This window comes from Kluyvera genomosp. 3, from assembly GCF_011765685.1.
In the GTDB taxonomy this organism is placed as follows: domain Bacteria; phylum Pseudomonadota; class Gammaproteobacteria; order Enterobacterales; family Enterobacteriaceae; genus Kluyvera; species Kluyvera georgiana_A.
Window position 1 is genome coordinate 57,672 of record NZ_CP050321.1, and the last position, 57,671, is coordinate 115,342.

The window sequence follows — 57,671 nt, forward strand, 5'->3', positions numbered from 1 at the left end:
ATGCGGCGTCTCAGAGTGCTGCTTACGTTGTTATGCCAATGAGACTGTAATGTCGCTCACCCGTCTGTTGATCCGCGATTTTCGCAATATTGAAAACGCGGATCTTGCTTTATCCCCCGGCTTTAACTTCCTGGTTGGCGCCAACGGCAGCGGCAAAACCAGCGTGCTGGAAGCCATCTATACGCTCGGCCATGGCCGGGCGTTTCGCAGTTTGCAGATTGGCCGCGTGATTCGCCACGAGCAGGAATCTTTCGTGCTGCATGGCCGTTTACAGGGCGCAGAGCGCGAAACGTCAATCGGCCTGACCAAAGACAAACTGGGTGACAGCAAAGTGCGCATCGACGGCACCGACGGCCACAAGGTTGCCGAGCTGGCGCTGTTGATGCCAATGCAGCTGATTACGCCCGAGGGGTTTACTTTACTCAACGGCGGCCCCAAATACAGAAGAGCGTTCCTCGATTGGGGATGCTTCCACAACGAAGCCGGATTCTTCAACGCCTGGAGCAACCTGAAGCGGTTGCTCAAGCAGCGCAATGCCGCGCTGCGCCAGGTGAGCCGCTACGCGCAGCTGCGTCCATGGGATCTCGAACTTATCCCGCTGGCCGAGCAAATCAGCCGCTGGCGGGCGGAATACAGCGCCGGTATCGCCGAAGATATGGCCGATACCTGCCAACAATTTCTTCCGGAGTTCTCTTTAACTTTCTCCTTCCAGCGCGGCTGGGAGAAAGAAACCGATTATGCCGAAGTGCTGGAGAGAAACTTCGAACGCGACCGTATGCTGACCTACACGGCACACGGCCCGCACAAGGCGGACTTCCGCATTCGCGCCGACGGCGCGCCGGTGGAAGACACCTTATCGCGCGGGCAGCTTAAGCTGCTGATGTGCGCGCTACGCCTGGCGCAGGGCGAGTTTCTGACCCGCGAGAGCGGCAGACGCTGCCTGTACCTGATAGATGATTTTGCCTCGGAACTTGACGACGCGCGGCGTGGCCTGCTGGCCAGCCGTTTAAAAGCCACGCAGTCTCAGGTTTTCGTCAGCGCCATTAGCGCTGAACACGTTCTGGACATGTCGGATGAAAATTCGAAGATGTTTACCGTGGAAAAGGGTAAAATAACGGATTAACCCAAGATTAAATGAGCGAGAAACGTTGATGTCGAATTCTTATGACTCCTCCAGTATCAAAGTCCTGAAAGGGCTGGATGCGGTGCGTAAGCGCCCGGGTATGTATATCGGCGACACGGATGACGGCACCGGTCTGCACCACATGGTATTCGAGGTTGTGGATAACGCTATCGACGAAGCGCTCGCTGGTTACTGCAAAGATATCATCGTCACCATCCACAGCGACAACTCCGTCTCCGTACAGGATGATGGCCGCGGCATCCCAACCGGTATTCACCCGGAAGAGGGCGTCTCCGCGGCGGAAGTCATCATGACCGTGCTGCATGCCGGCGGTAAATTCGATGATAACTCCTATAAAGTGTCCGGCGGTCTGCACGGCGTGGGCGTCTCGGTTGTTAACGCCCTGTCCCAGAAGCTGGAGCTGGTTATTCAGCGTGATAACAAAATTCACCGTCAGATCTATGAGCACGGCGTGCCGCAGGCACCGCTGGCGGTTACGGGTGATACCGAAAAAACCGGTACCATGGTGCGTTTCTGGCCGAGCTATGAAACCTTCACCAACGTCACCGAATTCGAATATGACATTCTGGCGAAACGTCTGCGCGAGCTGTCGTTCCTGAACTCCGGCGTGTCCATCCGTCTGCGCGACAAGCGTGACGGCAAAGAAGACCATTTCCACTACGAAGGCGGCATCAAGGCGTTCGTTGAGTACCTCAACAAGAACAAAACGCCGATCCACCCGAATATCTTCTATTTCTCTACCGAAAAAGACGGTATCGGCGTTGAAGTGGCGCTGCAGTGGAACGATGGTTTCCAGGAAAACATCTACTGCTTCACCAACAACATTCCGCAGCGTGATGGCGGTACTCACCTTGCAGGCTTCCGTGCGGCGATGACCCGTACGCTGAACGCCTACATGGACAAAGAAGGCTACAGCAAAAAAGCCAAAGTCAGCGCCACCGGTGATGATGCCCGTGAAGGCCTGATTGCGGTGGTTTCCGTGAAGGTGCCGGATCCGAAATTCTCCTCCCAGACCAAAGACAAGCTGGTCTCCTCTGAGGTGAAATCGGCGGTTGAACAGCAGATGAACGAACTGCTGGCTGAATACCTGCTGGAAAACCCGTCCGACGCGAAAATCGTGGTCGGCAAGATTATAGATGCGGCGCGTGCCCGTGAAGCGGCACGTAAAGCCCGTGAAATGACCCGTCGTAAAGGCGCGCTGGACCTCGCTGGCCTGCCGGGCAAACTGGCCGACTGCCAGGAACGCGACCCGGCGCTGTCTGAACTGTACCTCGTGGAAGGGGACTCCGCGGGCGGCTCTGCGAAGCAGGGGCGTAACCGTAAGAACCAGGCGATTCTGCCGCTGAAGGGTAAAATCCTCAACGTTGAGAAAGCGCGCTTCGACAAGATGCTCTCTTCTCAGGAAGTGGCGACGCTGATTACCGCGCTGGGCTGCGGCATCGGTCGCGACGAGTACAACCCGGACAAACTGCGTTACCACAGCATCATCATCATGACCGATGCGGACGTCGACGGCTCGCACATTCGTACGCTGCTGTTGACCTTCTTCTACCGTCAGATGCCGGAAATCGTTGAACGCGGCCATGTCTACATTGCGCAGCCACCGCTGTACAAAGTGAAGAAAGGCAAGCAGGAACAGTACATCAAAGACGACGAAGCGATGGATCAGTACCAGATTTCCATTGCGCTTGATGGCGCAACCCTGCACACCAACGCCAGCGCGCCAGCGTTAGCGGGCGAGCCGCTGGAAAAACTGGTTGCCGAATTCAACGCCACCCAGAAAATGATCAACCGTATGGAACGTCGCTTCCCGAAAGCGCTGCTGAAAGAGCTTATCTATCAGCCAACGCTGGTGGAGGCCGATCTCTCCGACGAACAGAAAGTCACCCGTTGGGTGAACGCGCTGGTGACCGAGCTGAACGAAAAAGAGCAGCACGGCAGCCTGTGGAAGTTTGATATTCAGCACAATGCTGAACAGCAGCAGTTCGAGCCGATTATCCGCGTGCGTACCCACGGTGTGGATACCGACTATGTGCTGGATAGCGAATTCGTTAACGGTGCTGAATACCGTCGTATCTTCACGCTGGGCGAGAAGCTGCGTGGTCTGGTGGAAGAAGATGCGTTCATTGAACGTGGCGAACGCCGCCAGCCGGTTGCTAGCTTCGAGCAGGCGCTGGACTGGCTGGTGAAAGAGTCCCGCCGTGGTCTTGCGATTCAGCGTTATAAAGGTCTGGGCGAGATGAACCCGGAACAGCTGTGGGAAACCACCATGGATCCGGACAGCCGCCGCATGCTGCGCGTTACCGTGAAAGACGCGATTGCCGCTGACCAGCTGTTCACCACCCTGATGGGTGATGCCGTTGAGCCGCGTCGTGCGTTTATCGAAGAGAACGCCCTGAAGGCGGCGAACATCGATATCTAATCCGTATCGTAGCCTCGACGTCGGGGAATTAACGCGAAAAACGCCTGAATTTTTTCAGGCGTTTTTTTATGCCTTGCGTACGCGAACTATACTTCACTACGTCTTCTCTTTAGCGTAATTCGAGGTGGAAAATGGGGCTTTTCGATGATGTGGTCGGTTCGCTGCTCAGCGGCGATGCGGGTAAATATCAGGCTATCCTGAGCTGGGTCAACGAGCAGGGGGGAATACAGGCGCTTCTGGAGAAACTGCAAAGCGGCGGGCTGGGTGACATTGTCTCATCCTGGATAAGTAATCAGCAAAATAATCAATCCATTAGCAGCGATCAGGTGGTTTCGGCGCTTGGTACGCCTGCCGTTGCTGATCTCGGTGAAAAGCTCGGTACCGATGCCAGCTCCGCCTCGACGATGCTGGCGGAATACCTGCCGAAAATCGTCGACGCGCTGTCGCCGAAGGGTGAGGTCGATCCGCAGGCGCACAACGACCTGTTATCCGCCGGAATGGACCTGCTCAAGGGCGGTAAGTTATTTGGCTAAGGCCATGCAAAAGGGGAGAACGCGCAACGCGTTGTATCCCCGTTTAAAGCCGCCTTTGCTGCTGTTTTTTGCGCTAAATCGAGTTAGCATGAGGGCAGGCTCATTTAACCTGGGGATCTCATGGCTATTAAACTGATCGCAATCGACATGGACGGAACATTGCTGTTGCCGGACCACACTATCTCTCCTGCAGTGAAAAACGCTCTCGCGGCGGCACGCGCAAAAGGGGTTAACGTGGTTCTGACCACCGGGCGTCCCTACGCTGGCGTGCACAGCTACCTGAAAGAGCTGGGCATGAACGAGCCGGGAGATTACTGCATCACCTACAACGGCGCGCTGGTACAGAAAGCCGGCGATGGCAGCACCGTGGCGCAGACCGCGCTCAAGTACGATGACTACCGCTTCCTGGAAGAGCTGTCCCGCAAGGTGGGTTCCCACTTCCACGCGCTGGATCGCAACACGCTGTACACCGCCAACCGCGATATCAGCTACTACACGGTGCATGAATCCTTTGTTGCCACTATCCCGCTGGTGTTCTGCGAAGCCGAGAAAATGGATCCGTCTATCGAGTTCCTGAAGGTGATGATGATCGACGAGCCGGCCATTCTCGACAAAGCCATTGCCCGTATTCCGCCGGAAGTGAAAGAAAAATACACCGTGCTGAAGAGCTCGCCGTACTTCCTCGAAATTCTTGATAAGCGCGTCAATAAGGGTACCGGCGTGAAGTCGCTGGCCGAGGTGCTGGGTATCAAGCAGGAAGAGATCATGGCCATTGGCGACCAGGAAAACGACATTGCGATGATCGAGTACGCTGGCGTTGGCGTGGCGATGGATAACGCGATTCCGGCAGTCAAAGAAGCGGCGAACTTTGTGACCAAATCGAACCTGGAAGACGGTGTAGCCTGGGCGATTGAGAAGTACGTTCTTTCCTGATAACCGGATGCCCGGCGGCGGCCGGGCAAAACCTTAAGATTGTTTTAAAACGCGTATTTGTATTATCAGGTGTGAAATCGCACATAAATCCCCCCAATTAATACCTAAATTCTATACTCTCGCTCCCTCTTTTATCCCCTGGCACATTCTGCCTGCAATTACGCTTTTTCTATGAATAACAAATGCATCTGCCTGGTGCTGATGATGCCATTCTTTATGGTATTTCATACCTGGGCCGCAACGGACCCATCCTCAGCCTTAACGCCGCTTTATGGGTATCAGGATGATAACCAGGGCACGACAACGTTGGATAACGCCGCGGTAGAACAACCGGAAAGTCCATCGGTTTTACCTTTTTTAGGCGATGAGGCCCGCAAACGCGGTTACGATCTGCCGGAGCCTTTCGGTATTAATATTAACTATATGAATATTCGTCAGAATATTAATGTAGATAGTATTAACTTCAATGGTCTGTATTTAGGTAAGAGTTCTATTCCTTTAGACAATGCTTTTAAGATTAACGTTGGCAATACGCGTGAAAGAAGCAAAACTGAAACCCTGAAACTGGATGCTTGGCTGCTGCCGTTTATGAATGTGTATGGCCTGATTGGTTATACCGATGGACATTCTGTTTCACAGATTGGCGTAGGTTTGAGTGGTCCTAAGGGGAACGTGGTCCCCATGAAAAAAATGCAGAACCTGGATTTCCAACTCGACTTCAAAGGCACCACTTACGGCATTGGTACCACAATGGTCGGCGGCGTCGGTAACTGGTTTACGGCTTTTGATGCTAACTACACCCAGACGCAGTTCGATATTCTGGATGGCAGTATCGACGCCTTTACGATCTCCCCGCGTGTAGGCTATCGCTTCACCACGCCAGGTATGGATACGCTGCATTTGCCGTCCGGCAAACTGAATCTGTGGGTGGGAAGTATGTACCAGGATGTCCAGCAGGAATTTAAGGGAAGTCTTGATGACCTCTCCATGCCCTCTGAGCGTTTGCAACGAATGGTAGACTGGGCGAACCAACAACACAAAGGCCGCTTCGACGTCAAACAGCACCTGCAATCCCCTTGGAACATGCTGGTGGGCGCACAGTACGAAGTGACGCGCAACTTTAACGTCACCACCGAGATTGGCTTCGCGGAACGTAACAGCTTCTTTATCGCCGGAGAGTATCGCTTTTGATCCGCGTCGGCTTCCTCTTTTGCCTCTGCTTGTTTGCCTCCCTGACGCAGGCCGCGCTGCCAAGCCGCAGCGAGGTTGACGGCTGGCTGCAAAAGCTAGGAGCCAGCGATAACTTCGATGCCAGCAAAGGTATCGACTGGGGGGTCATGCCGGGGCCGTTCTACACCCCTGAATTGGGGCTGGGGATTGGCACCGCGGTCGTCGGCATGTATCGCCCTGACCCCAACGACACGGTCAGCCAGAACTCAACGTTAACGCTCAGCGGCTATTTTAGCTCAACCGGCGCATTTGGTCTGACGATGCAAAATTATGCCTTTTTCGCCGACGATCGCTGGCGTTTCTTTCTTGATGGCGCGTTGACGGATACCCCCACTTACTACTGGGGGCAGGGGTTTACCGCGGGCGATAACGACAGTCAGAAAGAACAGTACACCGCGCAGATTCTGGATTTACGTCCCACACTATACCGCCGGCTGGCGCCGAACGTTTACCTTGGCGTCGGTTGGTCGCTGAATGCCCAGCATGCAGCCCAGATGGACGATAGCGATCCGCCGAAAATAGAGCACACGGCGCAGGGAGCATCGGTGCTGAGTTCCGGCGGCAGTATCGAATTGAGCTGGGATGACCGGGATTTTGTCCCCAACCCGCGTCAGGGGCAGTATGCCGATGTGCGCTATACCCGCTTCACGCCTGACACCGGCAGTGATACCCGCTTTGATGAATATCAGCTGCACTACAGCCGCTACCACTCGCTGGACGATAAAAACGTGCTGGCGTGGGAGATGGATGGCGCGTTTACCCAGGGCGACGTGCCGTGGAGTATGATGCCGCTGCTTGGCAGCAACCAGCGAATGCGCGGTTATTACGAGGGGCGCTATCGGGACAAAAATGCGGTCAGCGGCCAACTGGAATATCGGCGCAAGCTTGACTGGCGGCACGGCGTTGTTGGCTGGCTTGGCGCGGGCACTATGGGGCCGTCGTTTCACGCGCTGGATAACGGACGCTGGCTACCCTCGGCGGGCGTCGGCTATCGATTTGAATTCAAACCGCGGGTTAACGTACGGCTTGATTACGGCATCGGCAAAGGCAGCAGCGGGTTCTATTTTCAGGTTGGAGAGGCATTTTGAAGGCGTTTATTCACATCTTTTTGCTTCTGGCGCTGTGCGTCGTCTCACGCAGCTATGCGATGCTGCCGGTACCGCTCGATTTAACGACGCAGGCGACCACGCGGGCCACTCGAGCGTGGCCCGCGATACCACCGCAGCCGTTACCGAAAGGGCTTCGCCCTTGCTGCGCCTTTGGCTATAACCTGCATGCCGCGCTGTGGGGGATATCGGTACCCCTATATCAGTTGGATAACGTGGTAGAGGCGGAGCGTCTTGGGCAGCATCAGTACAATGATAATATGCTGGCAGGATTGGAAAATCTCACCGGTTTAAGTCGCGAGAACAACGGTATCCTTTACACGACCCGCGGGGGCTTTATCGATACCGCGCACGTGCGCGATACGGCGGATATGACGGTGTATCTCTTCAGCCAGCTGCTGCCGAAACTGGGCCAGCCATTTACCCTTGATTTAGATAGCGAACTGGCCCAACGTCGGGTGGTTTTTAATGCTTTCACTCCGCCGTCAGATCCTGCTGAACGCTATACGTTAGCGGCCTGGCTGGCGGCGCATCTGGCGTTTCAGGTGGCGGAGTGGCACGAAATTGCCCAATGGTACGGGTTTGAGTCCGTTCCAGGATTTTCCGAGGGGGTTTCCGCTTTTTCGCCGGAAGATCTCTACTCTAACCTGCTGGGCGCGCGCCTGGCGGTCTCTCTGATCCTGGGCGGGCAGACCGTCTCTCAGGATGTTTATAATGTGGCAATGAGCCAGGCGTTGAACCAGGCGCTGAAGCAGTTTGGCGCGCAGCCTCCGGAAAGCACCCGCTTTCATTTTGATATGCTCGACGGCCATTGGTGGAACAGCCAGAAGCGGGTGCCAGAGAAGTATCTGGTGCTAAAGCGCAATTACCAGATGGGTGATAATCGACTGCCAACGCCGGTACCCGGTGAACGGGTGACGCCGCAGCGCTTGATGCTGCCGCATCGCTGGCAGGGATTGGCGCTCAACGCGCTGGGCGAACTGCAGCTCTGGCCGACAACCGATATGGCCCGCTTGCCGCCGCCTGAACGTTATTACACCCAGGCGGATTTTCCGGCGCTGGCGGCCAGCGCGCAGCAGGCGGATAGCCGACAGCGCCGCTAAATATTATGGAATAACCCGTTCGCGTGGTAAAACCACGAGGTATCTTTCGAACGGGACTCCGCCATGAAACAAATCACCTTTGCGCCGCGCAATCATCAGCTTACCAATACCCGCACCTGGACGCCGGACAGCCAGTGGCTGGTCTACGATGTTCGCCCGTCCGGAGCCTCATTTACCGGCGAAACGATCGAGCGCGTGAACGTCAACAGCGGTGACGTAGAGGTGATTTATCGCGCCCGTGAAGGCGCGCATGTTGGCGTGGTGACGGTGCACCCCAGCGCCGAGCAGTACGTCTTTATTCATGGCCCGGAGAACCCGGACGCCGACTGGCAGTATGATTTCCACCACCGTCGCGGCGTAGCCACGGCGCAGGGTGAAACTCGCAATCTCGATGCGATGGATATTACCGCACCCTACACGCCCGGCGCGCTGCGCGGCGGTAGCCACGTTCACGTCTACAGCCCCTGTGGGCAGTTTGTCAGCTTCACCTACAACGATCACGTGATGCACGAATACGACCCGGCGCAGGACCTGCGTAATGTCGGCGTCGCCGTACCTTATGGCCCGGTTGCGCCCCGTGGGCAGCATCCGCGGGAATACGGCGGTAGCCACTGGTGCGTGCTGGTCAGTCGGACGACCGCCAAACCGCAGCCCGGCAGCGATGATATCAACCGCGCCTATGAAGAGGGGTGGGTCGGCTCGCAGTCGCTGGCGTTCATTGGCGATACTGTTTCGCTTGCCGGAGAGAAAGTGCCGGAGCTGTTCATCGTTGAGTTGCCGTCTGACGAGCAGGGCTGGAAACAGGCGGGCGATGCGCCGCTGCAGGGGACCAACACCACGCTTCCTGCGCCGCCCGCGGGCGTTCGCCAGCGACGGCTAACCTTCACGCATCAGCGTGCTTTTCCCGGGCTGGTAAACGTTCCGCGCCACTGGGTGCGCAGCCATCCGCAGGGCACGCAGATTGCCTTCTTAATGCGTGATGACAGCGGTGTCGTGCAGTTGTGGTTAATCTCGCCAGACGGTGGCGAACCGCGCCAGCTGACGCACAATACTTCCGACATTCAGTCGGCGTTTAACTGGCATCCCTCCGGAAACGGACTGGGCATGGTGCTGGAAGGGCGTATTGCCTGGTGCGATGCGAAAAGCGGTGAAATCACCTTTTTAACTGACCACCACGCCAATCCACCATCGGCGGATGCGGTGGTGTTCTCGCCCGACGGACGATCGATTGCCTGGATGGAAGAAACCGCTGGCTTTCGCCAGCTGTGGGTAACCGGAACCGGCTACTGAGTTACTGTGCGGGCATCGAGGCCGGCGGGATCACCGAATTGGTGGCCAGCGTCTCCTGCTCGCTCTTTTCGACCCGCGAACGGACCGAACTGTCCTTACGGAAGAAGTCCCACGGCAACAGCACGGTATCCATCACTGCCGTAAACGGCATATCAAGGGCGACCAGTGATTTGGTGGCCCAGCCGTTATCACTGTCGCTCAGCATTTCCGCGCTGGCGCGCGTGCCGGGATAAGTGCCTTCTTTGCCGCCGGTATGCGACATGACGCTGGAACATCCTCCTGACAGGAAGATTCCCCCTACCAACGCCGTTTTAATCAGCAGATTTTTCATCATGAGCTCTTCGTTGTTATGAGCATAAAAAAGCTCCTCCATCGGGTTATAGCCACCCGTTGCCAAAATAGAAAGCCCAAGCTTACCGCTCTGTGGCGGCTGTCGCAATTTGGCCTTTCGTGCTCTCACCCAGTGTAAGCCTTCTCCGGGAAAGTGCAAAAAAAGTCAGACACTGGGGCTTGAAAAAGGTTCTTTCCCCCTCATTTTATAGGTGTAGCCGGGAAGAACACGCCTGCGGGGTGTTCGGGCTTCACGACCTGTCCACGATGGAAGGTCCACTATTTCTCGCTGATTTTCAGGAGCTATTTGATTATGCGTAACTTCGACTTATCCCCGTTATACCGTTCTGCCATCGGTTTTGATCGCCTGTTCAACCTGTTAGAAAACAATCAAACGCAAAGCAACGGCGGTTACCCTCCGTACAACGTTGAACTGGTAGACGAAAATCACTATCGCATCGCGATTGCCGTGGCCGGTTTTGCCGAAAGCGAGCTGGAAATTACCGCCCAGGACAACATGCTGGTGGTGAAAGGCGCGCATGCCGCAGAACAAAAAGAACGGACTTATCTCTATCAAGGTATTGCCGAGCGCAACTTTGAACGCAAATTCCAGTTAGCGGAAAACATCCACGTACGTGGCGCTAACCTGGTGAACGGCCTGCTGTATATCGAACTGGAACGCGTGATTCCGGAAGCGAACAAACCGCGCCGTATCGAAATTAACTAATTCTTGCGGGCCGCCCGCGCGGCCCTGTGCATCAACTGGCTTGCCGATAGGGAGCCGGAAGGTATTTACTCGCTTCTTAGAAGGAGAAACACAATGCGTAACTACGATTTATCCCCTCTGCTGCGTCAATGGATCGGTTTCGACAAACTGGCGAATGCGCTGCAAAGCAGCAGCGAAGGTCAGAGCTTCCCGCCGTACAACATCGAAAAAAGCGACGATAACCACTACCGCATTACGCTGGCGTTAGCGGGATTCCGTCAGGAAGATCTGGACGTACAGCTGGAAGGTACTCGCCTGACCGTTAAGGGCACGCCGCAGCCACAGGAAAAAGAGACCAAATGGCTGCACCAGGGGCTGGTGATGCAAGCCTTTAGCCTGAGCTTTACCCTTGCGGAAAATATGGAAGTTTCCGGCGCCACCTTTACTAACGGCTTGTTGCATATCGATTTAACCCGCAACGAGCCGGAAGCTATCGCTCCGCAGCGCATCGCCATTAGCGAGCGTCCGGCGCTGAATAGCTAACGCTAATTGCCCAATTAGCCCCGAGAAATCGGGGCTTTTTTTTGCGCGTGACACCACATTTATTCCCCTTGCTGCAACGGGTGTTTCAGATTAAAAAATGATCACTCAGGTGGGTATATTAAAACAAGGGACATGTTATGAATGAGCAACAGCCGTTTGAAGTGATTAAAAACACCGATCGGGAAGGGAGAGAGTTTTGGTCTGCTCGAGATTTAGGACCATTACTTGATTATAAAGAATGGCGTAACTTTCATAAAGTTATCTCAAAAGCCGTGGTCGCATGTGAGGCAAGTGGTCAGCATGCGTCTGACCATTTTGTTGAATCCAACAAAATGGTCGAATTGGGATCGGGTGCGAACCGAAATCTTGAAGACATCAGGCTATCTCGCTACGCCTGTTACCTGGTGGTACAAAATGGCGATCCGTCCAAACCGGTTATTGCTGCCGGGCAAACCTACTTCGCTTTGCAAACCCGACGTCAGGAGCTTCAGGACGACAATGCCTTTAAGTCTCTACGGGAAGATGAGAAGCGCCTTTTTCTGCGCAATGAGCTTAAAGAACACAATAAACACCTGGTGGAAACGGCCCAGCAGGCAGGGGTTGAAACCGCGCTTGATTTCGCAATCTTCCAGAACCATGGCTACAAAGGTCTTTATGGTGGTCTTGACCAGAAAGCCATTCACGAGCGTAAAGGTTTGAAGAAAAGCCAGAAAATCCTCGACCATATGGGTTCAACTGAGTTAGCCGCCAATCTATTTCGCGCAACTCAAACCGAAGAAAAGCTCCGTCGCGATGAAGTGGATAGCAAGCAAATCGCCAATCAAACGCACTACGAAGTGGGTCAGAAAGTGCGTCAGACTATTCAGGATCTCGGTGGCACCATGCCTGAATCACTTCCGTCCCCCGAGAAAAGTATCCAGCAATTACAAATCGCTGCTAAGGGAAAAGCGGTGCCCAAATAGCGAGCCCCATTTGGCTGAGTAATGTGCGCCGCACTACATACAACCCCCCACAACTCAGACATAATCCATAGTGTTATTAATGTTATTCACAGGGAACATACTATGAGTGATATAGCATTGACGGTCAGCGTACTGGCTCTGGTGGCGGTGGTCGGACTGTGGATTGGTAATATCAAAATTCGCGGCATTGGTTTTGGTATTGGTGGCGTGCTGTTTGGTGGGATTATCGTCGGCCACTTTGTTGATCAGGCGGGGATTACCTTGAGCAGCCCGATGCTGCATTTCATTCAGGAATTCGGCCTGATTCTGTTCGTTTACACCATCGGTATTCAGGTTGGGCCTGGTTTTTTTGCCTCGCTGCGCGTCTCCGGCCTGCGGCTGAATCTCTTCGCTATTCTGATTGTCATCCTCGGTGGTCTGGTCACCACGGTGCTGCATAAAATCTTCGCTATTCCGCTTCCCGTGGTGCTGGGCATTTTCTCCGGCGCGGTCACCAACACCCCCGCGTTAGGGGCCGGGCAGCAAATACTGCGCGATCTCGGCGAGCCGTTCAGCGTGGTCGATCAAATGGGGATGAGCTATGCCATGGCCTACCCGTTTGGTATCTGCGGCATTTTGCTGACCATGTGGCTGGTGCGCCTGTTCTTTCGTATTAACGTAGAAAAAGAGGCTCAACAGTTTGACGAACAGGCCGGTTCCGGCCATTCGCACCTCAAAACCATCAATATTCGCGTCGAAAATACGAACCTGAATCGCATGGCGATTCAGGATATCCCGGTCATCAACAGCGATAACATCATCTGTTCGCGACTGAAACGGGGTGAAACGCTGATGGTGCCGTCGCCGACGACGCTGATTGAAACCGGAGACCTGCTGCACCTGGTGGGGGAAGCGGCGGATCTGCATAACGCACAGCTGGTGATCGGTAAAGAGGTGGAGACCTCGCTGTCGACGCGTGGGACCGACCTGAAAGTGGAAAGGGTCGTTGTGACCAACGAGAAGGTTTTAGGTAAGAAAATCCGCGATCTGCACTATAAACAGCGCTATGACGTAGTCATCTCGCGCCTGAATCGTGCGGGGGTGGAGCTGGTTGCCAGCAGCAATGCCAGCCTGCAGTTTGGCGATATCCTCAATCTGGTTGGCCGCCCTGCGGCGATCGATGCCGTCGCGTCAGAGCTGGGTAACGCGCAGCAGAAATTGCAGCAGGTGCAGATGCTGCCGGTGTTTATCGGTATCGGACTCGGCGTACTGCTTGGCTCCGTGCCGCTGTTTATTCCCGGTTTCCCGGTGGCATTGAAGTTGGGGCTCGCGGGCGGGCCGCTGATTATGGCGCTGATCCTCGGTCGTATCGGCAGCATCGGCAAGCTCTACTGGTTTATGCCGCCGAGCGCTAACCTGGCGTTGCGCGAACTGGGGATTGTGCTGTTCCTCTCGGTGGTGGGGCTGAAGTCCGGCGGCGATTTTGTTGCTACGCTGATTCACGGCGAAGGGCTAAGCTGGATTGGCTACGGGATTTTTATCACCGGTATCCCGCTGCTGACGGTTGGCATTCTGGCGCGAATTTTCGCCAAAATGAACTACCTGACCCTGTGCGGCATGCTGGCTGGTTCCATGACCGACCCTCCGGCGCTGGCCTTTGCCAACAACCTGCACGCGACTAGCGGCGCGGCCGCGCTCTCCTATGCCACGGTGTATCCGCTGGTGATGTTCCTGCGCATTATCACGCCCCAGCTGCTGGCGGTATTGTTCTGGGGGATGGGTTAACGGCCTGCACGCGACGTAGGTGGTAATCCACCTGATATTCACTGGCGTTGCGGAACATAACGGAATAGTTAAGAAACTCGCCGCTGTCGCTGTAGGAAAGGGAGGTGATACGCAGCAGCGGCGTCTGTTCCGGGACATTCAGGCACTGTGCCAGCTGTTTATCGGCCAGTACGGGCGCCAGACTCTCATAGTTGCCGCTGATGGTGAGCCCGCAATCTTTCTCAATGTAATCAAACTTAGAGCCCTCCAGATGCACCAGTGACAGGTTACGGAACAGCTTCACCGGCATATAGCTGTCCTCCAGCATCAGCGGTTTACCATCCACGTAGCGCACCCGGCGCGAGAAATAGATCCGTTCGTTAATCTGAATTCTTAGCTGGCTGGCAATCGCTGGCGGTGCGGGCATCATCTCAAAAATCAAAACCTTGCTGGCCACCTCTTTCCCTTGTTGGCGCAGTATCTCCGCCAGGCCGGTGAGATTAGTCGTTTCATGGTGAATATCTTTATGCGCCACATAGGTTCCACTGCCGTGCCGTCTGACAACCAGTCCCCACTCAATGAGCAAGTCGATGGCTTTTCGAATGGTCATCCGCGCGACGCCGAACTCTTCCGCCAGCTTTTTCTCACCCGGCAACGGGCTACCAATATTGAAATCTGATGAGTTAAGCCGTAAACGCAATCTGTCGGCAATGGATTTATAGATCACAACCAGACCTCTTATCGTCTCTGGAACGAAATTAATGAACCACTGTTTCTTATTTAAAACTAATTCATTACAGATAATTAGGCTGCTACAGCCTAAAAATCAAAAATAGCGCGACTGAAGATGTCTATTAATTATCAAAAAAGTAGACAACATTGCTCCAATTAAAACCATGAAAGCGATCACGAATCACAACCCGGCTGAATGTTGTCCGCAGGGCGAATTCTTATTCTCGTAGCAGGCCGAAGATGAACATAACAAGGCCACTTACCCTACGAGTTGTTAAATGAGGATTGCTCAATGCTCAGTCAAATACAACGCTTTGGCGGCGCCATGTTTACCCCGGTATTGCTGTTTCCTTTTGCCGGGATTGTGGTGGGTATCGCCATCATGTTACGCAACCCGATGTTTGTCGGTGAAGCGCTTACTGCTCCTGATAATTTATTTGCTCAAATTGTTCATATTATTGAAGAAGGTGGCTGGACGGTCTTTCGTAATATGCCCCTGATTTTTGCCGTCGGCCTGCCCATTGGCCTGGCAAAACAAGCGCAAGGTCGAGCTTGCCTGGCGGTGCTGGTGAGTTTTCTGACGTGGAACTACTTTATTAACGCCATGGGAATGACCTGGGGCCACTTCTTCGGCGTCGATTTCTCCCTTGATCCGACAGCGGGCAGCGGCCTGACCATGATTGCCGGCATCAAAACGCTCGATACCAGCATTATCGGCGCGATCGTGATTTCCGGTATCGTCACCGCGCTCCATAACCGCTATTTCGACAAACCTCTCCCGGTGTTTCTCGGCATCTTCCAGGGCTCGTCATTTGTGGTGATCGTCGCTTTCCTGGTGATGATTCCCTGCGCCTGGCTGACGTTGCTCGGCTGGCCAAAAGTTCAGATGGGGATTGAGTCGCTACAAGCCTTCTTGCGTAGCGCGGGCGCGCTGGGCGTTTGGGTGTACACCTTCCTTGAACGCATTCTTATCCCAACCGGGCTTCATCACTTTGTCTATGGGCCATTCATTTTTGGGCCCGCCGTTGTTGAAGGCGGAATTCAGGTCTACTGGGCGGAGCATCTGCAGGCCTTCAGCCAAAGCACCGAACCGCTGAAAGCGCTGTTCCCTGAAGGTGGATTCGCGCTGCACGGTAACTCCAAAGTGTTTGGTTCCGTGGGGATTGCGCTGGCCATGTATTTCACAACCGCGCCTGAAAACCGGATGAAAGTGGCGGGTCTGCTGATCCCGGCAACGCTGACGGCGGTACTGGTGGGCATCACTGAACCGCTGGAATTTACGTTCCTGTTTATCTCTCCTCTGCTGTTTGCCATTCACGCCGTTCTGGCCGCGACGATGGCGACGGTGATGTACATGTGCGGCGTGGTGGGGAATATGGGCGGCGGTCTGCTGGACCAATTCCTGCCGCAGAACTGGATCCCGATGTTCCATAACCATGCCTCGATGATGTTTATCCAGATAGGCATTGGGCTCTGCTTCACTGCGCTCTACTTCCTGGTCTTCCGGACGCTCATCCTGCGTTTCAACCTCAAAACACCGGGCCGCGAAGACAGCGAAATTAAGCTCTACAGCAAAGCCGACTATCAGGCCGCACGCGGTAAAACCAGCGCCACCTCTGACGTTAAGTTGGGCCAGGCCGCCGGTTTCCTGCAGGCACTGGGCGGCGCAGCCAATATCGAAAGCATCAACAACTGTGCAACCCGACTGCGTATTGGGCTGAAGGACATGGCGAAAACGCAAACGGATGACGTCTTTAAAGCGCTGGGGGCACACGGTGTTGTGCGTCACGGCAACGCGATTCAGGTCATTGTTGGCCTGCACGTTCCCCAGGTGCGCGATCAGCTTGAAATGTTAATGAAAGCATCTTCTCCGACCGAACAATCCACTCTGACAGAGGCAGTATCATGAAAAAATTCTCAGTTGTTATCGCAGGCGGCGGCAGCACATTTACACCCGGTATCGTCCTGATGTTGCTGGCGAATCAGGATCGTTTTCCACTCCGCTCAGTGAAGTTTTATGACAACGACAGCGCTCGCCAGGAAGTGATCGCTGAGGCGTGCAAAATTGTTCTCAAGGAACAGGCGCCGGATATCGAATTCAGCTACACCACAGACCCGGAAACGGCTTTTACCGATGTCGATTTTGTGATGGCGCATATCCGCGTGGGTAAATACCCAATGCGTGAAAAAGACGAAAAAATTCCGCTGCGCCACGGCGTGCTGGGCCAGGAAACCTGCGGTCCGGGCGGGATTGCCTACGGCATGCGTTCCATCGGCGGCGTGCTGGAGCTGGTGGATTATATGGAAAAATACTCGCCGAACGCCTGGATGCTGAACTACTCCAACCCGGCGGCGATTGTGGCGGAAGCGACGAACCGTCTGCGCCCGAACGCTAAAATCCTCAATATCTGCGATATGCCTATCGGTATTGAAGGACGAATGGCACAGATTGTCGGCCTTCAGGATCGTAAACAGATGCGCGTTCGCTACTATGGTCTGAATCACTTTGGCTGGTGGACATCGATTGAGGATTTAGAAGGCAATGATTTGATGCCTAAATTACGCGAACATGTCGCTAAATACGGCTATGTTCCACCATCAAACGATCCACATACCGAAGCCAGCTGGAACGATACCTTTGCGAAGGCAAAAGATGTACAGGCGCTGGATCCGGACACCATGCCGAACACCTACCTGAAATACTATCTGTTCCCGGACTATGTGGTGGCGCACTCCAACCCGGAACGTACCCGCGCGAATGAAGTGATGGATCACCGCGAGAAAAACGTGTTCAGCGCCTGCCGGGCGATTATCGACGCCGGCAACGCCTCCGCGGGCGATTTAGAGATTGACGAACATGCTTCTTACATCGTTGATCTGGCCACGGCCATCGCCTTCAACACCCAGGAGCGGATGCTGCTGATTGTCCCTAACAACGGTGCGATTCATAACTTTGACGCCGATGCGATGGTGGAAATCCCCTGTCTGGTGGGCCACAACGGTCCGGAACCGCTGACGGTGGGCGATATTCCGCACTTCCAGAAAGGGATGATGAGCCAGCAGGTGATGGTGGAAAAACTGGTGGTGGATGCCTGGGAGCAGCGCTCATACCAGAAGTTGTGGCAGGCGATAACGCTGTCGAAAACCGTGCCGAGCGCCTCGGTGGCGAAGGCAATTCTGGATGATTTAATTGAGGCCAACAAAGACTATTGGCCAGAGTTGCGCTAATCAGGCGAGCCCGCAGTTTTTGGCTGCGGGCTGTCGATTTTCCGTATCGTCGAAGGCGCGTAACCAAACTTATGCTTAAACGCCTTGCTAAAATGAAATGAGTCAAAAAAGTTCAGCATTCCCGCGACCTTACCCACCGTATTCCCTTCTTGCTTAAGCAGTGACAGCGCCAGTTCAAGCTGCGCATCCAGATAATATTCCTTCGGCGTTTTGCCGGTATAGCGCACAAACAGACGGCGTAGCCAGGGTTCACTGCACTGCATCACGTTAGCCATATCGGCGACGCTCCAGCGCTTCTGTGGATTAGCATGCAGCAGGGCGATCAGCTTTTCCAGCTTGAGAAGTTGGCGGTCTTTCTTGCCATTTTCGGCAATGAGGCAAATCCATTGATAAATAATTTTGGTGAGGTAGGCGACGGCCAGATTGTTTTTTAATGGGTCGGGGCTGGTAATCAAAGTGGCAACTTCATTCATTTCTTTATTATAAACATCACCGTTATAAATTATTCCTGGTTGTAATATTGGAATGGGCATCAGAGTGGTAGGAATAAATTCCATCCAGTATTGTTCCCAGATAAGTCCGACGCAATGATAGGATTTTATCTCAATAGGTCTCAGAAAAATAATACAGTTTCCATTTAAAGTAATTTCTGTATCGTTTCTCAGATAAATCTTACCGCAGCCCTGTAAGGTATAGATAGCAACCCAGGAGTTGGCAATCAGCGGTTTTTTCTTATCCCGTGGCCAGCTCACACGGTAGCTTTCATCAGCCAACGTATGCCATAGCGAGAGCAGGGAAATTCCGCTTGAGATCACATTTTCATCCAGAACTAACGGAATATTATACGTAGTTTCGTTTTTTACATGCGAATTAAGTATTTTTCCATTCATTTTATTTTCTCTTCGGCGAATGATGCTCTCAACCTGAAATGATAAATCTAGCAAAATTTTTATTGCTCAGGGATACATTGCTTTGTGTTTTATGATTTTCATCGCCTTAACCCGAAAACGCGCTATTCCTCTGACCTTGTTAGCGCCGGGATATAATCAAAAGGGCTGCAAGATGAATACGATACAAATAGTGAGTTTTATTGGATTTACCCTGCTGGTGGCGGTAATTACCTGGTGGAAAGTCCACAAAGTTGATACGGGATCGCAGCAGGGGTATTTTCTGGCTGGGCGCTCGCTTAAAGCGCCGGTTATCGCTGCATCGCTGATGCTGACTAACCTCTCCACCGAGCAGCTGGTTGGCCTGACCGGCCAGGCCTACAAGAGTGGAATGTCGGTAATGGGCTGGGAAGTGACCTCCGCCGTCACACTGATTTTTCTGGCGCTGATTTTCCTGCCGCGCTATTTACAGCGCGGCATTGCGACGATCCCCGATTTCCTGGAAGAACGCTACGACAAGACGACCCGTATCATCATCGATTTCTGTTTCCTGATTGCCACCGGAATCTGCTTTTTGCCGATCATCCTTTACTCCGGCGCACTGGCATTTGGAAGAATGTTCCACGTGACTGAAACATTTGGGATTTCAGAGGGTATAGCCATTTGGGCAATGGTGATTGTGCTGGGGATTTGCGGCATTCTGTACGCGGTGGTTGGCGGGATGCGCGCTATCGCGGTGGCCGATGTGATTAACGGTATTGGCCTGGTGATTGGCGGTCTGATGGTGCCTTATTTTGGCCTGCTTGCCATGGGGCACGGGAGCTTTGCGCAGGGCATTGCGCGACTCACCAGCGACCATAGTCATATGCTTAACTCAGTGGGCACCAACGCCGACCCGCTCCCCATCGGTGCTGCCTTCACCGGGCTAATCCTGGTAAATACCTTCTACTGGTGTACTAACCAGGGCATCGTTCAGCGGACGCTGGCCTCAAAAAGCCTCGCGGAAGGGCAAAAAGGCGCGCTGTTGACGGCGGTATTAAAAATGCTCGATCCGTTGATTCTGGTGCTGCCCGGCGTTATCGCTTTCCATCTTTTTCAGGATTTACCAAAGGCTGACATGGCCTACCCCGCGCTGGTTAATAAGGTGATGCCGCTACCGCTGATCGGCTTCTTTAGCGCGGTGCTATTCGGCGCGATTATCAGCGCATTTTGCGGCTTCCTTAACAGCGCCTCGACGCTCTTCAGCATGGGCATCTATCGTCGGGTCATCAACGAACAGGCTTCCCCCGAAAGTCTGGTGAAGGTTGGCCGCCGTTTTGGCCTTATTGTGGCGGTGATCTCAATGCTGGTCGCGCCGTGGATAGCCAACGCGCCGCAGGGGCTGTACAGCTGGATGAAGCAGCTGAACGGCATTTACAACGTGCCGCTGGTGACCATCATCATCATGGGCTTTTTCTTCCCGCGCATTCCGGCGATTGCCGCCAAAGTGGCAATGGGCCTGGGCATCGTCAGCTACATCACCATTAACTATCTGGTGCACTTCAATTTTCATTTCCTCTACGTGCTTGCATGCACCTTCTGCATCAACGTAGTGGTGATGCTGATTATCGGCGCCATCTGGCCGCGGGCAACACCGTTTAAGTTCCAGGACGCGTTCGCCGTCGACATGACGCCCTATAAACACGTGAAGATTGCCTCCATTGGTATTCTTTTCGCGATGATCGGTGTCTACGCCGGGCTGGCGACGTTTGGCGGCTATAGCTCTCGTTGGCTGGCGATCATCAGCTATGGGATCGCCGCCGCTGTTGTGCTGTACCTGATTTATTGCCACCGACGGGAGCGTCTTTCCCTCCCGGTGTTTTGTTCTGCCGACGTTAAGGAAAAACCATGAGCCGTCCCAATTTCCTGTTCATTATGACCGATACACAGGCCACCAATATGGTGGGCTGCTATAGCGGCAAGCCATTGAATACCAATAATATTGATGCGCTGGCTGCGGAAGGTATTCGCTTTAATTCCGCATATACCTGTAGCCCTGTGTGCACACCCGCCCGAGCAGGGCTGTTTACTGGCATTTACGCCAATCAGTCCGGGCCGTGGACTAATAACGTCGCGCCAGGAAAAAATATCTCCACCATGGGCCGCTATTTTAAGGACGCAGGCTACCGCACCTGCTATATCGGCAAATGGCATCTGGATGGTCATGACTATTTTGGCACCGGCGAATGTCCACCGGAGTGGGATGCGGACTACTGGTACGACGGCGCGAATTACCTCAGCGAGCTTAGCAAAGAACAGATTGGCCTGTGGCGTAATGGCTTGAATAGCGTGGAGGACTTACAGCAGCACGGTATTGATGAAACCTTCACCTGGGCGCATCGTATCAGCGAGCGCGCGGTGGATTATCTTGCGAAAGCCCCGCAATGTGATGAACCGTTTCTGATGGTCATCTCGTACGATGAGCCGCATCACCCGTTTACCTGCCCGGTAGAGTACCTGCAAAAGTATCAGAATTTTTACTACGATCTGGGTGACAAAGCGCAAGATAATTTAGCGGACAAGCCGCAGCACCACCGCCTGTGGGCGGAGGCCATGCCGTCACCGGTTGGGCAAGATGGCCTCTACCATCATCCGATGTATTTCGCCTGCAACGACTTTGTTGACGATCAGATTGGTCGGGTAATCAATGCGCTGACGCCCGAGCAGCGGGACAACACTTGGGTTATCTACACCTCCGATCATGGCGAGATGATGGGCGCACATAGGCTGATCAGCAAAGGCGCTGCGATGTACGACGACATCACACGAATTCCACTGATTATGCGTTCGCCCCACGGAGAGCGTGCGCAGGTGGATGCACCGGTTAGCCACATTGACCTACTACCGACGATGATGGCGCTGGCGGGTATTGAAAAACCGGAGATCTTGCCCGGCGATAATGTGCTGGATGCCGTACTCGATCGCGGGGTGATGGTTGAATTTAACCGCTATGAGATTGAGCATGACAGCTTTGGCGGCTTCATCCCGGTGCGCTGTTGGGTAACGGACCACTACAAGCTAGTGCTCAACTTGTTTACCAGCGACGAGCTCTACGACCGGCACACTGATCCGCATGAGATGCATAACCTGATTAATGACCCGCAGCATGCGCAGGTACGCGATGTTTTGCACGATGCCCTGCTGGACTATATGGATAAAATTCGCGATCCGTTCCGAACCTACCAGTGGAGCCTGCGACCCTGGCGAGCGAATGCGCAGCCGCGGTGGATGGGCGCGTTTCGTCCGCGCCCGAAAGATGGTTATTCGCCGGTGGTACGCGATTACGATACCGGCTTGCCAACACAGGGAGTGAAGGTGGAGGAGAAAAAGCAGAAATTTTGATTATGGCTGTATTATCAGCATATTGATGACAAACTCAGCGGCATAGTAGCACCAATTGCGTTAAGGTTATGCCGCTGACTATTGCGATCACAAGGAACCGTCATGAAAATTTCCCGCCTCGGAGAAGCGCCCGACTACCGCTTCTCGCTGGCTAACGAACGCACCTTTCTTGCCTGGATCCGCACCTCGCTGGGTTTTCTCGCCGCGGGCGTCGGGCTTGACCAGTTGGCGCCAGACTTCGCCACTCCAGCCATTCGTGAGGCGCTGGCCCTGATGCTGTGCCTGTTTGCCGGCGGCCTGGCTATCTATGGTTATTTACGCTGGCTGCGCAATGAAAAGGCGATGCGCCTGAAGGAAGATTTGCCCTATACCCGCAGTTTGCTGGTGATCAGCATGATGCTGGTCTTTGTGGCGGCGGTCGTCATGCTGCTGGTGTTGTATGCCGGATAGCCGTAAAGCCCGTCGTCAGGCGGATCCGGGGCTACAGCCCGAACGCACCTCGCTGGCCTGGTTTCGCACGCTGTTGGGCTATGGCGCGCTGATGGCGCTGGCCCTGAAGCACAATTGGCATCAGGCCGGTATGCTGTTCTGGATTTCAATCGTCGTGCTGGCGATCGTCGCGCTTATCCTCTGGCAGTACACCCGTAACCGCAACATCATGGATGTCACACAGAACGATTTTGCGCAGCCGCGGGTGGTGCGTGACAAATTTTTGATCTCCCTCGCGGTGTTATCACTCGCAATATTGTTTGCTGTTACTCATATTCGCCAACTTATTATTTTTATCAGGGATTTTACATGACAGGATGTCAGGTAATGGCCAAACCGGCCAGCTCTCGCTGTAACCTCAACTGCCGCTACTGCTTCTACATTGAAAAACCGCAACAACCGATGATGGATGACGCCACGCTGGAGCGTTTTATCAGCCAGCACATCGCGGCGCAGCCGGGGCCGGAGGTGATCTTTGCCTGGCAGGGCGGGGAGCCCACGCTGTGCGGGCTGGCATTTTTCCAGCGCGCGCTGGCGCTACAAAAGCAATATGCCAACGGTAAGCAGATCCACAATGCGTTCCAGACCAACGGCCTGCTGCTCAACGATGCATGGTGTCGTTTTTTTAGTGAAAACGGTTGGCTGGTTGGGATTTCGCTGGACGGTCCCGCCGATCTCCACGACGCCTTCCGCGTCAACCGCAGCGGTAAGCCCTCCCATCACAAAGTGGTGAAAGCCATTGATATGCTAGTGCAATATCGCGTTGAGTTTAACCTGCTGGTGGTAGTTAACAGCCTCAATAGCCAGCAACCACAGCGCCTGTACCGCTATCTGCGCGAGCTCGGCACGCCGTTCGTACAATTTATTCCGCTGGTGGAGTGCGATGAGTCCGGCAAACTCACTGCGGAATCGGTTAGCGCGGAGGAATGGGGCGTCTTTCTGACCGGTGTATTCGATCTCTGGGTACGTGAAGATATTGGTCGAGTGTATATCCAGTTGTTTGATTCGACGCTCGGCGTGTGGAGCGGTTATCCATCGCAAATGTGCGCGTTCAGCGAAACCTGCGGTCACGCTTTTGCGCTGGAGGCTAACGGCGATCTCTACCAGTGCGATCACTACGTTTCCCCCGAATACCTTCTGGGCAATATTCACCAGCAGACGCTACAAACTCTGAACGCCAGGCCGGAAGTAGACGACTTTGGCCAGCAAAAGCAGCGTGGATTAACGGCGTCGTGCCGCCAGTGTTCAGTGCTGCGTTTTTGCCAGGGCGACTGCCCCAAACATCGTATATCTGACGGCAAAAGCGCGCTTTGCGCGGGCTATCGTCATTTCTTCACCCATAGCGCGCCGCATATGAAGGCCATGCGCGACTTGCTTAAACAGCGCCGCTCGCCGATGGAATTAATGGTGATGTTAAATCAGAGCCGATAAGCTTTCTCTGTTTGCCAACTGCCGTTGCCGGGTGGCAAACAGGTCAAGGTACCTTTTGGTCATTCTGGTATCACTATCACTCTGAGTGAAAACCCACCAGGAGTGTCTATGTCGCTTGTGCTACCCCGTGATACCCATTTTCGCCATCCGCAGGAGAGCGTGGTCTTTCATTTCTGGCATCCGGAGAAAAGCATCAGCCACGAGCATAGCCATGAATACTGCGAACTGTTTCTGGTGGGGAGCGGTAGCGGAATTCACGTCATCAATGAAAAACCCTACCTCCTGAGCAGCGGCACGCTGTGTTACCTGAATCGTCAGGACTATCACCTGTTCGAAGAGATGAAGGATTTGCAGCAGGTCAACCTGCTTTATCTGGGGCGCGACAGCTTCAACTTTATCAAGCATATCGATTATCTGTTGCCGCAGGAGGGGGAAAGCAACGTCTGGCAACTGGACATCGGCATTATGCAGCGCGTATTTGACCGTCTGGCCAGCCATAAGGCAGAGGAGTTTAGCGACCCAATACTGGCTGAAAGCCACAAGGAGATGATTTTTCTCGAAGTGCTGCACACGCTAAACCTCTGGCGCTACAAAACGCAGGAGTTTCATTCCAGCGCAGACCGCATCAGCCAGGTGTTGATTCACCTGAACGGTCAATGGCAGCAACCGCTCGATCTGGACGCGTTGTGCCAGACGTTCAGTCTCTCCAGGCGCACCTTACAGCGCGGTTTTAGCGACTACACCGGTGTTTCACCACAGCAGTATCTCGCCCGCCTGCGGCTGCTGCAATCACGCTATCAGCTGCGTTTTACCAGTGACTCGGTGAACGAGATTGCCTCGCGTTGTGGATTTGGCGACGTGAGCTACTTTTCTCGTGCCTTTCGTCGTCAGTTTGGTGTTTCGCCGAATCAATGCCGCTAGCTGACCAGAGTGGGAGGTAACGCATAAAAACGAATAAAAATAACACGGCAGAAAATAAAAGTAACATTCCTATCTTGCTGTTTATGAGCAGTAAATTATCTTTTCTCTCATTTCAAACAACAAAAGTACCAGCGATATAAATCGGTTTTGTGCCTCCCTTCACTTGCCGCCTCATGGCCGACTACGCAGAATATATTTGGCCGCATTTTTGCGGAATACCACGCATATAACGCCAGGAGAAAATGATGAAAAAGATCTTTTTATGCTGCGCTGCGGGCATGTCGACCAGTATGTTAGTAGAAAGAATGAAACAATCTGCCGCCAGTCGCGATATTGATGTGGACATTACCGCCGTCCCGGTTTCTGAATTCGATCAAATTATTGAGGATGCCGACGTTATTTTGTTAGGCCCGCAGGTGAAATTCCAGCTTCAGCGTTTATCTGCCGTCGCTGAGCCGCAAGGGGTACCGGTGGCTGCCATTGATATGATGCAATATGGCTCGATGCAGGGCGATAAAGTTCTGGATCATGCGCTGTCTTTATTAGCCAAAGCACAATAAGGACCGCGACTATGGAATATCGTTTTCCTGATAATTTCTGGTGGGGGACGGCGACCAGCGCGACCCAGTCTGAAGGCCGTATTTCCGGCGACGGCAAAGGCGATAATATCTGGGATTATGCTTCGCACCACTTTAACGAGCGTTTTTTTCAGGGCGTCACGACGGATGATACCTCGACGTTTTATCAGCATTATCGGGAAGACATTCAACGTGCCAAAGACATTGGCCTGAACTCATTTCGCACCTCTATTTCCTGGTCACGTCTGATTCCCGATGGCGACGGCGAGGTGAATCAGCAGGCGGTCGCGTTTTATAACGCGGTGATTGATGAATTACATGCGCAAGGCATTGAGCCTTTTATTAATCTCTATCACTTCGATATGCCAATGGCGCTGCAGGAAAAGGGCGGTTTTGAAAATCGTGAAGTAATTGATGCCTTTGCCCGTTATGCGCGTATTTGCTATCAACTCTTCGGCGATCGCGTGCGTTATTGGTTTACCTTCAATGAACCGTTAATTCCGGCGGAAGCCGGGTATTTACACCCTCGCCATTATCCTTATGTCACGGATTTCCGCCGCGCGGCTCAGGTGCTGCACCACATTGTACTGGCGCACTGCAAAGCGGTGGCGGCGTGGCGCGAGCTGGGCCTGGCCGGGCAGATTGGCATTATTATGGACGTTATCCCGGTCTACCCGCGCAGCGACTCACCGGAAGATTTGCAGGCCGCAGCGATGGCCGACCTCTTTTATACCCGCAGCATCAACGAGCCTGTTTTACTGGGGCGCTATCCGGAAGAGCTGGTGTCTATTTTGCGCGAACATGACCAACTGCCGGAATATTTAGCGGAAGATTGCGCATTGATTGCCAACACGCGTATCGATCTGCTGGGCATCAATTACTACCGTCCCCGCCGTGTAAAAGCACGTGAAACGCCGCTGGCAGAACCACACGGTTTTGTTCCGGAACGTTTCTTCGAAGAATACATTATGCCGGGACGCAGGATGAATACCTCGCGCGGTATTGAGATTTACCCTGCGGCGCTTTATGACATCGCCATGGTGGTGAAAGAACGCTATGGCAATTTACCGTGGTTCGTCTCTGAAAATGGCATTGGTATTCAGGACGAAGAGCAATTTATGGTGAACGGGCAGGTACAGGACGATTACCGAATTGCATTCCTGAAAGAACATCTGGGATATCTCCATCAGGCGATGGCCGACGGCAGCAACTGCCTGGGTTACCACATGTGGACGTTTATTGACTGCTGGTCGTGGCAGAACGCCTATAAAAATCGCTATGGATTCTACCGTCTTGATTTAGCGACCCAGCAGCGGTCGCTCAAAAAATCCGGGCAGTGGTTCGCCACGGTGATTGCCAATAACGGTTTCCAGGAGGAATAACATGTCTTTCTTTGAACGGCTGGCTGAAAAAATGTTGCCGGTAGCCAATGCGATTGGCAACCAGCGCCACATGCAGGCGATTCGAAACGGCTTAATCTCTATTTTACCGCTGACGATTGTCGGGTCATTTTTCGTTATTCTGCTCAATATTCCGATTAAAGGATACATGGATTTTATTGCGCCATGGCGCGATATTCTCGACGTCCCTTTCCGCTTTACCGTCGGCCTGATGTCGTTGTACGCCGCGTTTACCATCGGTTCGTTTTTGGGGAAAAGCTATAAACTCAACGACGTGACCAGCGGACTGTTGGCGATGCTCGCTACGCTGCTGATGATTGTGCCGGTGAATATTAAAGAGGGCGTCACCGTAGCCGGTGAGGCGATATCCGGGCGCTATATTCCCGTGGCCTCGCTCAGCTCACAGGGGCTATTTGGGGCGATCATTTCCTCACTGATTGCCATTGAAATCTATCGCTTTATTAAAGTCCGTAATATTGAAATTAAGATGCCGGCAGGCGTGCCGCCGGTGGTGGCCAGCTCCTTCTCGGCGCTGTTTCCGACGCTGGCGGTGGTGCTGATTTTCTGGGTGCCGCGACACTTCCTGAATATCGATATTAACGCCATCATCAGCTACATCATCATGCCGCTGAAGGGCTTTATGACCGGTACTAACCTGTTCGGCGGTATCGTCACACAGTTCTTTATCGACCTGTTCTGGGTGTTTGGTATTCACGGCCATGCGGTGATGGGGCCGCTGATTCGCCCACTGTGGGACCAGGCGATCGTGCAGAATATGGAGCTGTTCCAGGCTGGGACCAGCGCTTACGACTTGCCGAATATCTTCACCGAGCAGTTCTTCCAGTGGTATGCGCAGATGGGCGGTACCGGCTCCACGCTGGCGCTGGTGGTATTGTTTATTCGCTCGAAAGTTATCTATCTGAAATCACTTGGAAAACTGTCATTCATTCCCGGCCTGTTCAACATCAATGAGCCGATGATTTTTGGCGCGCCGATCGTCATGAACCCGATTCTGGCTGTGCCGTTTATTCTGGCGCCGATGGTCAACACGGTGGTGGTATATCTCTTCACCATCAGCGGGCTGATTCCACGTATGATGGTCAAGCCGCCGTTTACCATTCCGGCCCCGCTGGGGGCGCTGATCACCACCAACTGGAACCTGATTGCCTGCGGGTTGGTGTTTATCTGTTTCTTTATTTCGCTGGCGATCTACTACCCGTTCTTCAAGGTGTATGAGAAGAAAATGCTGGAAACGCAGCAGGCTCAGCAGGAAGAAGAAGAGAAGGCGAAGCAGCTGGCCAACGCCTGATGCGAAAGAATACGCGCCAGCCACTGTCCCGGCTGGCGCGCTTTTTTAGAGCTGCACTTCTATCACTTCTAATTGCGTGGATCCGGTTTTCGCCTCGTGCGGCACGTCGCGGAAAATAGGCAGTGCTTCCCAGCGCAACCAATAGCGGTTTTGTGGGCTGTAATCGCTGTTCTGCGCGGCCACCAGTTGCACTTCCGCCTGTGGTGCAACGTTCTGCCGGGGTTGCCATTGTTCGGCTGGTAGCGGCGGTGTGAGCGGGCGAGTGGCCACAACGGTAAGCGTCCGGTCATCAATAATCCACACGCCGTTTCCGGCCCACGTCGAGGTCCATTCCACTTCTATCTTCCCGTCGCCAATCGCCCGCGGCGCGCTGAGCGTGACATCTGGCGGGATAGATCCGCCGCCGTTGAAGTCCCAGCGAAAATCCCACTGGCTGACCTGCGCTTTTTGCCAATTGCCTTTGCCATCCGGGCGCGCCAGATAGGCCTGTGATAGCCCCCGATCATCATAACGATGGTAAATCAGCACCGGGCGGGCGTCGTTATCGAAACCCACCTCCTGCACCATGTTGATTAACCCGCCACCGATCCCGGCGTCGTCGACAATTTCACCCTGGTGGCGGGCAATCGGTAGCGTGAGCGGCGTACCGTCTGATTTCTCCCAGCGTTGCAGGTCACGGCTGCGCACGTAGGAGAGATTATTGTTGGTTTCGCAGTGCGGCGTTTCGCGCCACATCCACACCATATGCCAGTAGCCGTCCGGCCCCAGCAGCGGCTGGCGGGCGTAGCCGTTGCGCGCCCCTTCACCGTTCAGCAGCGGCGTTTCTAACAGGCGTGACCACTGCTGGCGTTCGGTGTCAAAAATGTTGTACAGATCGTCGCCGTTGCCGCTACAGCCATCGCGGTAGCGGAACAGCAACCGCCCCTGCACGTCCTTAAAGAACACCGGGTAGGTGGCGCGCGCTTCCCGTTCGCCGGTCATCGCCGGAACGCACTCCAGCGTGGTGACATCCAGCGGCTGGCGGCTGCGGAAATAAATTAACGGATCGACATGCATATTGCCGGAAAGATGCAGGTATCCGGCGCTATCGACGGCCATCGTCAGGTAATTGTGGGAATCGAAATCCGTTATATGGGCGTAACGTTCGCGCTCAGGCAACCAGAAACCTTGCGGTTGAAATATCTTCCATGGGCCATCGGGCAGACGACGCTGGCCGACGGTGATGCGGTGAGCCGCGTCATACCAGGCGGCGAACTGGTGGTTTTCGTGGTTTATCAGGCAATAGAGTACGGTGAAATCTGCGCAGGCGTCTGCCACAGGCGCAACAACGATATCAGTCATCAGACAGTCTCCGGACGAGCAATAAAGGTTTTTTTACGACGTAAGAAAAAGGCGGCCAGCACCAGTGCGCCAATTGGATGCAGCGTCGCACCGACGTAAATCGGCATCGAGTAGCCAAAGTGGTCGATGATGGAACCGACAAAGCCGTTAAAGATAATCGAGGTGACGCCGCCCAGCGCGCTCATCACGCCGATGGCGGTGGCAATCGCCACGCGCGGGGCCAGACCACCCATCATGATGGTTGCCATGCTGAGCCAAGCGGTACACATAAAATTAATCACCGTCATGATGGCGACAGCGGCCCAGGCATTACTGATGGACGGCAGCAGGAACACCAGTGGCGCGAGGCAGGTTACCGACCAGATGATGGTTAAACGGGCGCGAGTGGCGTCCATACCGCGTGCGACGAGACGGTCTGAAGCCCAGCATACCGCCAGTACGCCGAACACGGCAACCAGCGGCGGCAGCCACATCAGCTTGCCCACTTCCGCCAGCGTCAGGCCGATTTTCTCCTGCATAAATCCCACCTGCCAGTACTGGTAGAAGAACCAGAACGGGTCGGTCAGCAGGCGCGCGATCAGCAGCGCCCAGATAGGCTTTGAGGTGAGCACCATTTTGTAGCGCTCAACCAGCGGTACGCCAGCAGCTGTATCCTGCACCACATCTTCCGCCGCTGGCGGCGTTTTGCGGCTGGAGATAAACCACAGAATGCCCACCACCACGCCGGCCATTGCCGGAATAAAGAACGCCCAACGCCAGCCGGTGGACAGCGTCACCCATGCCACGAACGGCGGGGCGATGATCAACCCCAGCGACTGAATGATATTGGTTAACTGGAAGGCAAACGCCCGCTGCTCGGCGCGAAACCAGGTGAAAACCGCCAGCGTCAGCGCGGGCACAATCCCGGATTCCGCCAGCCCCAGTAAAACGCGGCCTGTAATGAGACCGATCATCGAGTGGGAAAGGCCGGTAATCAGCGTGGCGAGCGACATCAATACCATCAGCGCGCACAGCACGTAACGGCTGCCGAAGCGGTCGACGATGCCGCCGACGAAGAAATACATGAAGGTGTAGGGGATCATAAAGGCGCTGATCAGCACCGAATAATCGCTGTTATCCAGCCCCAGTTCCTGCATCAGCGTGGTTTTGAGGATGGAAACAATTTGCCGATCGAGCGAAAAGAAAAACAGCACGCAGCCGAGAAGCAAAAGCAGCACCCAGATGAGCAGGGTGAAGCCGCCCCGGCCAACAGATTTATCAGCCTGTTGCATTGTGTTCTCCGGTTTATCGTAGAGGTACGAGGTAGACCGGAGTATATCGACGCCGTTTTAATGCCGGGGGAAGCAGGAGAATGGAGTGTGACGCGCGGCAATACGCTTTGACCTGAGATGCCACAATGGCGGGATAAGTGGCACAATTGTGATAAAGCAGCATCGCGCAATAACGGCGATGCTGCTTGAGATGAGCGCGGCTTAGCGCCCTTTCGCCAGGTACTGCGCCATTTCGGCTTCCGGCACCATACCGCCGCCGGTCGCCCATACCAGATGGGTGGCGTTATTGAGCTGCTCTGCGCTGAAGCTGTGCATCTGCTGGTAATCGGTGGAGGCACAAACGTGCTGCGGACCGGCCATCCCGGCCAGCGCCGACGGCTCAAGACGAATCCCTTCTTCCTGCGCCAGCCAGCCTAGCATGTCGTACATCGTCTGATCGTCCAGGGTGTACAGACCGTCGAGCAGACGCTCCATCGCCCGGCCAACAAAGCCGGACGCGCGGCCCACCGCCAGCCCATCCGCCGCCGTCAGGTTATCGATGCCGATGTCCTGCACGGAAATGGTATCGTGCAGCCCGGTATAAATCCCCAGTAGCATGCACGGTGAATGGGTTGGCTCGGCAAAGAAGCAGTGTACGTTATCGCCAAACGCCAGCTTCAGGCCAAACGCCACGCCGCCGGGACCACCGCCGACGCCGCACGGCAGGTACACAAACAGCGGATGGTCGGCATCCACCACGCGCCCCTGCTGGGCAAACTGCGCCTTCAGGCGCTGACCCGCCACCGCGTAACCTAAAAACAGCGTGCGCGAGTTTTCATCATCGATAAAGAAACAGTTCGGATCGGATTCTGCCGCCTTACGACCCTGTTCAACCGCCACGCCGTAATCTTCTTCATACTCCACGACCGTCACGCCGTGACTGCGCAGTTTGGCTTTTTTCCACGCGCGCGCGTCGGCAGACATATGCACCGTCACCTTAAAGCCGATTCGGGCGCTCATAATGCCAATCGACATCCCGAGGTTGCCGGTAGAGCCTACCGCGATGCTGTACTGGCTGAAAAACTGTTTAAATTCAGGTGAAAGCAGAATGCTGTAATCGTCCTGTGTGGTCAGCAGACCGGCTTCCAGCGCCAGTTTTTCCGCGTGGGTCAGCACTTCATAAATACCGCCACGCGCTTTAATTGATCCGGAAATCGGCAGGTGGCTGTCCTTCTTCAGCAGGATTTCTCCGCGGATAGGCTGCCCGAACTCTTTTTCCAGCCGCTTTTGCATCGCCGGGATCGCGGCCAGCTCGGATTCAATAATGCCGCCGGTGGCTGCGGTTTCCGGGAATGCCTGCGCCAGATACGGCGCGAAGCGCGTCAGACGAGCATGGGCATCCTGAACATCGTGCACTGTCAGGCCAACGTACGGTAAACCTTCCGCAAGAGAGGTGGTGCCAGGGTTAAACCAGGTCGTCTCCTTGAGAGCGACCAGGTCTTCCACTAAAGGATACTGGGCGATAAGTGTTTGAATGTTTTCCATAGTCAGTCTCTTTTGCGCTAGATAATAAAGGAAAGCAGGAATGTGCAAACCAATGCAATCACGGACGCGATAAATGTCGCGGTCGTATAGTATTTGAATGTCTCATTCAGGGTGGCGCCGCAGTACTGCTTCACCAGCCAGAAGAGGGAATCGGTCACGATCGTGCAGCCAATAGCGCCGGAACCGATGGCAATGGCGATGATCTCCGGGCTAACGTTAGGGTAGAGCGGCAGCATCGGTGCCACGATTGCCGTCGCGCCCATCATCGCCACCGTGGCGGAGCCCACCGCGGCATGCAGGATTAACGCCACCAGCCAGGCCAGCAGAATCGGGTGCATATGCATGTTCGAGAGGAGCAGTGCGAGGGTGTCCGCCAGCCCGCTGCTCTTGAGGATAGCGTTGAACGCGCCGCCTGCGCCGATAATCAGCAGAATGTTAGCAATCGAGCCAAAACCGTTTTCGGTGTGGGTCAGCAGCGCGCCCATGCCGATATGCTGACGCAGGCCGAGAATGTAATAGGCCACGAATACAGCAATAAACATCGCGGTGATCGGGTTACCAATAAATTCCAGTAGCGTATAGACCGTGCTGCCTTTCGCCATGTTCAGCTCTGCAACGGTTTTCACCAGCATCAGGGCAATCGGCAGCAGAACGGTAAACAGCGTGGCGCTTAGCGACGGCAGCGTACTTTCATCGCGCACTTTCAGGTCGGAAAACTCAGCCGGTACCGGCTTAAACGGCAGTCGGTTGCCGAGGAATTTCAGGTACAGCGGCCCGCCGATCAGTGAGGCCATCAAACCGACCAGTAAACCGTAAACAATCACGGTGCCAAGATCCGCCCCCAACTTGTTGGCCACGAACAGCGCTGCCGGATGCGGCGGCACGACGCAGTGTACCGCCATCAGCGCCGTACACAGCGGAATCGCCAGCTTCAGCAGTGAGGTATTGGTCTTTTTGGCAATCGAAAAAGCCAGTGGAATCAACAGCACCACGCCGACTTCAACAAACAGTGTGATCCCGCATATCAGTCCGACCAGCACCATAATGACGTCGGCGGAAAGCCAACGGCAGCGCTGCAGCGTCAGTCCGATGCGTTCGGCCGCGCCGGACACTTCCATCATTTTGCCCAGAATGGTCCCAAGGCCGATAACCGCGGCGAGGAAGCCCAGCGTGCCGCCGATGCCGCTCTCAATGGCATTGACCATATCCAGCGGCCCCATACCCATCATCGTACCCACGAAGAAGCTGGCTAACAGCAGCGCCAGAAACGGGTGGAATTTAAACTTCACGATGGTCAAAACGATTAACACGATGCTTATCAGCAGCGTGCTCACAACCCAGATTTGAGAGTGCATAACTCACCTTGCCCTGTGATTAACCTGGGGTTATTGGACAAAAATAGGGCAGGGTCTGACAAACGATATAAATCCCCACTCACATGAGCCAGATTGAATCAAATGAGTGATTTATGTCTAATTACTCTGCATTTATGCGACATGATTCACTCTGCGTCACCTATATGCTGATTTTTAGCGCTGGTTTTTTTACACTCTGGCGAAGAGAAATCAGGATGAAAGAGGTGATTATGGATCCCCAGCGCGAGGTCAGAAACCGGCTGCTCAACGGCTGGCAGCTGTCGAAGCTGTATACCTTTGAAGTGGCGGCCCGACATCAGTCATTTGCGTTGGCGGCGGACGAGCTGTCATTAAGCCCCAGCGCCGTCAGCCATCGGATTAATCAGCTGGAAGAGGAGTTAGGCATTCAGCTGTTTGTCCGCTCGCACCGCAAAGTGGAACTCACCCACGAAGGCAAACGCGTGTTCTGGGCGCTGAAATCGTCGCTGGACACGCTCAACCAGGAAATTCTTGATATCAAGAATCAGGAGCTCTCGGGGACGCTCACCGTCTACTCGCGGCCCTCTATCGCCCAGTGCTGGCTGGTTCCGGCACTCGGCGACTTTACCCGCCGCTACCCGTCCATTTCACTGACCATCCTGACCGGGAACGACAACGTCAATTTACAGCGTGCCGGGGTCGATCTGGCGCTCTATTTTGATGATGCGCCATCCGCGCAGCTCACGCACCATTTTCTGATGGACGAAGAGATTTTGCCGGTATGCAGCCCGGAATACGCTCGTCGCTATGACCTGATGGGATCACTGCTGAACTTGCCGCACTGTACGCTGCTGCACGACAGGCAGGCATGGAGTAACGATTCTGGAACGGATGAATGGCACAGCTGGGCGCAGCATTTTGCGGTAAATTTGCCGACATCGTCGGGCATTGGTTTCGATCGTTCTGATTTAGCGGTGATTGCGGCGATGAACCATATCGGCGTGGCGATGGGGAGAAAGAGGCTGGTGCAAAAACGTCTCGACAGCGGAGAGCTGGTCGCGCCTTTTGGCGATATGGCGCTGAAATGCCATCAGCATTACTACGTCACCACGCTGCCCGGCAGGCAGTGGCCGAAAATCGAGGCGTTTATTGGCTGGCTTCAGGAGCAGGTTAACCAGGCGGCAAACATAAAAAAGGGCACAGACGGTCCCCTCTCCCCTATGGGGTGAGGGTTAGGGTGAGGGGTAAATCTGCTGACTTATTAACACGTTATTACCCTCACCCCGGCCCTCTCCCTGAAAGGGAGAGGGAGAAAACCGGTCCTGATTACACCGCCTGACCCTGATGCGCAAAGCGCGAAGCCAGCGGCAGCCAGCAGAGGAAAATCAGCAGCCCCATCAGCGTCATCAGCAGGCCGATACTGCTCTGCCCGGTTTGCGGCATCATCGCCGACAGCCAGGCCAGCACGCCGGAGCCGATGTTTTGCAGCCCGCCCACCAGTGCCCCGGCGGTACCGGCGAGGAACGGGAACGGCTCCATCGCGCCGCTGGTCGCCAGCGGGAACAGCATGCCTGCGCCGAAGAAGAACAGCGCGGCGGGGACCAGCAGCGTCCAGATATTCATCACGCCAAACAGGCCAGGGATCCACATCATCAGCCCGGCTAACAGGCAACTCACCACCGACTGCCACATAAGGGTCGGGAAGCGTTTTTTGGGCCGCCCGGCGAACCATGCGCCAAAGAATGCCGCCGGAATCGGCAGAATAAACAGGATGCTGACCGTCATGCTGCTGAGGCCCAGCACGCCGCCCATCAGCACGCCCGAGCTCGCTTCAAACACCGCAATTCCGGCCAGGCCGCCAATCAGCATGAGCAGGTAGCAGTTAAAGCCGCTGTTGCCGAACAGCGTTTTATAGTTGCTGATAAGCCGGGTTTTGGGCGCGCCACTCGGACGCGTCTCCGGCATCCAGCGCGCCATACTGAAGGTGACGCCCGCGCACAGCACCAGCAGAAAGCCGTAGCAGGCCCGCCAGTTAATCAGCGTTTCCAGCACGCCGCCAATCAGCGGCGCCAGCAGGGGGCTTACCAGAATCCCCATGTTTAACAGGCTGTTGGCGTGGCGTAACTGGCTGCCTTCATACAGGTCACGCGGCAGCGTCCGCGCCATCACGCCGCCGACGCCAGTCCCCATTCCCTGTAAGGCGCTGGCGGCAATCAGCACCGTCAGGCTGTGGGTGGTGATGGCAACCAGCGTCGCCAGCATAAAAATCGACATTCCTGCGAGGATCACCGGACGACGTCCCACGCGGTCTGACAATGGGCCGTAAAACAGCTGGGAAACGCCGTAGGTCAGCAGGTACGCCGCCATCACGCTCTGCACTGCCCCTTCACGCACGTTGAGGTCGCTCGCCATCTGGGCGATAGCGGGAATATAAATGGTCTGCGCCATCTGGCCGACAGCCACCAGCAACACCAGCATCACCAGGATGTTGACGTTTCTATCTCTTTTCATTTCGCTGATTACTTTATGGAATTTAGGTTTGTAAGAATAAACATCCAGGCTATGCGCCAAATCGGAGAGGAATCTACCACACTGCGGTGGCGATTTAATCATGCGTCATGTAAATGAAATGTGTGACGCAGGCAGGATTTATACACGTCGATCGGCAACAATAGTTGCCAGTTTTTCAGGACAGCCGCAGCACGATCGCCCCCGCGGCAATGCCGCAGGCGGCAACCAGGCGAATGCCCGCCACCCGTTCTTTCAGCAACAGCCAGGCGATCAGCGCGCCAAACAAAATCGAGGTTTCGCGCAGCGCGGCGACCACCGCCAGCGGCGCCTGAGTCATGGCCCACAGCGCCAGCCCGTAAGAACCCATGGTGCCTATTCCGCCGAGGATGCCCTTTTTCCAGTTATGCGCCAGGTATCTCGACGCCTCGCGACGGCGGGCAAGCATCGCCCAGCAGAGTAGAGTTGAACCATTCAGGAAAAAGGACCATAGCGTATAGCCAAGCGCCGTGTCGGAGAGGCGGACGCCGGTGCCGTCAATCAGCGTATACCCGGCAATAATCCAGGCGTTCAGCAGTGCTAACACCACGCCTCGCTGCGAACCCCCACGACTGTTGAACGCCATCCCCAGAATCGCTGTACAGATAACCGCGATTCCGCACCACGCCAGCGCGGAAAGATGATCGCCCAGAAACAGTACGCTGATAATGGCGACCAGCAGCGGCGCGGTGCCGCGCATCAGTGGGTAAGTCTGGCTCATATCGGAAATTTGATAGGTTTTCGCCACCAGCACGGTGTAGATCACCTGTAAAACCGTCGAGGCAATCATAAAAGGCACGCTGGCCGCCGATGGCGCAGGCGCGAAGGGAATGAATACCAATGCGATTAATGCGGCGGAACCGGTGACGCCGATCGCCGAATAGAGTTTATCGTTTCCCGCCTTAACGATAGCGTTCCAGCTCGCGTGCAGCAGCGCGGCAAACAGCAAAATGCAAAAAACAGAAAGTGTCATGATCATGCGTGGTTGAGGGGGAATTCACCAAAACGTAACACAACCCACCGGCGGAAAACAGGGCCAGAAATAGGGGAAAACTGGGACAGTTCAGAGGATTTCCCTCCGCGCGGAAATGTGATCTTTGCTGCATTTTTACGCAGATGAAAATATTTCCATTGTCAGCCTGAAAAAGCTGTGTTTGTATAAATTCACTTAACGAATGATGAGACAGACCCTGAATGACTCCATCCATGATGACTTCGACCCTACTAAAAACCGCGCTACCAGCCGCGGTGGTCGTCGTGCGTGTGGTGGTGGTCGTCGGCAATGCGCCGTAGGGTCAGGAACACACACGATTCCAAACCCCGCCGGCGCAAACCGGGCGGGGTTTTTAGTTTCTAGCCCCTCCCGGATGGTCGGCCCAGAATAAAAGGACTGGAGCATGGCAAGTTCGGGCACAACATCACAACCGACCCGGTTTACGGGCGCGCAGTTAATCGTTCATTTACTGGAGCGTCAGGGCATCACTATGGTGACCGGCATCCCCGGCGGCACGGTGCTTCCGCTGTACGACGCGTTAAGCCAGAGCACGCAAATCCGTCATATTCTGGCGCGACACGAGCAGGGCGCGGGCTTTATCGCCCAGGGCATGGCGCGCACCCAGGGTAAGCCGGCGGTGTGCATGGCCTGTAGCGGCCCCGGCGCCACCAACCTGGTCACCGCCATTGCCGACGCGCGCCTCGACTCCATTCCCTTGGTGTGTATCACCGGCCAGGTGGCCTCCTCGTTAATCGGTACCGACGCGTTCCAGGAAGTCGACACCTACGGTATCTCTATCCCCATCACTAAACACAACTACTTAGTCCGCAACATCAATGAATTACCGCAGGTTATTGCTGATGCCTTCCGGATTGCGCAGTCGGGTCGCCCAGGTCCGGTGTGGATAGACATTCCTAAGGATGTACAGACCGCGGAAATCGACATCAGCGAACTGCCGGAACCGGGCGGTCGCGCCGCTACGCCAGACTTTAGCGCCGGGAGCGTCAGCGAAGCGGCGGCGATGATTAACGCCGCGCAGCGTCCAGTGCTGTATCTCGGCGGCGGGGTAATTAACGCGCCGCAACGCGTACGCGAACTGGCCGAGAAAGCCAACCTGCCAACCACCATGACGCTGATGGCGCTGGGCATGCTGCCGAAAGCGCACCCGCTGTCGTTAGGCATGCTGGGCATGCATGGCGCGCGCAGTACCAACTTTATTCTGCAACAATCTGATTTGCTGGTAGTTTTAGGCGCACGTTTTGATGACCGGGCGACCGGTAAAGTGGCGGAATTCTGTCCGAACGCGAAAATTATTCACGTGGATATCGACCGCGCCGAGCTGGGCAAAATCAAGCAGGCGCATGTGGCGATTCAGGCGGATGTGGATGACGTTCTGGCGCAGCTGCTGCCGCAGATTGACGCGCAGCCGCGTACCGAGTGGCGCGGTAAAGTCGCCGAGCTGCAACAAGAGTTCCCGGGGGCGATTCCGCAAGCCGGTGACCCGCTCAGCCATTACGGCCTGATCAACGCTGTTGCCGCCTGTGTAGACGATAACGCGATCATCACCACTGACGTGGGCCAGCATCAGATGTGGGCAGCGCAGGCTTATCCGCTGAACCGTCCACGCCAGTGGCTGACCTCCGGCGGCCTCGGCACCATGGGCTTCGGCCTGCCGGCGGCCATCGGCGCGGCGCTGGCGAATCCGGACAAGAAAGTGCTGTGTTTCTCCGGTGACGGCAGCCTGATGATGAACATCCAGGAGATGGCGACGGCGGCAGAAAATCAGCTGGACGTGAAGATTATCCTGATGAACAACCAGGCGCTGGGGCTGGTGCATCAACAGCAGAGCCTGTTCTACAAGCAGGGCGTATTTGCCGCCACCTATCCGGGCATGATTAACTTTATGCAAATTGCCGCCGGTTTCGGCCTTGAAACCTGCGATTTAAACAACGAAACGGATCCGCAAGCGGCGCTGCAGGCGATCATCAACCGTCCTGGACCGGCGCTGATCCACGTGCGTATCGATGCGGAAGAAAAAGTGTATCCGATGGTTCCGCCGGGTGCGGCGAATAGCGAAATGGTGGGGGAATAAGCCATGCAAAAACAGACTCATGATAACGTTATTCTGGAGCTTACCGTGCGCAACCATCCGGGCGTCATGACTCACGTCTGCGGGCTATTTGCCCGTCGTGCGTTTAACGTGGAGGGCATTCTCTGTCTGCCGATCCACGGCAGCGACCATAGCCGAATCTGGCTATTGGTGAATGACGACCAGCGCCTTGAGCAGATGATGAGCCAGATCGACAAGCTGGAAGATGTGGTGAAAGTGGCCCGCAACCAGTCAGATCCCTCGATGTTTAATAAAATCTCCGTCTTCTTCGAGTAGTTCGCTCAAGACTTGAACAGCCACGCGCTTATCGTTAAGGTAAGCGCGTTTTTTTATCCGCCAGGACAAACCCATGATCACCATCGCCCTTATCGACGACCACACTATCGTCCGCTCCGGCTTTGCCCAGCTGCTCGGTCTGGAACCGGATTTGCAGGTCATTGCGGAGTTTGGTTCCGGGCGCGAGGCGTTGGCCGGCTTACCGGGGCGAGGCGTGCAGGTGTGCATTTGCGATATTTCGATGCCCGATATCTCGGGCCTTGAGCTGCTGAGCCAGTTGCCAAAAGGGATGGCGATCATCATGCTCTCCGTCCACGACAGCCCGGCGCTGGTCGAGCAGGCGCTGAATGCCGGGGCGCGCGGCTTTCTCTCCAAGCGCTGTAGCCCGGATGAACTGATTGCCGCCGTACATACCGTGGCGACAGGCGGTTGCTACTTAACGCCGGATATTGCCGTCAAGCTGGCGGCCGGTCGTCAGGATCCGTTGACCAAGCGTGAGCGTCAGGTGGCGGAAAAACTGGCGCAGGGCATGGCGGTCAAAGAGATCGCCGCCGAGCTGGGGTTGTCACCGAAGACGGTGCACGTTCATCGCGCTAACCTGATGGAAAAGCTGAACGTCAGCAACGACGTTGAGCTGGCGCGCCGCATGTTTGACGGCTGGTAATGAACGCACTTTTCTCCCGGTTGATTACCGTTGTCGCCTGTTTCTTTATCTTTTCCGCCGCGTGGTTTTGCCTGTGGAGTATCAGCCTGCACCTGGTTGAGCGCCCGGAGCTGGCGGTACTGCTGTTTCCGTTCGGCCTTCGTCTGGGATTAATGCTGCAATGCCCGCGCAGCTACTGGCCAGTGTTGCTGGGCGCGGAGTGGCTGCTGATGTACTGGCTGGCGCAGGAAGTGGCGTTGGCGCATCTGCCGGTTTTGATGATTGGGAGTTTTCTCACGTTGCTGCCGGTCACACTGATTTCCCGCTATCGTCATCAACGCGATTGGCGCACATTGCTTTTGCAGGGGGCGGCGCTGACGGCTGCGGCGCTACTGCAATCGCTGCCCTGGCTGGGGCAAGGCGAAGCGGCGTGGAATGCGCTGCTGCTGACGCTCACCGGCGGCCTGACGTTAGCGCCGATCTGTCTGGTGTTCTGGCACTATCTCACCAGCACCACCTGGCTGCCGCTCGGCCCGGCGCTGGTGTCGCAGCCGGTGAACTGGCGTGGACGACATCTGGTCTGGTATCTGCTGCTGTTCACCGTCAGCCTGTGGCTACAGCTCGGTTTACCCGCCGAGCTGTCGCGCTTTACCCCGTTCTGTCTTGCCTTACCGATTATCGCGCTCGCCTGGCACTACGGCTGGCAGGGAGCGCTGATTGCGACGTTGATGAACGCCATCGCGCTGATTGCCAGCCAGACCTGGCACGATCACCCGGTCGATTTACTGCTCTCGCTGCTGGCGCAAAGCCTGACCGGGCTGCTGCTCGGTGCCGGCATTCAGCGGCTGCGTGAGCTGAATCAGTCGCTGCAAAACGAACTGGCGCGCAACCACCGGCTGGCGGAACGTCTGCTGGAAACCGAAGAGAGCGTGCGCCGCGACGTCGCGCGCGAACTGCACGACGATATCGGCCAGACCATCACCGCCATTCGCACGCAGGCGGGTATTGTTCAGCGACTGGCTCCCGACAACGCCGGGGTGAAGCAGAGCGGGGCGCACATTGAACAGCTTTCGCTGGGCGTATACGATGCCGTGCGCCGCCTGCTGGGTCGCCTGCGCCCGCGTCAGTTGGACGATCTCACGCTGGAACAGGCCATTCGTTCGCTGATGCGTGAAATGGAGCTGGAAAGCCGAGGTATCGTCAGCCACCTTGACTGGCGAATCGATGAGTCATTGCTGAGCGAAAGCCAGCGCGTGACGCTGTTTCGCGTCTGTCAGGAAGGGCTCAACAACATTGTTAAGCACGCCAACGCCAGCGCGGTGACGCTCCAGGGTTGGCAACAGGATGAACGGCTGATGCTGGTCATCGAGGACGACGGCAGCGGCTTGCCGCCGGGTTCGAATCAGCAAGGTTTTGGTCTCACCGGGATGCGCGAGCGGGTGACGGCGCTCGGTGGTTCACTCACGATTTCCTGCATGCACGGCACGCGCGTTAGCGTGTCGCTGCCCCAGCGCTACGCCTGAGGAACGGCGATGTTTCAGTTTTTAAAAGCCCCGGCCAGCGTGCCGCTTATCACCGACAAGCAGGAAGTGGACGCCCGCTACCGTTACTGGCGGCGGCATATCCTGCTGACCATCTGGCTCGGCTACGCGCTGTTTTACTTCACCCGTAAAAGCTTTAACGCCGCGGTGCCGGAGATCATCACCAGCGGCGTGCTGACCCGCAGCGATATCGGTCTGCTGGCGACGCTGTTTTACATCACCTACGGACTGTCGAAGTTTGTTTCGGGTATCGTCAGCGACCGCTCGAACGCCCGCTATTTTATGGGTATCGGGCTAATCGCTACCGGCGTGGTCAATATTCTGTTCGGTTTCTCCACCTCACTGTGGGCCTTTGCCGTGCTGTGGGCGCTGAACGCCTTCTTCCAGGGCTGGGGGGCGCCGGTGTGCGCCCGTTTGCTCACCGCGTGGTATTCGCGCAACGAGCGTGGTGGCTGGTGGGCCATCTGGAACACCGCGCACAACGTCGGCGGCGCGCTGATTCCGATGGTGATGGGCGCGGCGGCGCTGCATTACGGCTGGCGCGCCGGGATGATGATTGCCGGGCTGCTGGCGATCGTGGTGGGCGTTTTTCTCTGCTGGCGACTGCGCGACAGACCGCAGGCGGTAGGCTTGCCGCCGGTTGGCGACTGGCAGCACGATGCGCTGGAGATAGCTCAACAGCAGGAAGGGGCGGGGCTGACTCGTAAAGAGATCCTCACCCGGTACGTGTTACTCAACCCGTATATCTGGCTATTGTCGTTGTGCTACGTGCTGGTGTACGTGGTGCGCGCGGCGATCAACGACTGGGGCAATCTGTATATGTCGGAGACGCTCGGCGTCGATTTGGTCACCGCCAACACCGCCGTCACCATGTTTGAACTGGGTGGCTTTATCGGCGCGCTGGTGGCAGGCTGGGGCTCAGACAAGCTGTTTAACGGCAATCGAGGGCCGATGAACTTGATTTTCGCCGCCGGGATTCTGCTTTCGGTCGGCTCGCTGTGGCTGATGCCGTTCGCCAGCTACGTGATGCAGGCGGCGTGCTTCTTCACCACCGGGTTCTTCGTCTTTGGCCCGCAGATGCTGATTGGCATGGCGGCGGCAGAGTGCTCGCACAAAGAGGCGGCAGGCGCGGCGACCGGGTTTGTCGGGCTGTTTGCTTATCTGGGGGCCTCGCTCTCCGGCTGGCCGCTGGCGAAGGTGATGGAAGCGTGGCACTGGACCGGATTCTTCGTGGTGATCGCCATCGCGGCGGGGATTTCCGCGCTGCTGTTACTGCCGTTCTTAAACGCCCAGGCCCCGCGCGAAGCGTGACCTGCTTCACCTTTCTTCGACAAACGGCGTAAAACTAAGAAATTTTCCCGGTTCCACCTGGACGCTGTCTCAGGCCAGCTGCGCCGCTGATTTTTACAATACCGGCCATCACGCAGGTATAAAAATCAGGAGATACCCATGCTGGCCTTCTTAAACCAGGTGCGCAAACCGACCCTGGATCTGCCGCTCGATGTGCGGCGCAAAATGTGGTTCAAACCGTTCATGCAGTCTTACCTGGTGGTCTTTATCGGCTACCTGACCATGTATCTGATCCGCAAAAACTTCAACATCGCGCAGAACGACATGATCTCCACCTACGGGCTGAGCATGACGCAGCTGGGGATGATTGGCCTGGGCTTTTCCATTACCTACGGCGTGGGCAAAACGCTGGTTTCCTACTACGCTGACGGCAAAAACACCAAGCAGTTCCTGCCGTTTATGCTGCTCCTCTCCGCCATTTGTATGCTCGGCTTCAGCGCCAGCATGGGCTCGGGCTCCGTCAGCTTGTTCCTGATGATTACTTTCTATGCTCTGAGCGGTTTCTTCCAGAGCACCGGTGGCTCGTGCAGTTATTCCACCATCACCAAGTGGACGCCGCGCCGTAAGCGCGGTTCCTACCTCGGCATGTGGAATATCTCCCATAACCTCGGCGGTGCGGGTGCGGCGGGCGTGGCGCTGTTCGGCGCAAATTACCTGTTCGACGGTCACGTGATCGGTATGTTTATCTTCCCGTCGATTATTGCCCTGATTGTCGGCTTTATCGGCCTGCGTTTTGGCAGCGATTCCCCGGAATCTTACGGTCTTGGCAAAGCTGAAGAGCTGTTCGGCGAGGAGATCAGCGAAGAGGACAAAGAGACCGAAGAAAACGAGATGACCAAATGGCAGATCTTTGTTGAGTACGTGCTGAAAAACAAAGTGATCTGGCTGCTGTGCTTCTCCAACATCTTCCTGTACGTGGTGCGTATCGGTATCGACCAGTGGTCCACTGTCTATGCCTTCCAGGAGTTGAAGCTCTCCAAAGAAGTGGCGATTCAGGGCTTTACCCTGTTTGAAGTGGGCGCGCTGGTCGGTACGCTGCTGTGGGGCTGGCTCTCTGACCTTGCGAATGGTCGTCGTGCGCTGGTGGCCTGTGTGGCGCTGGCACTCATTATCGCGACGCTGGGCGTTTATCAGCACGCCAGCAACCAGTATGTCTATCTGGCTTCGCTGTTTGCTCTCGGCTTCCTGGTGTTCGGCCCGCAGCTGTTAATCGGCGTGGCGGCGGTGGGTTTCGTTCCGAAAAAAGCGATCGGCGCGGCCGATGGCATTAAAGGCACCTTCGCCTATCTGATCGGCGACAGCTTCGCCAAGCTGGGTCTGGGGATGATTGCCGACGGCACGCCGATTTTCGGCCTCACCGGTTGGGCGGGCACCTTTGCCGCGCTGGATACCGCCGCCATTGGCTGTATCTGCCTGATGGCCATCGTCGCTATCTTTGAAGAACGTAAAATTCGCCGTGAGAAAAAGATTCAGCAGTTAAAAATGGCGTAAGTGTGTTTGGTAACGTTTGCCCGGTTCTGCACCGGGCTTTTTTATGCCTGGGATCTGAGATCCGCTTTCATCATCCTCTGCCTTCATCGAGCTAACGCACATTATGGTATGCCCGATTATCGACAGCGCGCAAAATCCCATTATCATGTCCGGGTTTAGCCTAAGTGAGAGCGTGCATGATCTGGTTAATTCTGGCCACCCTGGCGGTGGTATTTGTTGTCGGATTTCGGATCCTGACCTCGAGTTCCCGACGGGCTATACGCCGTCTCAGCGAACGACTGGCGATCACGCCAGAACCGGTAGAGTCGATGATCGACCAGTTAGGGAAAGCGCAGGGTGAAGAGTTTTTACGTTATCTTGAGCGCCCTAATGAAGCCCATTTGCAGAATGCGGCGCAGATGCTGCTGATCTGGCAGGTGTGCATCGTCGACGGCAGTGAATCCAATATGCTCACCTGGCATCGGCGGCTGCAAAAAGCCCGTCTCGCCGCGCCCATCACCGACGCTCAGGTGCGTCTGGCGCTCAGCTTCCTGCGCGAACTGGAACCGGAGATTAGCGAGCTCAACGCTTTCCAGTATCGCTACAACGCGCTGTTCCACGATGAAAACGGCGTTCACTGGCTGCATTGAGGTTATCGGCGATGGTGTGGCGTAATTATCTGCTGCGTTATCCGACATAAATCGTCACAGCAGAACCTTAAGGCCGTGTTTTTGAACAACACTCAGCAGTTTCAGTGACATCCCGCTGGGGCGTTTAACGCCGCTTTCCCATTTCTGTACCGTTGATACGCTGGTGTTCAGATAGCGGGCGAAAACGGGTTGGCTAACCTTGAGCTCTTCACGGAGCGCTTTTATTTCAAGCGGCTGCAGGTCCCTGATATTGCTTAAGCAGGTGGTATCAAAACTGCGCATTGTCTCCAGAGGAATGGCATCCACGCTAAATAATCCAGATGCCGCGCTGTGAATTGCTTCAAAGGCAGGGCTTTTGAATTTAGTTTTTGCTGACATGGCGCACCTCTATCAGTTCTTTATTGTTAATGAGTGCCGTTATCTGATCTTCGGTAAGGCAAGCATAGTACTTTGCTAACTCACGAAAGCCCGCGAGTTCGCCATAGCTGATGTTTGCCATATCCTGTTTGGCATACAGAAAGGTGTAAAACCAATGTTCACCTCCCTTTGCCAGCACAATTGCGCGATCGCGGTTCTGATTGAGACGTTTTTTATAAACCCCGCCTCCGAGATTATCTGCTTTTCCCTGTAGTACGGCGTTGACTGCCTCACTTAACTCGTCATCTTTTATCGTGTGGGATTTCGCTTCCCTGTTAAACCACTTGGTTTTGAATATTCGCATCAGGTTGACATCCTGTAGTCTAAAGTGTAGCACCAGGTGATACACTATGTCTTGCCTTTTGGTTTTGCACGCAGGGAGAGACGATAATTCTCAGCTTCCGATCGGCCTCGCAAAATGCAGCGCAACCATGTCAGTTGCTAAAACGTTAAATACGTCACAGTTAAGATGTTACACTGCGTGTCTTTTCCGCAAAGACACCCTCCGCAGGTAACAAAATGAGTGCACATATCGAAGAAAAAACCCGCGCTGACGTCGTTGCGCGGCCCAACTGGTCGGCGGTTTTCGCCGTGGCGTTTTGCGTCGCCTGCCTGATTACCGTCGAGTTTTTACCCGTCAGCCTGCTGACGCCGATGGCGCAGGATCTGGGGATTTCCGAAGGCGTCGCCGGGCAGTCGGTCACGGTGACCGCGTTTGTCGCCATGTTCTCCAGCCTGTTTATTACCCAGGCCATTGGCGCGACCAACCGTCGCTACGTGGTGATTCTGTTCTCCGTTCTCCTGACGCTTTCCTGCCTGCTGGTGTCGTTTGCCAGTTCGTTCACGTTGCTGCTGTTGGGGCGTGCCTGTCTGGGGCTGGCGCTGGGGGGCTTCTGGGCCATGTCGGCTTCACTGACGATGCGTCTGGTGCCCGCTCGCACGGTGCCGAAAGCGCTGTCGGTGATCTTTGGCGCGGTGTCTATCGCACTGGTGATTGCCGCGCCGCTGGGCAGTTTTCTGGGCGGTATCATCGGCTGGCGTAACGTCTTTAACGCGGCGGCGGTAATGGGGCTGCTGTGTTGCATTTGGGTGGTGAAGGCGTTGCCATCGCTGCCGGGTGAACCTGCGCATCAGAAGCAGAACATGTTTAGCCTGCTGCAGCGTCCCGGCGTGATGGCCGGGATGATCGCCATCTTTATGTCCTTCGCCGGGCAGTTTGCCTTCTTCACTTATATTCGCCCGGTGTATATGAATCTGGCGGGCTTTGACGTTGATGGCCTGACGTTGGTGCTGCTGAGCTTCGGTATCGCCAGCTTTATCGGTACATCGTTCTCTTCCGTTATCCTTAAACGCTCGGTCAAACTGGCGCTAGCCGGTGCGCCGCTGGTGCTGGCGGTGAGCGCACTGGTGCTTACGCTGTGGGGCGGCGAGAAAGTGGTAGCCGCAGGCATCGCGATTATCTGGGGGCTGGCGTTTGCGCTGGTGCCGGTGGGCTGGTCGACGTGGATTACCCGCTCACTGGCCGATCAGGCGGAAAAAGCCGGTTCTATTCAGGTGGCCGTCATTCAGTTGGCGAATACCTGTGGCGCGGCGATTGGCGGACTGGCGCTGGATCGTCTGGGGCTGACTTCGCCGTTAATGATTTCCGGCGCGCTGATGCTGCTGACCGCCGTGCTGGTGACGGCGAAAGTAAGAATTCAATGAGAAGATGGCGTAGAACACTGCCTACGCCAATCGTACCCTCTCGCCCGTTTTGGGCGAGAGGAGCTATCACGCTCGCTTAGAACCACGCCTCGAACATGCCGCCGAAGTTCAGTGAATCCAGCTGCTGGTCGTCGGTACCGTTCACCTTCGCCGTGCGCTTGTTGTCGACCTGACCGCCGGTCACGTAGAAGCGCAGCATCGGACGGAATTCCGGGCCCATACCAATCGCGATGTTCTGCGACAGCGTCAGCTTCCAGCCGTGGTTATCTCCGCCCTGGTCGTAATCCACACGCTGGTAGCCCGCTTCCAGCCATGTAGAGTGCACGTCGTTCCAGAAGTACATCGGACGCACAATCGCGCCGTAGTTTTTACGGTTATCGGTTTTGTCTTTGCTGTTGTCGTAGTCGTGGAACGCCAGCAGGTATTCCACCTGCGCCTGCTGGGTGAACTTGTAGTTACCCTCGAAGCTGGCGTAGATGGCCGTCAGACCGTCGGTTTTGTTGAACACGCTGTTATCCGAGTTATCGGAGTAGCGCAGGATAACCTTGTTCACGCCGCTGTCATCGCTGTTGGTGTGGCTTAACAGCAGGCCGCCCTGCCAGGCATCGAGCTGCTTGTCGTTATCCACCGCTTTGGAGTCGAAGCCGTAGTTGGCGTACACCTCAACATCGATTGGGCCCGCTTTGATGTTGTGGGTTTTGGTGGTCAGCGCGTAGTGGCCGTCGTCACCGGTGTCGGAGTTACCGGTACAGGTGATGCGCGACGGGTTCGACTCATCGGCCATCACTTCCGGGCTACAGGATTTCACCTGAGCCACCGTGGCCACGTCGAACTGCACGCCGCCAATATCAAAGTTTTTCACCCCGGCACCCTGGCCGTCGTGGTTCATCCAGAAGTAGTCGTTGATACCCTGTTGCGGACGCTGGTGGAAGTCACGACCGGCCCAGATATAGGCGTTCGGGTTGGATTCCAGCACGTTGGTCACGCCGACGTAGGCCTTTTTCAGGTTCACTTCGTCGCTCCAGTGGTCGAACATTACGTTGATATCCCAGATCGCGCCTTTTTCGCTCTTAAAGGCCTTGGTGAGCTGGAATTCGCCGCCGTTGCCTTCGTTACCCAGACGACCGATCGCCGAGGCGCCGTTATAAGAGCCGTCCACGCCGACGTATTTCTGATCGCCCGCCTGGAAATGCGCGCCGTAGCGGGCGTAGCCGCTGAACTTCAGGCCGAACGGTACCGCCATATCCGGCGTCGCTGCCGCGGTCTGAGGGTTGGTTTGCAGATCCACCTTCTTCGCGGCGGCGGCGTCCATTTTGGCCTGACGATCCGCCAGTGCTTTATCGACGGCTTTGGCCACAATGGCGTCGATTTGTTCCTGAGTAAATTCTTGTGCCATTACAGAGGAAAGAGGGCAAAGTGCGGCAATAACCGCCATAGCTAAAGGGAGTTTTTTTACAGTTTTCATGGTTATCTCAAATTAATTAATTATATTCTCAGACAATAACCATCCCGTTCTGGTGTAAATATAAAAAGACGCCACCAAAACAAGCTGATTTTATTTTTAATATCGTAGGGTACAGTTAAATAATTAGCGTAATTAATATCTCCGTAGTCAGAATGCCTAAATATTAACGTTGGTAAAGATGAATAATCTCTTCCGATAGTTCACGTGCCAACAGGGAATTCATTAAATGATCCTGCGCGTGTACCATAATTAAGGTCATGGGCTGACGCGCGTCACCTGCATCCTGCTCAATAAGCTTGGTTTGCATATGGTGCGCCTGGCGGGCATAGCCATCGGCTTCCCGCAGGAGATTTTTGGCCTCCTCCATTTCACCCTGACGTGCGGCGTGCAGCGCCTCAAAGCACAGCGATCTGGACTGGCCCGCGTTAATGATAATTTCCATTACCGCATCCTCTAACCTAACCGTAATAATATCCTCTAACTATTTAAAGTCATGATAAAAAGAGGTCGGAAATAATATATCAATGCTTACTGTTAAATTTATCTTACTTAACTAACGGTTCCGGCTTATGGTGCAGTTGATGGTATTAATTATTGTTTGTTGTTCATTGTTGAGCGCCTTTTAAGCGCGCAGCAAAGGTTAATACATGGCCTCATTGACCAGCATATAAATAACATGCGAGACCACCGTATTTAGCGTCCATAAATAATGGATCGCTCAATCATGAGTGATGACGAAAGTTCATTTTAAAATCTTTTACGCACGCTGTGGAATTCAGCGGCGGAGCATAATCTTGTACATTGGTGCCTATCCTCGAAATGTAAAAAGTTATTGCGATTGTGATTTGATATGAAACTGAAACCGGTTTCTATTCATAAAAGCTAGAAGTGTGATACCCATCAATTTCTCATGCTTATGAGACTAATTATTTCGTCCTGGGTCACAGAAAATTGTCGTTTGAGGATGAAATGAGCATCAATTGAGCAAGAGCGGCAACAGACGGGAGCTGTGGGAGGTGGCCTGACAAGCGTAGCAGCCATCAGGTGTGCTGTGCACACGTTGCCGGATGGCGGCTCCGCCTTATCCGGCCTACGATTGCTTATTGCTATTTCTGGGTGGGGCACTGAATGGTTTTTATCGCCTTCTCATAGGCCGCGCGATCGTTCTTATCCAACGCCCGTGTGGCGCTTTGCACCGCGGTTTTATTCTCAGCTGACTCCAGCACGCGATTGGCAAACTGCGTATCGCTCAGCCCGCTGTTTGCCGGGCAGTTCTGCTTCACGTCTTTCACCACCTGCTGTTTTTGCTGTTCGAACTTCAGACCTTCGAGCGGTGCGGAAAACGCGACGGCTGGCAGCATCAGGCAGGCAGCGAGACAGATCTTTTTCATGACGGATATCCTTATGTTCATACGGTGAATTAACTATAGCTGGAATCCCGCTATACCGTTTTTACCCGACGGCGTGAGTCCAGCGAAATCAGTATCACCGAGGATAAAATCAGTAGCGTGCCTAACCAGTCCGGCAGAGTGAAGCTGATCCCGAGCAGCAGCAGTGACAAAAACGCGCTGCTCAGCGGTTCGGCGCAGCTGAGGATGCTGGCTTTTGGCCCGCCAATCATCTGTGCGCCCTTCAGGTACAGGCTGAAAGTCAGGGAGGTGCCAATCACCACCAGATAGAAAAAGGCCAGCAGCAGGTTACCGGTAATGACGATGTGGGTGCCTTGTCCTGCGTAGAACGGCAGCAGCATTGCGCCGCCAAGCAGCATGCTCCAGCCGACGATCGGTAGCGTGCCGTAGCGGGCTATCAACGTTGATGGCCAGGTGGTGTAGAACGCGGCGGCAAAGGCCGAGGCAATCCCCCAGAACAGCGCCGCGCCGGAGATCGAGAGCGACGTAGGGTCGCCGTGGGTGACCAGCAAGAAAGTACCGATAAGCGAGGTGGCGATAGCGGCAAAGACGAAGCGGCCAGGCCGCGCTTTGCGCACGATGGCAAACCACGCCACGATAATTGTGGGTGACAGGAACTGCAAAACGGTGGCGGTGGCGGCGTTGGATTTTTCAATCGCCATCAGGAAGGTGAGCTGAACGGTCATCGCACCGACCAGCGAGAAAATCAGCAGACTTATCGCGTCTTTGCGGTTTTTCAGGATGCGGAAGATGCCGTCGCCGTGCAGGAAAGAGAACGTCAGCAGAATAAAACCGCCGGAAAGCAGGCGAATCATGGTCAGAAACGGGGAGCCCATCTGACTGTGTTCCATGATGTACTGCGCGCAAACGCCGGAACTTCCCCACAATATTGCGGCAATTAAGACGTTAAGCATCCCTTTTCTGGTGGCACCCATTTTTCCTCAACCCTGTCATATTATTTTGCTCTGACGGGCATCATAGCATGGCGGGAAGCGTGCCCCCAGCGGTGCGCCGGGGGCAAAAGGGTTAGCTGAGATCGACGTTTTTACTGCCGAAAAGCCAGGTCAGCAGGAAGCCGCCAATGTAGGCCACGGCGAGTCCCGCCGCGTAGACCGCCATCCCGGCGTAGATTCCGCTGTTGGAGGTCATCAGCGGTAGCGCCACCAGCCCAGACGGGCCGAAGACCGTGTTCAGACCGACCGGTAGCCCCATCCAGGCAACGAGGCCGATAAAGAAACCGCCACAGGCGCCGCCGAGACAGGCGGTGACAAACGGCTTCATGCGCGGCAGGGTGACGCCGTAGATCAGCGGTTCGCCGACGCCGAGCAGGCCGGGGATGATGGCCCCTTTAATCTGCGTGCGCAGCAGCGAGCCCTGTTTCGCGCGGTAGTAAAGCGCCAATGCCGCGCCGACCTGACCGGCGCCGGCCATGGCCAGAATGGTGAACAGTGAGTTGAAGCCCTGGGCTTCCATCAGCGCGAAGTACACCGGTACAAAACCCTGATGCACACCAAACATCACCGCCAGCAGGAACAGCCCCGCCAGTACCGCCGAACCAAACGGGTTCCCGTTAAGATGCAGGAACAGCCATGACATACCGGTAAACAGGTAACCGCCGATAGGCATAATCACCACGAAGGTCACCGCCCCCATAATCAGCAGCGTGACGGCTGACGTGAGGATCATGTCGAGGTTGGCCGGCATAACGCGACGTACCTGTTTTTCCACCCACGCGCCGATGATCGAGGCAATCAGCACGCCGATGATATTGCCGCGGGGGTCAATGGCGTGGCCGAAGAAGTCGGAGATGCCGGAATAGAAACCGACCGCCGCTTTCGGGTCATAGCCGAGGATAAACAGCGCGGCGATAATCGCCCCGTTAACGCCGGAGCCGCCGAACGCTTTCTGTGCGTTATAGCCGATGAGAATACTCAGGAAGGTGAACATGCCTTTACTGAACACCTTCATGTAGCTGATGACATCAACCAGCGTGGCGTTCGGATGGGCGTTCTCCAGCACGAACAGCTGTTCGGCGAGCGTGGCGAAACCCAGCAGCAGGCCAACGGCGATAAAACCGGGGATCAGTGGTGTAAAAATGGTGGCGAACTTCGCGAGGAATTTCTGCACGCTACTGGTTTGTTTCCCCTTTAGCTCCTGCTTTTTGGCGCTGGCGATATCGGCCAGCGAAGCGCTGGATTGAGCCTCATCTGCCTGCGTCAGCGGCGCTTCTTCCAGCAGCAGGTTCATGATCTCCGAAGCGGTCTGCGCCTTGCCTGGCCCCAGGATAATCTGGAATTGTTCGTTGCTGACCACCACGCCCATCACGCCTTCCACCTGACGAATGGCGGCAACGTCGGCATGCGCTTCATTGCGCAGCGTTAAGCGCAGGCGAGTCATACAGTTCCCCGCCTGCACCACGTTTGGCGCTCCGCCAACCAGGGTAAGAATGCGGGCTATCATCTCTTTATTTATTTTTGCCATTCTACGAAATCCCCAGTCTGATGGATTAGTGTTGCAGCGCCTTGCGGATAAAGCCGCCGTTGTCAGCCAGCAGCTGTTTGGCTGCTTCTGCGCTCAAGTTCGCCAGCACCATCACGATAGCGGTTTTGCAGTGGCGGCCGCAGGCATCCAGCGCCGCCTGCGCGGTTGGGCGATCGCACTCGGTGGCTTCCATCACGATGGAAATCTGGCGTTCGATCAGTTTGGCGTTGGTGGCCTCAACGTCGACCATCAGGTTGCTGTAGACCTTGCCGCTGCGGATCATCGCCCCGGTGGTGATCATGTTCAGCACCAGTTTCTGCGCCGTACCGGCCTTCAGGCGGGTAGAGCCCGTCACCACTTCCGGGCCGACAACCGGGGTAATGGCGATGTCGGCGCGCTGCGCCATTTCGCCGTGCGGGTTGCAGCTGACGATCGCGACCAGCGCGTTTTGTTGATGGGCGTAGGCCATCGCGCCCAATACATACGGCGTGCGGCCGCTGGCGGCGATGCCGACCAGAACGTCATGTTGGTTAAAGCCCAGCGCCTGTAAATCTTCTGCGCCCTGCGCGGCGTTATCTTCGACGTTTTCAACCGCCTTCAGAATGGCGGTATGACCGCCTGCGATCAGGCCGACAACTTGTTCCGGGCGGGTGCCAAAAGTGGGTGGGCATTCGCTGGCGTCGAGAATCCCCAGACGCCCGGAGGTACCCGCGCCAATGTAAATCAGGCGGCCGCCATGACGGAACGCGTTGGCGACACTGTCAACCACCTGGGCAATTTGCGGAATATACGGCGTGATGGCATGAGCAACCTGCTGATCTTCGTTGTTAATTACCGTCAGCATCTCTTCGGTGGAGAGGGTGTCAATGTTGGCACTGTTCGCGTTGCGCCGTTCAGTCAGCAATTTGCTCAGGTCGATACTCATAGGAAACCTCATCATTCACAGTGGCGAGCAGTATAAGGAATTAATTATTCCATTCATGTGAAGGTTATCACGATTAGACGAGTGAGGTAATGTGGGGTTTGTAGCTATATCGGGAAAAATTGCGGTAATAATATTGGAATATTTTATTACCGCGGTGAATTTTAGCGTGCGCTGCGTGGCTTCTGCAGACCGAAAAACAGCGCGATACCATAAGAAATGGTCATCGCGAAGCTCATTTTCAGCATGGTTTCGCCACCCAATCCGGCCAACGGTGCCGCAATGCCGCCGCAGACGAACATCAGCGTGCCCATTAACGCCGACGCGGTGCCCGACTGCGCGCTGCTGACGGCGCTCATCGCTTCGGCGCCGGAAACGGTGCTGATCCCGCTCATAAACGATACCGTAAAGAACAGGCCGACCAACGCCAGAACAGGCAACTGGGACCAGGCGAACAGCAGCGTCACCGCCGCGCACAGTACCGCCAGCACCAGGCCACGGCGGAGTAGCGTTTCAGCGGCCACACGGCGCGCCAGTTTTGAGAAAATGAGCGCGGCGATAATCAGCCCGATACCGTTCAGGCCAAACAACAGGCTGAACTGCATGGGGCTCATGCCGTATTCGCTCTGAATAACGAATGACGAGGTGCCGATGTAGGAGAACAGCCCGGCCATCATAAAGGCCTGAATCAGGCAGTAGCGCATAAACCGACGATTCTTCAGTACTGGCGTTCCCTTTGGCTGCTGCGCTGTGCTGGCGCTTTTGGCCGGCAGCGTTTCATGCAGCACCGTCAGGCTTAACACCAGCAGCACCACGCCAATTCCGGCCATCGTCCAGAACAGAATACGCCAGTCGAAGGCGGTAATGATGTAGCCACCGAGTACCGGGGAGAGCACCGGGGCGATGCCGTTGACGGTCATCAGCAGGGCAAAAAACTGGGTGAGCAGGGTTCCCTGATAACGGTCGCGGGCGATCGAGCGCGACAGCACCGAGCCGCCCGCCCCGGCGAAACCTTGCAAGAAACGCCAGCCGATCAACAGGTGAATATCCTGAGTGACGGCGCACATCGCGGAAGAGAAGATAAATAACAGCAGCGACAGTGCCAGCGGTTTGCGGCGACCGATACGGTCGCTGAGCGGGCCGAAGAACATCTGGCCGAGGCCAAGACCGATCAGCGCAGCGGTGAGAGATAGCTGGGTTTGCGTGCCGGTCGCGCTGAGTTGCTCGGTGATTTCCGGCAGCGCCGGGAGATAAAAATCGGTACAGAGTGGGCCAATGGCGGAAAGCAGGCCCAGCACCACGACCCATGACAGGGAAACACGCGGCATGAAAGCTCCTTTTGCAATATTCGGGAGGGGTTAGCGTTAACCTCGTTCGGTAAATAAGAGTGTCATCGTGGCTAAAAAAGCCTACGCCGCCGGGTTACGGCGACGATGAAATAAAGATCCTGACGTTTACAAAGAGAACGGCTAAACGGAGACGAGCATCTTAATAATATTCTGATACGTTATTTCCATGTCCTCTTCGGCGGCCTGCTGGGGAATTTGTCGACGGTAAATCGTCCCTTCCACCATCACCGCCATCACCTCGACGCAGCAGCGAATACGGGTTTCGCTGAGGTGCGGGTAGGTATGACGCAGGTGCTCGCAGGCGGTATTGAACATGCGCGCATCGGCCTCTTTCAGCCAGGCGGCCACCTGCGGATTACGGGTCGCTTCAGCGGCCATTTCCAGCATTAACGCATCGTCATCTTCGTTTAACGATATACGCCACGCCAGCATGTGTGGCATCAGATGGGTTTGGGTTTTTCCCGCCATCTCGGCGATCCGATAGTCGATAATCCGGTGGATCATCTCTTCAATAATCGCGTCTTTATTGTTGAAATAACGGTAGATTTGGCCAACGCTCAGCTTCGCTTCGGCGGCAATCTGCGACATGCTGGCAGCGTGAAAACCGCTGTTGCGAAAGCAGCGGCGGGCAGCGGCGATGATCTCGTCCTGGCGGGCTTTTTGCCGGGCTTCCAGCTTGCTGGTCATGCATGTCTCCGTAAGAATTTATAGTGAGAATGATCGTTCTCATTTTTCGCTCATTATACGTAGTGAGCGTCTGATGAAAAGCATTTTCTAATACGGATTTTTTCTTTTTTACGTTGTGCAAAAAAGAATGGAGAAAAAAAGCGATTTTTGTGAAATTAATCAGGTCGGCCAATAAAAATAAGGAATAAATATGCCATTTGTTATTAAAGAAGTTATTACGCAGGAAGACAAAGAGGAATTGCTCACCGGGCTGCGGGCGTACAACCGCCAGTTTATTGATGCCTCTGGGTGGGGCGATATTTGCGTTTATCTGCGTGATGAGCAGGATGTGATGCGCGGCGGTCTGATTGGCCAGCGCAAAGGCGATTGGCTCAGCATCGACTATCTGTGGGTGTGTGAAACGACGCGCGGTGACGGGGTGGGCAGTGAGCTTATCAGACGTGCTGAGGCGCTTGCTCGGGAGAAAGGCTGTCTGCACGCGCTGGTCGACACCATCAGCTTCCAGGCGCTGCCGTTTTATCAGAAGCAGGGCTACCAGCTGGTGAAGACGCTGGAGGATTTCCCGCTGGCGGGGATGGCGCGTCACTATCTGACGAAGGCGCTGTAAGGGCTGTCGGATGGCGGCTACGCCTTATCCGGCCTACTCCGATCTGTAGGCCGGATAAGCGCAGCGCCATCCGGCACTGTTCTACGCGTGCCGCGTTTTCAGCGGCGCTTCTTTCAGCAGCCACGACAGCACAAACGCCACCACCATAATGCAGGCCGCCATGACGAACGCCGCATGGATCGCCGCGCCGAAGGCGGTGAGGTAGTCGGTACGAATCGCCGCGGGAAGCTGGTGAATCGCCACCGGGTTCATCCCTTGCGGGATGGCAGCGCCTTCCGGCAACAGGCCCATCAACCGTGATTGCAGTACCGAAGTAAACACCGCGCCAAACAGCGCCACGCCGATGGAACCGCCGATAGAGCGGAACAGCGTAACCCCGGAGGTCGCCACGCCGTACAGATTGGCGCTGACCGTATTTTGTACCGCCAGCACCAGTACCTGCATTACCAGCCCCAACCCCATCCCCAGCACGCCGGTAAACAGATACAGCTGCCAGGTTGGCGAGGTAATGGTAATGCGCGTCAACAGCACCATCCCGATGCAGCCCATCAGGGTACCGACGATAGGGTAGATGCGGTACTTACCGGTGCGGCTGATGGCCCGGCCGCTGATAATCGAGGTCAACAACAGCCCGCCCATTAGCGGAATCAACTGTAAGCCAGCCTCCGTTGGCGTGGCGTTTTTCACTACCTGCAAATAGAGCGGCAGGAAGGTGACTGAGCCGAACAGCGACATACCGATGATAAAACCGATCAGGCTGCACAACAGGAAGCTGCGGTTGCGGAACAGCGAAAGCGGGATAATCGGCTCAAACGCCAGCCGCTCTTCATAGATGAACCCGGCGATACCCACCAGACCAAAGGCCAGAATGCACCACAGCTGTGGGTCGCTCCACTCGCGCACCGTACCGCCTTCGGTGGTGAACAAAATAATACACACCAGCGCCAGGGTCAGGTAAATCGCCCCCAGCCAGTCAATCTGATGCTGGCTGCGTTTGTTGCTGGCATGGAATACCGCGCCGATGACAAACAGCGCAAAGAGCCCCAACGGCAGGTTGATGTAGAAAATCCAGCGCCAGGAAGCGTGCTGGACGATAAAGCCGCCAATCAACGGGCCAATCACCGTCGCCAGACCAAATACGCCGCCGAATAACCCCTGGTAGCGGCCACGTTCGGCGG

54 protein-coding genes, 1 pseudogene and 1 other annotated feature (2 of these 56 cut by a window edge) are annotated in these 57,671 nt (G+C 55.4%); of the genes and pseudogenes, 35 read left to right on the forward strand and 20 right to left on the reverse strand.

The genetic code is table 11. The features are described from left to right. The 9 genes from dnaN to GY169_RS00300 all read left to right on the forward strand — a co-directional run. Positions 1–50: the end of a DNA polymerase III subunit beta gene (gene dnaN / locus GY169_RS00260; protein WP_064540673.1), read on the forward strand. It extends 1,051 nt beyond the left edge of the window; 50 of the gene's 1,101 nt are visible here — the last part of the coding sequence; its start codon lies off the left edge, out of view; it ends in the stop codon at positions 48–50. Further along, complete coding sequence (gene recF, locus GY169_RS00265; protein WP_163447644.1) at positions 50–1,123, forward strand: DNA replication/repair protein RecF; 1,074 nt, start codon at positions 50–52, stop codon at positions 1,121–1,123. The genes dnaN and recF overlap by 1 nt, the downstream gene beginning before the upstream one ends. Positions 1,124–1,151: 28 nt before the next feature. Beyond that, positions 1,152–3,566, forward strand: a complete 2,415-nt coding sequence (gene gyrB / locus GY169_RS00270) for a DNA topoisomerase (ATP-hydrolyzing) subunit B (RefSeq protein WP_167574690.1) — start codon at positions 1,152–1,154, stop codon at positions 3,564–3,566. Between the two features lie 131 nt (positions 3,567–3,697). Next, complete coding sequence (locus tag GY169_RS00275) at positions 3,698–4,099, forward strand: YidB family protein (RefSeq protein ID WP_163447646.1); 402 nt, start codon at positions 3,698–3,700, stop codon at positions 4,097–4,099. A gap of 120 nt (positions 4,100–4,219) precedes the next feature. Continuing rightward, a complete protein-coding gene (yidA, locus tag GY169_RS00280; RefSeq protein WP_167574691.1) occupies positions 4,220–5,032 on the forward strand; it encodes a sugar-phosphatase in 813 nt (270 codons plus the stop codon). A gap of 171 nt (positions 5,033–5,203) precedes the next feature. Continuing rightward, entirely contained in the window at positions 5,204–6,223 is a 1,020-nt protein-coding gene (locus GY169_RS00285) for a hypothetical protein (RefSeq protein WP_411908106.1), read from the forward strand. After that, positions 6,220–7,350, forward strand: coding sequence for a BamA/TamA family outer membrane protein (locus tag GY169_RS00290; protein ID WP_167574692.1), 1,131 nt, complete (start codon positions 6,220–6,222; stop codon positions 7,348–7,350). The genes GY169_RS00285 and GY169_RS00290 overlap by 4 nt, the downstream gene beginning before the upstream one ends. Positions 7,351–7,409: 59 nt before the next feature. Beyond that, the gene (locus tag GY169_RS00295; RefSeq protein WP_167577224.1) at positions 7,410–8,471 is read left to right on the forward strand and encodes a DUF4056 domain-containing protein; all 1,062 of its coding nucleotides are present in this window, start codon (positions 7,410–7,412) and stop codon (positions 8,469–8,471) included. A 63-nt stretch (positions 8,472–8,534) separates the two neighbouring features. After that, the gene (locus tag GY169_RS00300; RefSeq protein WP_167574693.1) at positions 8,535–9,761 is read left to right on the forward strand and encodes a DUF3748 domain-containing protein; all 1,227 of its coding nucleotides are present in this window, start codon (positions 8,535–8,537) and stop codon (positions 9,759–9,761) included. A gap of 1 nt (position 9,762) precedes the next feature. On the opposite strand, the gene GY169_RS00305 is transcribed toward GY169_RS00300, so the two are convergent. Next, the gene (locus GY169_RS00305; RefSeq protein ID WP_223803623.1) at positions 9,763–10,095 is read right to left on the reverse strand and encodes a YceK/YidQ family lipoprotein; all 333 of its coding nucleotides are present in this window, start codon (positions 10,093–10,095) and stop codon (positions 9,763–9,765) included. 240 nt (positions 10,096–10,335) lie between these two features. Next, positions 10,336–10,411 (forward strand) — a sequence feature (ROSE (Repression Of Heat Shock gene Expression) occurs in the 5'-region of heat shock genes and acts as an RNA thermometer to modulate expression.). On the opposite strand from GY169_RS00305, the gene ibpA reads away from it, so the two are divergent. The 4 genes from ibpA to GY169_RS00325 all read left to right on the forward strand — a co-directional run bounded on the left by ibpA (position 10,405) and on the right by GY169_RS00325 (position 14,066). After that, positions 10,405–10,818 carry a small heat shock chaperone IbpA gene (ibpA, locus tag GY169_RS00310; protein ID WP_015343937.1) on the forward strand — a complete coding sequence of 138 codons (414 nt, stop codon included), beginning with the start codon at positions 10,405–10,407 and terminating at the stop codon, positions 10,816–10,818. It overlaps the preceding feature by 7 nt. A 93-nt stretch (positions 10,819–10,911) precedes the next feature. Beyond that, a complete protein-coding gene (ibpB, locus tag GY169_RS00315; protein ID WP_064540697.1) occupies positions 10,912–11,340 on the forward strand; it encodes a small heat shock chaperone IbpB in 429 nt (142 codons plus the stop codon). Positions 11,341–11,477: 137 nt separating this feature from the next. Continuing rightward, positions 11,478–12,302, forward strand: coding sequence for a DNA damage-inducible protein D (gene dinD / locus GY169_RS00320; RefSeq protein WP_167574694.1), 825 nt, complete (start codon positions 11,478–11,480; stop codon positions 12,300–12,302). A 102-nt stretch (positions 12,303–12,404) separates the two neighbouring features. After that, positions 12,405–14,066 carry a putative transporter gene (locus GY169_RS00325; RefSeq protein ID WP_163447652.1) on the forward strand — a complete coding sequence of 554 codons (1,662 nt, stop codon included), beginning with the start codon at positions 12,405–12,407 and terminating at the stop codon, positions 14,064–14,066. Here the strand turns inward: GY169_RS00325 and GY169_RS00330 are convergent. Next, positions 14,023–14,772 carry a GntR family transcriptional regulator gene (locus GY169_RS00330; RefSeq protein WP_163447653.1) on the reverse strand — a complete coding sequence of 250 codons (750 nt, stop codon included), beginning with the start codon at positions 14,770–14,772 and terminating at the stop codon, positions 14,023–14,025. The genes GY169_RS00325 and GY169_RS00330 overlap by 44 nt on opposite strands. A 297-nt stretch (positions 14,773–15,069) precedes the next feature. On the opposite strand from GY169_RS00330, the gene GY169_RS00335 reads away from it, so the two are divergent. Both GY169_RS00335 and GY169_RS00340 read left to right on the forward strand, forming a co-directional pair. Continuing rightward, on the forward strand, positions 15,070–16,686 hold the full coding sequence (locus GY169_RS00335; protein ID WP_167574695.1) for an alpha-glucoside-specific PTS transporter subunit IIBC: 1,617 nt from the start codon (positions 15,070–15,072) through the stop codon (positions 16,684–16,686). After that, positions 16,683–18,005, forward strand: coding sequence for a 6-phospho-alpha-glucosidase (locus GY169_RS00340; RefSeq protein ID WP_167574696.1), 1,323 nt, complete (start codon positions 16,683–16,685; stop codon positions 18,003–18,005). Before GY169_RS00335 ends, GY169_RS00340 begins: the two co-directional genes overlap by 4 nt. On the opposite strand, the gene GY169_RS00345 is transcribed toward GY169_RS00340, so the two are convergent. After that, a complete protein-coding gene (locus GY169_RS00345; protein WP_167574697.1) occupies positions 18,002–18,895 on the reverse strand; it encodes a helix-turn-helix transcriptional regulator in 894 nt (297 codons plus the stop codon). The two genes, GY169_RS00340 and GY169_RS00345, sit on opposite strands and share 4 nt — an antisense overlap. Positions 18,896–19,067: 172 nt before the next feature. Here GY169_RS00345 and GY169_RS00350 point away from each other — a divergent pair, with 172 nt between their 5' ends. The 9 genes from GY169_RS00350 to GY169_RS00390 all read left to right on the forward strand — a co-directional run bounded on the left by GY169_RS00350 (position 19,068) and on the right by GY169_RS00390 (position 28,401). Continuing rightward, positions 19,068–20,783 carry a solute:sodium symporter family transporter gene (locus GY169_RS00350; RefSeq protein ID WP_167574698.1) on the forward strand — a complete coding sequence of 572 codons (1,716 nt, stop codon included), beginning with the start codon at positions 19,068–19,070 and terminating at the stop codon, positions 20,781–20,783. After that, positions 20,780–22,273, forward strand: a complete 1,494-nt coding sequence (locus GY169_RS00355; protein WP_167574699.1) for a sulfatase-like hydrolase/transferase — start codon at positions 20,780–20,782, stop codon at positions 22,271–22,273. Before GY169_RS00350 ends, GY169_RS00355 begins: the two co-directional genes overlap by 4 nt. Before the next feature lie 102 nt (positions 22,274–22,375). After that, positions 22,376–22,723 carry a YidH family protein gene (locus tag GY169_RS00360; protein ID WP_065357362.1) on the forward strand — a complete coding sequence of 116 codons (348 nt, stop codon included), beginning with the start codon at positions 22,376–22,378 and terminating at the stop codon, positions 22,721–22,723. Beyond that, entirely contained in the window at positions 22,713–23,075 is a 363-nt protein-coding gene (locus GY169_RS00365; protein ID WP_065357363.1) for a DUF202 domain-containing protein, read from the forward strand. The genes GY169_RS00360 and GY169_RS00365 overlap by 11 nt, the downstream gene beginning before the upstream one ends. Further along, positions 23,072–24,193, forward strand: coding sequence for an anaerobic sulfatase maturase (locus GY169_RS00370; RefSeq protein WP_167574700.1), 1,122 nt, complete (start codon positions 23,072–23,074; stop codon positions 24,191–24,193). Before GY169_RS00365 ends, GY169_RS00370 begins: the two co-directional genes overlap by 4 nt. Before the next feature lie 108 nt (positions 24,194–24,301). Beyond that, a complete protein-coding gene (locus GY169_RS00375; RefSeq protein ID WP_163447657.1) occupies positions 24,302–25,114 on the forward strand; it encodes a helix-turn-helix domain-containing protein in 813 nt (270 codons plus the stop codon). A 245-nt stretch (positions 25,115–25,359) separates the two neighbouring features. Continuing rightward, on the forward strand, positions 25,360–25,674 hold the full coding sequence (locus tag GY169_RS00380; protein ID WP_163447674.1) for a PTS sugar transporter subunit IIB: 315 nt from the start codon (positions 25,360–25,362) through the stop codon (positions 25,672–25,674). Between the two features lie 11 nt (positions 25,675–25,685). After that, the gene (locus tag GY169_RS00385; protein WP_167574701.1) at positions 25,686–27,074 is read left to right on the forward strand and encodes a glycoside hydrolase family 1 protein; all 1,389 of its coding nucleotides are present in this window, start codon (positions 25,686–25,688) and stop codon (positions 27,072–27,074) included. Position 27,075: 1 nt separating this feature from the next. Next, the gene (locus GY169_RS00390) at positions 27,076–28,401 is read left to right on the forward strand and encodes a PTS sugar transporter subunit IIC (RefSeq protein WP_065357367.1); all 1,326 of its coding nucleotides are present in this window, start codon (positions 27,076–27,078) and stop codon (positions 28,399–28,401) included. Positions 28,402–28,446: 45 nt separating this feature from the next. Here GY169_RS00390 and GY169_RS00395 read toward each other — a convergent pair whose 3' ends face one another. From GY169_RS00395 to dsdX, 4 genes are all read right to left on the reverse strand, one after another. Further along, the gene (locus GY169_RS00395; protein ID WP_167574702.1) at positions 28,447–29,742 is read right to left on the reverse strand and encodes a BNR repeat-containing protein; all 1,296 of its coding nucleotides are present in this window, start codon (positions 29,740–29,742) and stop codon (positions 28,447–28,449) included. Continuing rightward, the gene (locus tag GY169_RS00400) at positions 29,742–31,013 is read right to left on the reverse strand and encodes an MFS transporter (protein WP_163447660.1); all 1,272 of its coding nucleotides are present in this window, start codon (positions 31,011–31,013) and stop codon (positions 29,742–29,744) included. Before GY169_RS00400 ends, GY169_RS00395 begins: the two co-directional genes overlap by 1 nt. Positions 31,014–31,214: 201 nt before the next feature. Continuing rightward, positions 31,215–32,537 carry a D-serine ammonia-lyase gene (gene dsdA, locus GY169_RS00405; protein WP_167574703.1) on the reverse strand — a complete coding sequence of 441 codons (1,323 nt, stop codon included), beginning with the start codon at positions 32,535–32,537 and terminating at the stop codon, positions 31,215–31,217. A 17-nt stretch (positions 32,538–32,554) separates the two neighbouring features. Next, on the reverse strand, positions 32,555–33,892 hold the full coding sequence (gene dsdX / locus GY169_RS00410; protein ID WP_167574704.1) for a D-serine transporter DsdX: 1,338 nt from the start codon (positions 33,890–33,892) through the stop codon (positions 32,555–32,557). Between the two features lie 230 nt (positions 33,893–34,122). Here dsdX and dsdC point away from each other — a divergent pair, with 230 nt between their 5' ends. Continuing rightward, positions 34,123–35,100: a DNA-binding transcriptional regulator DsdC gene (gene dsdC / locus GY169_RS00415; protein ID WP_167577225.1), complete on the forward strand. Its 978-nt coding sequence runs from the start codon at positions 34,123–34,125 to the stop codon at positions 35,098–35,100. A gap of 97 nt (positions 35,101–35,197) precedes the next feature. Here the strand turns inward: dsdC and emrD are convergent, their stop codons facing one another. Together emrD and GY169_RS00425 are read right to left on the reverse strand one after the other, a co-directional pair. Next, positions 35,198–36,382 carry a multidrug efflux MFS transporter EmrD gene (gene emrD, locus GY169_RS00420; protein WP_163447663.1) on the reverse strand — a complete coding sequence of 395 codons (1,185 nt, stop codon included), beginning with the start codon at positions 36,380–36,382 and terminating at the stop codon, positions 35,198–35,200. Positions 36,383–36,557: 175 nt separating this feature from the next. Continuing rightward, positions 36,558–37,419, reverse strand: a pseudogene (locus GY169_RS00425) (EamA family transporter). Between the two features lie 193 nt (positions 37,420–37,612). Here GY169_RS00425 and ivbL point away from each other — a divergent pair. From ivbL to GY169_RS00465, 8 genes are all read left to right on the forward strand, one after another. Then, positions 37,613–37,711, forward strand: a complete 99-nt coding sequence (gene ivbL, locus GY169_RS00430; protein WP_072277096.1) for an ilvB operon leader peptide IvbL — start codon at positions 37,613–37,615, stop codon at positions 37,709–37,711. Between the two features lie 104 nt (positions 37,712–37,815). Continuing rightward, positions 37,816–39,504, forward strand: a complete 1,689-nt coding sequence (gene ilvB / locus GY169_RS00435; protein WP_163447665.1) for an acetolactate synthase large subunit — start codon at positions 37,816–37,818, stop codon at positions 39,502–39,504. 3 nt (positions 39,505–39,507) lie between these two features. Then, positions 39,508–39,798 (forward strand): acetolactate synthase small subunit, encoded by a 291-nt coding sequence (gene ilvN, locus GY169_RS00440; RefSeq protein ID WP_065357373.1) that lies wholly within the window; start codon positions 39,508–39,510, stop codon positions 39,796–39,798. Positions 39,799–39,871: 73 nt separating this feature from the next. Then, positions 39,872–40,462 (forward strand): transcriptional regulator UhpA, encoded by a 591-nt coding sequence (gene uhpA / locus GY169_RS00445; RefSeq protein ID WP_167574706.1) that lies wholly within the window; start codon positions 39,872–39,874, stop codon positions 40,460–40,462. Then, positions 40,462–41,964: a signal transduction histidine-protein kinase/phosphatase UhpB gene (uhpB, locus tag GY169_RS00450; protein ID WP_167574707.1), complete on the forward strand. Its 1,503-nt coding sequence runs from the start codon at positions 40,462–40,464 to the stop codon at positions 41,962–41,964. Before uhpA ends, uhpB begins: the two co-directional genes overlap by 1 nt. Before the next feature lie 9 nt (positions 41,965–41,973). Further along, positions 41,974–43,293 (forward strand): MFS transporter, encoded by a 1,320-nt coding sequence (locus GY169_RS00455; protein ID WP_163447667.1) that lies wholly within the window; start codon positions 41,974–41,976, stop codon positions 43,291–43,293. Between the two features lie 138 nt (positions 43,294–43,431). Then, positions 43,432–44,823, forward strand: coding sequence for a hexose-6-phosphate:phosphate antiporter (gene uhpT / locus GY169_RS00460; protein WP_167574708.1), 1,392 nt, complete (start codon positions 43,432–43,434; stop codon positions 44,821–44,823). 176 nt (positions 44,824–44,999) lie between these two features. After that, positions 45,000–45,452, forward strand: coding sequence for a DUF1198 family protein (locus GY169_RS00465; RefSeq protein WP_064540789.1), 453 nt, complete (start codon positions 45,000–45,002; stop codon positions 45,450–45,452). A 54-nt stretch (positions 45,453–45,506) separates the two neighbouring features. Here the strand turns inward: GY169_RS00465 and GY169_RS00470 are convergent, their stop codons facing one another. Both GY169_RS00470 and GY169_RS00475 read right to left on the reverse strand, forming a co-directional pair. Further along, positions 45,507–45,830 carry a helix-turn-helix domain-containing protein gene (locus tag GY169_RS00470; RefSeq protein WP_163447668.1) on the reverse strand — a complete coding sequence of 108 codons (324 nt, stop codon included), beginning with the start codon at positions 45,828–45,830 and terminating at the stop codon, positions 45,507–45,509. Then, the gene (locus GY169_RS00475; RefSeq protein WP_167574709.1) at positions 45,814–46,173 is read right to left on the reverse strand and encodes a type II toxin-antitoxin system RelE/ParE family toxin; all 360 of its coding nucleotides are present in this window, start codon (positions 46,171–46,173) and stop codon (positions 45,814–45,816) included. Before GY169_RS00475 ends, GY169_RS00470 begins: the two co-directional genes overlap by 17 nt. 215 nt (positions 46,174–46,388) lie before the next feature. Between GY169_RS00475 and nepI the strand changes: the two genes are divergently transcribed. Then, positions 46,389–47,573, forward strand: a complete 1,185-nt coding sequence (gene nepI, locus GY169_RS00480) for a purine ribonucleoside efflux pump NepI (protein ID WP_167574710.1) — start codon at positions 46,389–46,391, stop codon at positions 47,571–47,573. A gap of 76 nt (positions 47,574–47,649) precedes the next feature. Here nepI and GY169_RS00485 read toward each other — a convergent pair whose 3' ends face one another. The 8 genes from GY169_RS00485 to GY169_RS00520 form a co-directional block, all read right to left on the reverse strand. Further along, the gene (locus GY169_RS00485; RefSeq protein ID WP_167574711.1) at positions 47,650–49,038 is read right to left on the reverse strand and encodes a carbohydrate porin; all 1,389 of its coding nucleotides are present in this window, start codon (positions 49,036–49,038) and stop codon (positions 47,650–47,652) included. 163 nt (positions 49,039–49,201) lie between these two features. Further along, positions 49,202–49,480: a PTS lactose/cellobiose transporter subunit IIA gene (locus tag GY169_RS00490; protein ID WP_191091015.1), complete on the reverse strand. Its 279-nt coding sequence runs from the start codon at positions 49,478–49,480 to the stop codon at positions 49,202–49,204. 664 nt (positions 49,481–50,144) lie between these two features. Beyond that, positions 50,145–50,459, reverse strand: coding sequence for a YicS family protein (locus GY169_RS00495; RefSeq protein WP_411908134.1), 315 nt, complete (start codon positions 50,457–50,459; stop codon positions 50,145–50,147). A gap of 20 nt (positions 50,460–50,479) precedes the next feature. Further along, positions 50,480–51,382 carry an EamA family transporter gene (locus GY169_RS00500; RefSeq protein ID WP_167574712.1) on the reverse strand — a complete coding sequence of 301 codons (903 nt, stop codon included), beginning with the start codon at positions 51,380–51,382 and terminating at the stop codon, positions 50,480–50,482. A gap of 91 nt (positions 51,383–51,473) precedes the next feature. Next, positions 51,474–52,928: a PTS N-acetylmuramic acid transporter subunit IIBC gene (gene murP, locus GY169_RS00505; protein WP_167574713.1), complete on the reverse strand. Its 1,455-nt coding sequence runs from the start codon at positions 52,926–52,928 to the stop codon at positions 51,474–51,476. A 25-nt stretch (positions 52,929–52,953) separates the two neighbouring features. Continuing rightward, a complete protein-coding gene (gene murQ, locus GY169_RS00510) occupies positions 52,954–53,853 on the reverse strand; it encodes an N-acetylmuramic acid 6-phosphate etherase (RefSeq protein ID WP_167574714.1) in 900 nt (299 codons plus the stop codon). Positions 53,854–54,014: 161 nt separating this feature from the next. Then, the gene (locus GY169_RS00515) at positions 54,015–55,178 is read right to left on the reverse strand and encodes a multidrug effflux MFS transporter (RefSeq protein ID WP_167574715.1); all 1,164 of its coding nucleotides are present in this window, start codon (positions 55,176–55,178) and stop codon (positions 54,015–54,017) included. Positions 55,179–55,319: 141 nt separating this feature from the next. Continuing rightward, a complete protein-coding gene (locus tag GY169_RS00520; protein WP_167574716.1) occupies positions 55,320–55,886 on the reverse strand; it encodes a TetR/AcrR family transcriptional regulator in 567 nt (188 codons plus the stop codon). A gap of 190 nt (positions 55,887–56,076) precedes the next feature. Here GY169_RS00520 and GY169_RS00525 point away from each other — a divergent pair, with 190 nt between their 5' ends. Then, positions 56,077–56,493, forward strand: a complete 417-nt coding sequence (locus tag GY169_RS00525; protein ID WP_064540847.1) for a GNAT family N-acetyltransferase — start codon at positions 56,077–56,079, stop codon at positions 56,491–56,493. Positions 56,494–56,574: 81 nt separating this feature from the next. On the opposite strand, the gene GY169_RS00530 is transcribed toward GY169_RS00525, so the two are convergent. Continuing rightward, positions 56,575–57,671: the 3' portion of an MDR family MFS transporter gene (locus tag GY169_RS00530; RefSeq protein ID WP_167574717.1), read on the reverse strand. 403 nt of this gene lie beyond the right edge of the window; only the last 1,097 of its 1,500 coding nucleotides appear in the window; its start codon lies beyond the right edge, outside the window; it ends in the stop codon at positions 56,575–56,577.

Coding starts and splice junctions, on each gene's coding strand:
- recF (WP_163447644.1), top strand. CDS start 50: ATGTCGCTCACCCGTCTGTTGATCCGCGATTTTCGCAATATTGAAAAC.
- gyrB (WP_167574690.1), top strand. CDS start 1,152: ATGTCGAATTCTTATGACTCCTCCAGTATCAAAGTCCTGAAAGGGCTG.
- GY169_RS00275 (WP_163447646.1), top strand. CDS start 3,698: ATGGGGCTTTTCGATGATGTGGTCGGTTCGCTGCTCAGCGGCGATGCG.
- yidA (WP_167574691.1), top strand. CDS start 4,220: ATGGCTATTAAACTGATCGCAATCGACATGGACGGAACATTGCTGTTG.
- GY169_RS00285 (WP_411908106.1), top strand. CDS start 5,204: ATGAATAACAAATGCATCTGCCTGGTGCTGATGATGCCATTCTTTATG.
- GY169_RS00295 (WP_167577224.1), top strand. CDS start 7,410: ATGCTGCCGGTACCGCTCGATTTAACGACGCAGGCGACCACGCGGGCC.
- GY169_RS00300 (WP_167574693.1), top strand. CDS start 8,535: ATGAAACAAATCACCTTTGCGCCGCGCAATCATCAGCTTACCAATACC.
- GY169_RS00305 (WP_223803623.1), bottom strand. CDS start 10,095: ATGATGAAAAATCTGCTGATTAAAACGGCGTTGGTAGGGGGAATCTTC.
- ibpA (WP_015343937.1), top strand. CDS start 10,405: ATGCGTAACTTCGACTTATCCCCGTTATACCGTTCTGCCATCGGTTTT.
- ibpB (WP_064540697.1), top strand. CDS start 10,912: ATGCGTAACTACGATTTATCCCCTCTGCTGCGTCAATGGATCGGTTTC.
- dinD (WP_167574694.1), top strand. CDS start 11,478: ATGAATGAGCAACAGCCGTTTGAAGTGATTAAAAACACCGATCGGGAA.
- GY169_RS00325 (WP_163447652.1), top strand. CDS start 12,405: ATGAGTGATATAGCATTGACGGTCAGCGTACTGGCTCTGGTGGCGGTG.
- GY169_RS00335 (WP_167574695.1), top strand. CDS start 15,070: ATGCTCAGTCAAATACAACGCTTTGGCGGCGCCATGTTTACCCCGGTA.
- GY169_RS00340 (WP_167574696.1), top strand. CDS start 16,683: ATGAAAAAATTCTCAGTTGTTATCGCAGGCGGCGGCAGCACATTTACA.
- GY169_RS00345 (WP_167574697.1), bottom strand. CDS start 18,895: ATGAATGGAAAAATACTTAATTCGCATGTAAAAAACGAAACTACGTAT.
- GY169_RS00350 (WP_167574698.1), top strand. CDS start 19,068: ATGAATACGATACAAATAGTGAGTTTTATTGGATTTACCCTGCTGGTG.
- GY169_RS00355 (WP_167574699.1), top strand. CDS start 20,780: ATGAGCCGTCCCAATTTCCTGTTCATTATGACCGATACACAGGCCACC.
- GY169_RS00360 (WP_065357362.1), top strand. CDS start 22,376: ATGAAAATTTCCCGCCTCGGAGAAGCGCCCGACTACCGCTTCTCGCTG.
- GY169_RS00365 (WP_065357363.1), top strand. CDS start 22,713: ATGCCGGATAGCCGTAAAGCCCGTCGTCAGGCGGATCCGGGGCTACAG.
- GY169_RS00370 (WP_167574700.1), top strand. CDS start 23,072: ATGACAGGATGTCAGGTAATGGCCAAACCGGCCAGCTCTCGCTGTAAC.
- GY169_RS00375 (WP_163447657.1), top strand. CDS start 24,302: ATGTCGCTTGTGCTACCCCGTGATACCCATTTTCGCCATCCGCAGGAG.
- GY169_RS00380 (WP_163447674.1), top strand. CDS start 25,360: ATGAAAAAGATCTTTTTATGCTGCGCTGCGGGCATGTCGACCAGTATG.
- GY169_RS00385 (WP_167574701.1), top strand. CDS start 25,686: ATGGAATATCGTTTTCCTGATAATTTCTGGTGGGGGACGGCGACCAGC.
- GY169_RS00390 (WP_065357367.1), top strand. CDS start 27,076: ATGTCTTTCTTTGAACGGCTGGCTGAAAAAATGTTGCCGGTAGCCAAT.
- GY169_RS00395 (WP_167574702.1), bottom strand. CDS start 29,742: ATGACTGATATCGTTGTTGCGCCTGTGGCAGACGCCTGCGCAGATTTC.
- GY169_RS00400 (WP_163447660.1), bottom strand. CDS start 31,013: ATGCAACAGGCTGATAAATCTGTTGGCCGGGGCGGCTTCACCCTGCTC.
- dsdA (WP_167574703.1), bottom strand. CDS start 32,537: ATGGAAAACATTCAAACACTTATCGCCCAGTATCCTTTAGTGGAAGAC.
- dsdX (WP_167574704.1), bottom strand. CDS start 33,892: ATGCACTCTCAAATCTGGGTTGTGAGCACGCTGCTGATAAGCATCGTG.
- dsdC (WP_167577225.1), top strand. CDS start 34,123: ATGGATCCCCAGCGCGAGGTCAGAAACCGGCTGCTCAACGGCTGGCAG.
- emrD (WP_163447663.1), bottom strand. CDS start 36,382: ATGAAAAGAGATAGAAACGTCAACATCCTGGTGATGCTGGTGTTGCTG.
- ivbL (WP_072277096.1), top strand. CDS start 37,613: ATGACTCCATCCATGATGACTTCGACCCTACTAAAAACCGCGCTACCA.
- ilvB (WP_163447665.1), top strand. CDS start 37,816: ATGGCAAGTTCGGGCACAACATCACAACCGACCCGGTTTACGGGCGCG.
- ilvN (WP_065357373.1), top strand. CDS start 39,508: ATGCAAAAACAGACTCATGATAACGTTATTCTGGAGCTTACCGTGCGC.
- uhpA (WP_167574706.1), top strand. CDS start 39,872: ATGATCACCATCGCCCTTATCGACGACCACACTATCGTCCGCTCCGGC.
- uhpB (WP_167574707.1), top strand. CDS start 40,462: ATGAACGCACTTTTCTCCCGGTTGATTACCGTTGTCGCCTGTTTCTTT.
- GY169_RS00455 (WP_163447667.1), top strand. CDS start 41,974: ATGTTTCAGTTTTTAAAAGCCCCGGCCAGCGTGCCGCTTATCACCGAC.
- uhpT (WP_167574708.1), top strand. CDS start 43,432: ATGCTGGCCTTCTTAAACCAGGTGCGCAAACCGACCCTGGATCTGCCG.
- GY169_RS00465 (WP_064540789.1), top strand. CDS start 45,000: ATGATCTGGTTAATTCTGGCCACCCTGGCGGTGGTATTTGTTGTCGGA.
- GY169_RS00470 (WP_163447668.1), bottom strand. CDS start 45,830: ATGTCAGCAAAAACTAAATTCAAAAGCCCTGCCTTTGAAGCAATTCAC.
- GY169_RS00475 (WP_167574709.1), bottom strand. CDS start 46,173: ATGCGAATATTCAAAACCAAGTGGTTTAACAGGGAAGCGAAATCCCAC.
- nepI (WP_167574710.1), top strand. CDS start 46,389: ATGAGTGCACATATCGAAGAAAAAACCCGCGCTGACGTCGTTGCGCGG.
- GY169_RS00485 (WP_167574711.1), bottom strand. CDS start 49,038: ATGAAAACTGTAAAAAAACTCCCTTTAGCTATGGCGGTTATTGCCGCA.
- GY169_RS00490 (WP_191091015.1), bottom strand. CDS start 49,480: ATGGAAATTATCATTAACGCGGGCCAGTCCAGATCGCTGTGCTTTGAG.
- GY169_RS00500 (WP_167574712.1), bottom strand. CDS start 51,382: ATGGGTGCCACCAGAAAAGGGATGCTTAACGTCTTAATTGCCGCAATA.
- murP (WP_167574713.1), bottom strand. CDS start 52,928: ATGGCAAAAATAAATAAAGAGATGATAGCCCGCATTCTTACCCTGGTT.
- murQ (WP_167574714.1), bottom strand. CDS start 53,853: ATGAGTATCGACCTGAGCAAATTGCTGACTGAACGGCGCAACGCGAAC.
- GY169_RS00515 (WP_167574715.1), bottom strand. CDS start 55,178: ATGCCGCGTGTTTCCCTGTCATGGGTCGTGGTGCTGGGCCTGCTTTCC.
- GY169_RS00520 (WP_167574716.1), bottom strand. CDS start 55,886: ATGACCAGCAAGCTGGAAGCCCGGCAAAAAGCCCGCCAGGACGAGATC.
- GY169_RS00525 (WP_064540847.1), top strand. CDS start 56,077: ATGCCATTTGTTATTAAAGAAGTTATTACGCAGGAAGACAAAGAGGAA.